We start from the raw sequence: 56,501 nt of genomic DNA, 5'->3' as shown, positions 1-56,501 counted from the left end.
AGCTTCTCGAGATGCTTGACCTGGAGCGGTCCGTTGAACTCGAGCACGGTGTCGAAGCCGTCGAGGCCGTTGGCCTTGGTCGAGAGCGGCACGTTGTGCCAGGCGGAGAGCTGCTCGAGATTGACCCAGGTGACCCAGGAGCCGGAGAAGCCGCAGGTCGGATGACCGTTGTCGTGGAGCTTCTTGGCGACCTCGAACACGTCGGGCCAGGTCTTCGGGATCTCGGCGTTGACCTTCTTCAGCTCGTCGAGATTGACCCACATGACGGTCGACGACGAGTTGAAGGGGAACGACAGCATCTCGCCCTTCGAGGTCGAGTAGTAGCCGGTGATCGCGGACAGATAGTTCTTCGGATCGAACTTCTCGCCGGCGTCGGCCATCAGCTTGTAGACGGGCTTCACGGCGCCTGTCGCGGCCATCATGGTCGCGGTGCCGACTTCGAACACCTGCATGATGTGCGGCGCGTTGCCGGCGCGGAAGGCCGCGATGCCGGCGTTCATGGTGTCGGGATAGCTGCCCTTATAGGTCGGGACGACCTTGTAATCGCTCTGCGACGCATTGAAGTCGGTGGCGAGCTTGACGATGACGTCGTTGTTCGCGCCCGTCATCGCGTGCCACCACTGGATTTCAGTCACGGCCAGCGCCGGCGAAGCCGTCATGCCGACCGCAACTGCAACAGCCGCAGCCGCCCCAAAGAATCGAAGAGCCATCAAGAACCTCCCTCAGCCGTCAATAAAGAAGCGCTTGCGCTAGCAGCGCCATATGACGTTCACATGACTGTGTAAGCGGCCGAAACGAAAGCAGCAAGCGCCGCCAAAAGGGAAGTCGTTAAATAGGCGAAGGCGCGCTGGGCACCCTCCTACGTTCGCGCTGCACATGCATGCCCGCGCCGCACTGCGGCATTTGCCGCGTGAGGAGGCTGGATCCTAGCGCTTGCGCTCGGGCCCGCAGACCACGCCCGTCGCGACCATCGCGTCGATTTCCGCCTTTGAGTAGCCGAACTCGCCCAGCACCTCCTGGGAGTGCTGGCTGAATTTCGGCGGCAGGCGGCGCAGGCTCGGCTTGCTGCGATCGAGCCGGATCGGCGAGGCCACGCCCTTGTACCAGTCCTTCTCGATGACATCGCCGCGGGCGATGGTGTGCGGATTGGTCAGCGCCTGGTCGATCTTCTGCACGGGGCCTGCGGGCAGGCCTGCCGCGAGCAGGCGATTGCACAGCGGCTCGGCCTCGTGCTGGCTGAACACCGCGGCAAGCTCGGCGCGCAACGCCTCGCGATTGGCGATGCGGTCCTTGTTGCGGGCAAAGCGCGGATCGGTACCGAGCTCGGGCTTGCCGATCTCCTTGGCGAGCTTGCGGAAGGTGCCGTCATTGCCGACGCCGATGAAGATGTTGTCGGTCTTGGTCGGGAAGATCGCGTACGGCACGAGGTTCGGATGCTCGTTGCCGGTGAGGCCCGGCGGCTTGCCATGCATGAAGTAGTTCGCGGTGTGCGGATGCATGATGGCAAGGCCGGTTTCGTACAGCGTCGTCTCCAGGAACTGGCCCTTGCCCGAACGCTGCCGCTCGGAGAGCGCCATCAGGATGCCGATCGCGGCGTAGAGTCCGGTCGTGATGTCGACCAGCGGCACGCCGATCCGCATCGGCCCGCTCTCGACCGAGCCGGTTGCCGCGATCATGCCGGTCATGGCCTGGATGATGGCGTCATAGCCGGGATTGCCGCCGCGCGGACCGTCGGCACCGAAGCCGCAGATCCGGCAATGCACGAGACGCGGAAATTTCTTGCTGAGCACATCGTTGCCGATGCCCCATTTCTCCAGCGTGCCCGGCTTGAAATTCTCGATCAGGACGTCGGCCGACTCCAGCATCTTCAGCAGCACGACACGTCCGCCCTCGGAGGCGAGGTCGAGGCCGATCGAGCGCTTGTTGCGGTTGATGCCGATGAAATAGGCCGCGTCGTCGTCGTGGAAGGGAGGGCCCCAGTCGCGCACTTCGTCGCCTGCCGGCGGCTCGACCTTGATGACGTCGGCGCCATGGTCGGCGAGGATCTGGGTGCAGTAGGGACCGCCGAGCACGCGCGTGAGATCGATGACGCGCAGCCCGCTCATTGCGCCCAAAACGGCTTCAGTCATGCCTTCGCTTCCCTGTGTCGAACTTTGATCACAGGCCTAGCGAGGTTCGCGCGCCCCAGCAATGGCTTGCTGCGTAGGGCCGCATGCGCCTCCGCAGCACAATCCCGCCGCATGGCAAATCGACGGGAAGCGGCCGGCCCGAGGGGGATCCCGGGCCAGCCAATTCGCCGTTCGATCAGACGACCGTCAGGCGAACATCGACATTGCCGCGCGTCGCGTTGGAATACGGGCACACTTGATGTGCCTTCTCGACCAGCGCCTCGGCGTCCGCACGGGCAAGGCCCGGCAGCGAGACGGCCAGATCGATGTCGAGGCCGAAGCCGCCGGCCGAGCGCGGGCCGATGCCGACGGTCGAGGTCACCGAGGCGTCGGCCGGAACCTTCGGGCCGCCCTGCGAGGACACGAACTTCATCGCACCGATGAAGCAGGCGGCATAGCCGGCAGCAAACAGCTGCTCCGGATTGTTGCCGGCGCCGCCGCCACCGCCGAGCTCCTTCGGCGTGGTGAGCTTGACGTCGAGCGCGCCATCGAGGGTTGCAGCATGGCCGTCGCGGCCACCGGTGGCTTTTGCGCTGGTCTTGTAGAGAACGTTCACGGACATTTTCGTCTCCTCGGGGTCTTCGGTTTGGGGCGACACCTGTATCGCAAACAATTAGATTGTGCGCAATTGAAATTTCGATGCCTCACATTTAATTGTTCGCAATTGAATGCGTCGCTCCCTGGCCCCAGAATGGGAGGAAGTCCCGTGAGATTCTCTATGGCCCGAAAGCTATCGACTCTCGATCCGCAGCGCCTCGACAACCAGATCTGCTTCGCAGTCTATTCGGCCGCGCATGCCTTCAACCGCGTCTACAAGCCGCTGCTCGACCGGCTCGGGCTGACCTATCCGCAATATCTGGTGATGCTGGTGCTGTGGGAGCGCGATGATGTGCCGGTGAAGGACATCGGCGAGAAGCTGTTCCTCGATTCAGGCACGCTGACACCATTGCTGAAGCGGCTCGAAGCCGCGCATCTCGTCAAGCGGACGCGAAGCAGCGAGGACGAGCGCCAGGTGCTGATCGCGCTGACGCCGCAGGGCCACGCGCTGAAGGAGAAAGCTCGCAGCGTGCCGCAGTCGATCCTGGCGGCGTCGGATTGCTCGGTGGCCGAGCTGGTCGCAATGAAGGACGAGATCGTCGCGTTAAGGGATAGGTTGAATGCGGTGATTGGGGAGTAGGGGGCGCTAGAGGCGCTTCTTGGTGAAGGCGCGGCCGGACGCTGACTTCAAGTACTTCTCAAATGCGAAGGCCTGCCTTTCGTCGCTAAACGCAATGTAAGTCTTGAGCCGCCATGGCCCGCAGATCGTCGGTGATCCCAACATAGAAGTGCAGGGAATCTAGGCTCTCGAGGATGTAGACGTACTTCACGGCACACTCCCCAGTTGTCGAGGAGGAGCTTACCTTTGTTTTCGATCTGCTGAAGCTCGGCTTCGCCCTTAGGGCTACGCCGCGGCAGCCTTCGCTCACTTCGCTACGAGGGACTTCCCCAGGCTTGCCGAGCCGTAGCTCGCGAAGCGAGCGAAGGCTGGTGGAGCCAGGCGGGATCGAACCGCCGACCTCTTGCATGCCATGCAAGCGCTCTCCCAGCTGAGCTATGGCCCCTTAACTAGGGATGATCCTGGGGGATCACTCCCGACCGGCGAGCCTTCCGACTCGCGCGGTGCACCCTTTTTCACAGATCAGGACTGATCTCAAGTCTCTTCATCACCTCCGACATCACCAATGATGTCGGTCACGTCCTCATCGCCCTCTTCTTCGTCGGGAATGAAGGTCGAATCATCGTCATCGTCGTCGTCGAGGGTCTCGTCGACCTCGATATCGTCCTCGGATTCGGGGACGACGGCCTTGACCTTGCCGGTGTTCTCCTCGGCATCGGCCTCCTCGAGCGAGACCTCTTCGACCTCGGCCGGCTCCGGCGTGGTGTCCGCGGCAGCCGCGTGACGGGCTTCGGCGCCGCGAGGCACGCGGGCCGGTGCGATCGGTGCGATCGGCACAACCTCGCCGGTATAGGGCGAGATCACCGGATTCTTGTTGAGGTCGTAGAACTTCTTGCCCGTGGTCGGGCAAATACGTTTGGTTCCGAGTTCGGACTTGGCCACGGCAGAGGAATCCTGGGATGTCTGAAAAGCGGTGTTTCACTTGGCTAGTTGGCGGCCCGCTGTCAATAGCGCATTACGAGAGAAAGACATGCTCGTGACGGCGGGGAGACCTTGTGGTACCTGCCCGCAGCCTGATCGGGCCTATCCAAGGACACAATCTTGACCCATTCCGACAAGCCGACACCGTTGAAGTCGCGCTCGAGCGGTCCCCTGACCGGAAAAGTACGGGTGCCCGGGGACAAGTCGATCTCCCACCGCGCCCTGATCCTAGGCGCGCTCGCGGTCGGCGAGACCCGGATTACGGGCCTTCTCGAAGGCGAGGACGTCCTCAACACCGCCAGATCCATGCAGGCCCTCGGCGCCAGGGTCGAACGCACCGGCGATTTCGCCTGGAAGGTCCAGGGCGTGGGCGTCGGCGGCTTTGCCCAGCCCAAGGCGGCGCTGGATTTCGGCAATTCCGGTACCGGCTGCCGGCTGGTCATGGGCGCCGTCGCCGGCTGCCCGATCTCGGCGGTGTTCGACGGCGATGCGTCGCTGCGCAGCCGCCCGATGCGCCGGATCCTCGATCCACTGGAAAAAATGGGCGCCAAGGTCGTGTCCGGCGGCGAGGGTGGCCGCCTGCCGCTGACCGTCCAGGGCGCGCGCGATCCGCTGCCGATCACCTACAAGACCCCGGTCGCTTCGGCCCAGATCAAATCGGCGGTGCTGCTGGCGGGTCTGGCCGCGCCGGGTACCACGACCGTGATCGAGAGCGAGGCCAGCCGCGACCACACCGAGCTGATGCTGAAGCATTTTGGCGCCGACATCACCTCGGTCGCCGAGGGCGCTCACGGCCGCCGCATCACGCTGGTCGGCCAGCCCGAGCTGCATGGTGCGACTGTCATCGTACCCGCCGATCCGTCCTCCGCGGCCTTTCCGGTCGTCGCAGCACTGATCGTCGAAGGCTCCGATGTCGTTCTGTCTGACGTCATGACCAATCCGCTGCGCACCGGCCTGTTCACGACGCTGCGTGAAATGGGCGCCTCCATCGAGGAAAGCGAAGTGCGCGGCGACGCCGGCGAGCCGATGGCGCAGCTGCGCGTCCGTGCCTCGAAATTGCGTGGCGTCGAGGTGCCGCCGGAGCGCGCGCCGTCGATGATCGATGAATATCTGGTGCTGGCGGTGGCGGCGTCCTTCGCCGAGGGCACGACCATCATGCGCGGTCTGCAAGAGCTGCGCGTGAAGGAATCCGATCGGCTCGAGGCCACCGCCGCGATGCTTCGCGTCAATGGCGTGAAGGTCACGGTGTCTGGCGACGACCTGATCGTCGAGGGCCGCGGCCACGTCCCCGGCGGCGGCACGGTCGCCACCCACATGGACCACCGCATCGCGATGTCCGCGCTGGTGATGGGCTGCGCCTCCGACCAGCCGGTGACGGTCGACGACACCGCCTTCATCGCCACCAGTTTCCCGGACTTCATTCCGATGATGCGGTCGCTGGGGGCCGATTTTTCATGATCATCGCCATCGATGGACCCGCGGCTTCGGGCAAGGGCACGCTCGGCAAGCGTCTCGCTCACCATTACGGCTATCGTCACCTCGATACCGGCGTGATCTATCGTGCGGTCGCCTACGCCCTGATGGAATCCGGCCATGACCTCCGCGATGAGGCCGCGGCCGTGCAAGCCGCGCTGGAACTCGATCCCGAAAAGTTCGGCAATCCCGCTCTGAAGACCCAGGCCGCCGGCGAGGGCGCCTCGATCGTTTCCGCGATTCCCCGGGTTCGCGAGGTCCTGCTTAATTTCCAGCGGCAATTCGCCGCCGATCCTCCAGGCGCGGTGCTGGACGGACGTGACATTGGAACCGTGATCTGCCCCGATGCCGACGTGAAGATCTTCGTCGTGGCAGACCCCAGGGTCCGGGCCCGCCGCCGCACCATGGAGGCGCGGGCGCGGGGCGAGCAGGCGGATGAGGCGGCGGTGCTCGCCGACATCATCCAGCGCGACGAACGGGACAAGAACAGGCCGATTGCGCCGCTAAAACCGGCCGCTGATGCTTACTTGCTAGATAACTCCCAACTGGATATAGAAGGCGGCGTCCGGGCCGCCATCGACATTATCGAGGCTGTCCGAGCGGGCCGGTCGCGGGGTTAAGCCGCAGCCGTCATTGGAGGAAGCGCCCGCTCCCGCTCTTTGAGGTCGGTACTCTCGGTCCCTGTTTGGGGGTCGACGCGATCCAGGCTCCGGACATAAAGATTTCCACGTATCGAACGCGCGGGCCTCTGCCGGCCCGCTTCCGCTGTTTTGGCCTCACGCCGAAGCAACGAGCGGTCGCTCGAAGGTCTTGCGGACTTTCCGACACTGCGCGCGCGACACGCCCATGAACCCAACGGCCGGCAATATTTCCGCAACTGGAGAACAAATGGCTTCGACTTCCGCTGATTCCTATAGCCCGTCGCGCGACGATTTCGCCGCGATGCTCGACGAGTCCTTCGCAGGTGGCAACCTGCAGGAGAGCTCGGTCGTCAAGGGCAAGGTGGTTGCAATTGAAAAGGACATGGCCGTCATCGACGTCGGCCTGAAGACCGAAGGCCGCGTTGCGCTGCGCGAATTTTCCGGCCCCGGCCGTGACAGCGAGATCAAGATTGGCGACGAGGTGGAAGTGTTCCTCGATCGCATCGAAAACGCCCTCGGCGAAGCCGTGCTGTCGCGCGACAAGGCGCGCCGCGAAGAGAGCTGGGGCAAGCTGGAGAAGGCGTTCCAGAACAACGAGAAGGTCACGGGCGTCATCTTCAACCAGGTCAAGGGCGGCTTCACCGTCGACCTCGACGGAGCCGTTGCCTTCCTGCCGCGTTCGCAGGTCGACATCCGTCCGATCCGCGACGTTGCACCGCTGATGAACAACGCGCAGCCGTTCCAGATCCTCAAGATGGACCGCCGCCGCGGCAACATCGTCGTCTCCCGCCGCACGGTTCTCGAAGAGACCCGCGCCGAGCAGCGTCAGGAGCTGGTGCAGAACCTCGAAGAGGGTCAGGTCATCGACGGCGTGGTCAAGAACATCACCGATTACGGTGCGTTCGTTGATCTCGGCGGCATCGACGGCCTGCTGCACGTCACCGACATCGCGTGGCGCCGCGTCAACCATCCGACCGAGGTGCTCTCGATCGGCCAGACCGTGAAGGTCAAGATCATCAAGATCAACCACGAGACGCACCGCATCTCGCTGGGCATGAAGCAGCTGCTGGACGATCCGTGGCAGGGCATCGAAGCCAAGTACCCGCTGGGTGCCCGCTTCACCGGCCGCGTCACCAACATCACCGACTACGGTGCGTTCGTCGAGCTCGAGCCGGGCATCGAAGGCCTGATCCACGTTTCCGAGATGTCGTGGACCAAGAAGAACATGCACCCCGGCAAGATCGTGTCGACCTCGCAGGAAGTCGACGTGCAGGTGCTGGAAGTCGATTCCGTCAAGCGCCGTATCTCGCTCGGCCTCAAGCAGACCATGCGCAACCCGTGGGAGGTCTTCGTCGAAGGTCACCCGACCGGTTCGACGGTCGAGGGCGAAGTCAAGAACAAGACCGAGTTCGGTCTGTTCCTGGGCCTCGAAGGCGACGTCGACGGCATGGTCCATCTGTCCGACCTCGACTGGAAGCTTCCGGGCGAGCAGGTGATCGACAACTACAAGAAGGGCGACGTGGTGAAGGCCGTGGTGCTCGATGTGGACGTCGAGAAGGAGCGTATCTCGCTCGGCATCAAGCAGCTCGAAGGCGACCCCTTCGCCGAGCCGGGCGACGTCAAGAAGGGCGCGGTCGTGACCTGCGAAGTGCTCGAAGTGAAGGAAAGCGGCATCGAGGTGAAGATCACCGGGACCGACTTCTCGACCTTCATCAAGCGCTCGGAGCTCGCGCGTGACCGCAACGACCAGCGTGCCGAACGCTTCGCCGTCGGCGAGAAGGTCGATGCCCGCGTGATCCAGTTCGACAAGAAGGCCCGCAAGGTCCAGGTGTCGATCAAGGCGCTCGAAGTCGCCGAAGAGAAGGAAGCCATCGCGCAGTACGGCTCCTCGGATTCGGGTGCGACGCTCGGCGACATCCTGGGCACCGCGCTCAAGAACCGCGACAGCAAGTAAGCGAAACGCAGGTTTTGCTGACATCAAAGCCCCGGCGCGAGCCGGGGCTTTTTTGTTGCCGCATTCTCCACTGTCGTCCCGGACAAGCGCAGCGAAGCGGAGCGCAGATCCGGGATCCATAGCCCCAGGGAGAGGTTTGACGAAGACTCGGAGTTGGCAGCTCGCGCGACGACGTCTCCTTGGGGTTATGGATCCCCGCCTTCGCGGGGATGACGACTGAGTTTGTGGCGACTTGCTCGCCCCTCACCAGCCTTGTTTTCTTCAAATTGCGCCGCAATTGATGTATCCAGACAAGCTGATGGTCACGTCGTGACGGCACAACGCCAGCGGCCTTTCATTTGGAGATATCTCGATGTCGCTCGATTCGGACATCATCGTCGATCGCCGCAGGATCCGCCGCAAGCTGACGTTCTGGCGCGTGATGGCCGCGCTGATCGCGATCGCAGCGATCGCGGGCTTTGCGCTGATCGCGACGCCCGGCGCACGCGGCACGTTTGCCTCCGCCGGCTCAATCGCACGTGTGCAGATCGAAGGCCTGATCCGTAGCGATTCCGACCGCACGCGCGCGCTGGAGCGGCTGGAGAATTCGCAGACCGCCGCCGTGATCGTTCACATCAACTCGCCCGGCGGCACCACCGCCGGCTCCGAGCAGCTCTATGATTCCTTGACGCGTCTGAAGGCGAAGAAACCGCTGGTCGTCGTGGTCGAGGGCCTTGCGGCATCCGGCGGCTACATCACCGCGATCGCCAGCGATCACATCATCGCCCAGCAGAGCTCGCTGGTCGGCTCGATCGGCGTACTGTTCCAGTTTCCCAATTTCACCGAGCTCTTGAAGACCATCGGCGTCAAGGTCGAGGAGGTAAAGTCCACGCCGTTGAAGGCTGCGCCCAACGGGTTTGAGCCGACCAGCCCGGAAGCCCGCGCCGCGCTGGATGCGCTGGTGAAGGATTCCTACGCCTGGTTCAAGGATCTGGTGAAGCAGCGCCGTGGCATGGATGACACGCAGCTCGAAAAAGTCGTCGATGGTCGTGTCTTCACCGGCCGGCAGGCGATCGACCTCAAGCTGATCGATCAGCTCGGCGACGAGAAGACTGCAGTGACCTGGCTGGAGGAGCAGAAGGGCGTCAAGAAGGGCCTTTCCGTGCGCGATTACAAGCTCGAGCCTCGCTTCAGCGATCTGACGTTCCTCAAAACGGCAGCCTCAGTGACGCTGGAAGCGCTTGGATTCGGCGCGATTGCGCATCAGATCGAGCAGTCAGGCGTGGCACAGGCGGTCGATCGCGCCGGGTTGGATGGAATGCTGGCCTTGTGGCAGCCGGCTGCGTCGAATTGACCGGGAACTAGCGGGAATCACGCGAGCCCGAGACCTTTTTCCCGTCTGGCGGGTAGCTCCCCAGCCCGCTTTTTCGGCATTTGTCACGTATTTTCACGACGCTCAACCTTGATTTAGCGTCTTGACAGATCACGGTATTTTCACGGAAATGGTCATCCGCACGCTTCCGGGTCCTATCTCTCGATGATCAAATCCGAACTTGTTCAGCGTATCGCCGAGCACAACCCGCATCTGTACCAGCGGGATGTCGAGAACATTGTGAATGCGATTCTCGAAGAGATCGTAGCAGCACTCGCGCGCGGTGACCGCGTCGAACTGCGTGGTTTCGGTGCCTTCTCGGTCAAGCATCGCCCCGCGCGCGCCGGCCGCAATCCGCGCACCGGCGCTCATGTCCCCGTCGATCAGAAGAGCGTTCCGTTCTTCAAGACCGGCAAGGAAATGCGCGAGCGGCTCAACCGCGATCATCCGGATCCTGGCGCGCCGGACTAAGGTTATTGTCGTCCGGGCGTAGCCGAACGGCCGTTTGATGCGGCGGCAAGCTTGATTCAAGGCGAGCGTCACGCGATGCGAAAGTTTCTGATCTGGCTGTTCTGGATTCCGCTGGGCGTGTTGCTGGTGATCTTCGCCGCCGCCAATCGGCATGACGTCACCGTCTCCTTCGATCCTTTCATGGCGAGGGATCCGGTGTTGTCGCGCGACGTGCCGCTGTTCCTGCTGCTGATCCTGGTGGCAGCCTTGGGCGTCATCGTCGGCGGGTGCGCCGTCTGGTTTGGCCAGCGGCACTGGCGGCGCGCCGCGCGCCGGCATGAGGCGGATGCGCGGGCCGCCCAGGTCGAGTTGGCCGGCCTGCGGGCCCAGGCGGCTGCAGCCAAGCCCGAGGCCCAGCGCCTCCCCGTTCCCTCCGGGATGGGGCTTTACGGGCCCATCGGGCGAGACAAGCAGCGCGCGACGTTGTAGAAGCGGCCCCGACCTGAAAACCCGTTTCCAGGCTGCCACTTGCGGCCTCCATCCGCTTTGAGACCATGTCCCTGCTCGTCAAAATCTGCGGCCTGTCCACGCGCGAGACGCTTCAAACGGCGCTCGACGCGGGCGCCGACATGGTGGGATTCGTGTTCTTTCCTCCCTCGCCGCGGCACGTCTCGCTGGAGACGGGGCGCGATCTCGGCCGGCAGGTGAAAGGGCGCGCGCTCAAAGTGGCGCTCACGGTCGATGCCGACGATGCCACGCTCGACAACATCATGGATGCGCTGTCGCCCGATATCTTCCAGCTTCACGGCCAGGAGAGCGTCGCGCGCTTACGCGACATCAAGCAGAAGTTCGGCCGCCCGGTCATGAAGGTTGTGTCGGTCGCGACCGCTGATGATCTTGCCGTGCTGCCCGGCTACGCCGCAGTCGCCGACCGCATCCTGTTCGATGCGCGTGCGCCAAAGGATGCGACCCGGCCCGGCGGCCTCGGCGCACCCTTTGATTGGCATCTGCTGCAAAACCTGGAGCTCGATCTGCCGTATATGGTTTCGGGCGGCCTCCACACTCAAAACCTCGCCGAGGCCGTTCGTATCACCCGTGCAGGCGGCGTTGACGTGTCTTCCGGTGTCGAGAGCGCTCCCGGCGTGAAGGACCCGGAGCTGATCAAGGCCTTCATTCGCGCCGCGCGCGCCACCCAAGAGTTGAGCGTACGATGAACATCGCCAAACCAAACTCCTATCGCAGCGGCCCCGACGAGCGCGGCCATTTCGGCATTTTTGGCGGACGCTTCGTCGCCGAAACCTTGATGCCGCTGATCCTCGATCTGGAGAAGGCCTACACCGCGGCCAAGGCCGATCCGGCTTTCCAGGCCGAGATGAACGGCTATCTCAAGACCTATGTCGGCCGGCCCTCGCCGCTCTATTTCGCCGAGCGGCTCACCGAGCATCTCGGCGGCGCCAAGATCTACCTCAAGCGCGAAGAGCTCAACCACACCGGCTCGCACAAGGTGAACAATGTGCTCGGGCAGATCATGCTGGCGCGGCGCATGGGCAAGAAGCGCATCATCGCCGAGACTGGCGCCGGCCAGCACGGCGTCGCCACCGCGACGCTGTGTGCGCGCTTCGGGCTCGAATGCGTCGTCTACATGGGCGCGGTCGATGTCGAGCGGCAGCAACCCAATGTGCTCCGCATGGAGCTGCTGGGTGCAACGGTGGTCCCGGTGCAGTCGGGCACGCGGACGCTGAAGGACGCGATGAACGAGGCGCTGCGCGATTGGGTCACCAATGTGCACAACACCTTCTACTGCATCGGCACGGTGGCGGGCCCACATCCCTATCCGACGCTGGTGCGCGACTTCCAGTCGATCATCGGTATTGAGACCAAGGCACAGATGCAGGAGGTCGAGGGACGCCTGCCGGATTCGCTGGTCGCCTGCATCGGCGGCGGCTCGAACGCGATGGGCCTGTTCCATCCCTTCCTCGACGATCCCACGGTCGAGATCTTCGGCGTCGAGGCGGCGGGCCACGGCCTGACGCAGCTCCACGCGGCCTCGATCGCCGGCGGCCGTCCGGGCGTGCTGCACGGCAACCGCACCTATCTCCTGATGAACGAGGACGGCCAGATCCAGGATGCGCATTCGATCTCGGCCGGCCTCGACTATCCCGGCATCGGCCCCGAGCATTCCTGGCTGCACGAAGTCGGCCGCGTGACCTATCTGTCGGCGACCGACGACGAGGCGCTGGCGGCATTGCAGTTGCTGACGCGGCTCGAAGGCATCATCCCCGCGCTCGAGCCCGCGCACGCCATCGCCAAGGTGATGGAGCTCGCGCCGAAGCGGCCGAGGGATCATTTGATGGTCATCAATCTCTCCGGCCGCGGCGACAAGGACGTCCCGCAAGTCGGCGAAATCCTGAAGGGCAAGAGCAAGTGACCACGCGTATCGATACTCGTTTCGCTGAGCTCAAGAAGCAGGGCCGCGCGGCCTTCGTTACCTATGTGATGGCCGGCGATCCCGATCCGGCGACGTCGCTCGAGATCGTCAAGGCGCTCTCGAAATCAGGTTCCGACGTCATTGAGCTCGGCATTCCCTTCACCGATCCGATGGCGGATGGTCCGTCGATCCAGGCGGCGGGTCTGCGCGCGCTCAAGGTCGGCATGACCTTGAAGAAGACGCTTGAGCTGGTGCGCGACTTCCGCAAGGACGACAATGCCACGCCGCTGGTGCTGATGGGCTACTACAATCCGATCTACATTTACGGCGTCGACAGGTTCTTGGCCGATGCCAAGTCATCAGGCGTCGACGGCCTGATCATCGTCGATCTGCCGCCGGAGGAGGACGACGAGCTCTGCATTCCCGCGCTGAAGGCGGGACTGAACTTCATTCGCCTCGCGACCCCGACCACCGACGACAAGCGCCTGCCTGCGGTGCTCGCGAACACGTCAGGCTTTGTCTATTACGTCTCCATCGCCGGCATCACCGGTGCTGCGGCAGCCGACGCGAATGTCGTCGGTGACGCCGTCGCGCGCATCAAGCGGCATACCGGCTTGCCGATCTGCGTCGGCTTTGGCATCCGCACGCCGGAGGCGGCGCGCGCCATTGCCGAGAAGGCCGATGGTTCGGTGGTCGGCACCGCGCTGGTCGATGCGCTCAAGAACAGCCTCGACTCCGAAGGTCGGGCGACCGCCAAAACCGTTAACGCGGTGGCCGAGCTGACCGCCGCCCTGGCCCAGGGCGTTAGGGCTGCGAAACAGGCGGCCGAATAGGCCATAATTCCGCTTATTGGGCGGGCGACAGGGCGGCTTGCCGGGCAGAGGCCCGGCCGCCATATAGTCTTTCAGGCGATCCCTTGGGGGCTCGTACATCGGAGCAAACCATGAACTGGCTTACCAATGTGGTCCGGCCGAAGATCCGCAACATGCTGCGGCGGGAGACGCCGGAGAATCTCTGGATCAAGTGCCCGGATTCCGGGCAGCTCGTGTTCTACAAGGACGTCGAGGCCAACCAGTTCGTCATCCCCGGCTCGAACTACCACATGCGCATGGGCGCGGTGGCGCGGCTGAAGTCGATCTTCGACAACGAGACCTGGTTCGACGTGGCCTTGCCCGACGTCACGCCCGATCCGCTGAAGTTTCGCGACGAGAAGAAGTATGTCGATCGCATCAAGGATGCCCGCGCGCGAACTAACCTCAACGATGCGATCAAGGTCGGCTACGGCAAGCTCGAAGGCGCCGGCGTCGTCGTCGCCGTGCAGGATTTCGATTTCATGGGCGGCTCGCTCGGCATGGCCGCAGGCGAAGCCATCGTGCGCGGGCTCGAGCTTGCGGTCGAGAAGAAGTCGCCGTTCATCGTGTTTGCGGCATCCGGCGGCGCGCGCATGCAGGAAGGCATCCTGTCGCTGATGCAGATGCCGCGCACCACGGTTGCCGTGCAGATGCTGCGCGAGGCCAAGCAGCCCTACATCGTCGTGCTGACCAACCCGACCACCGGAGGCGTCACCGCATCCTATGCGATGCTCGGCGACGTGCAGATCGCCGAGCCCGGCGCGCTGATCGGCTTTGCCGGCGCGCGCGTGATCGAGCAGACCATCCGCGAAAAGCTCCCCGAGGGTTTCCAGCGCGCCGAATACCTGAAAGAGCACGGCATGGTCGACATGGTCGTGCATCGCCATGAGCTGCGTCCGACCCTGGCGCGGCTGTGCCGCCTGCTGACCAAGGCGCCGGCGCTTGATGGTACCTCGAAATCGGTCCAGCCGGTGACGACACCGGCGCAGATCGTATCGGCCCCCGAGACGGCGCCGGCTGCGCCCCACGCGTGAACGCATCCTCTGACAGCGCAAAGCCGTCGCTCGATCAATTGATCGGGCGGCTGTCGGCCCTGCACCAGAAGCGCATCGATCTCGGGCTCGAGCGGATGCACCGCCTGCTCGAGCGGCTCGGCCATCCCGAACGCAAGCTGCCGCCGGTGATCCACGTCGCCGGCACCAACGGCAAGGGCTCGACGGTCGCATACTTGCGCGCCACGCTGGAGGCCGCAGGCCTGCGCGTCCACGCCTACACCTCGCCCTATCTCGTCCGCATCAACGAATGCTTTCGCATCGGTCGCGTCGGTGGCGGGGTTCTGGTCAGCGACGACGAATTGCGCGCGGCTCTGGAAGAGGTCGAGCGCGTCAATGCCGGCGAGCCTGCGACGGTGTTCGAGCTGAAGACCGCGGCCGCGTTCCTGCTGTTCGCGCAAAATCCTGCCGATGCCGTGCTGCTCGAAGTCGGCCTCGGCGGCCGGCTCGATTCGACCAACGTGGTCGATACGCCCGCGGCCTGCGTGATCACGCCCGTCAGCATGGACCACATGGATTTCCTTGGGCCCACGCTGACTTCGATCGCCGGCGAGAAGGCCGCAATCATCAAGCGCGGCGTGCCCGTGATTTGCGCCGAGCAGACGCCTGAGGCGATGGCGGTGATCGAGGCGCAGGCCAGGCGCATGCATGCGCCGCTGTTCGCGGCCAACGAGAGCTGGCACGTCAATGTCGAGCATGGCCGCCTGGTCTATTCCGACGAGCGCGGCCTGATGGATCTCGCTGCGCCGCGCCTGTTCGGCCGTCACCAGTTCGATAACGCGGGCCTTGCGATTGCGACGCTGCGCGCGATCCCGACGTTCAAGGTCAACCAGACAGCGTTCGAGGCTGGCATCGTCGGTGCCGAATGGCCGGCACGGATGCAGCGTCTCACCGCGGGTGAGTTGCTCGCCTGGGGACCGCAAGGCTCGGAGATCTGGCTGGACGGCGGGCACAATGCCGAAGGCGGCCGCGTCACCGCTGCTGCGCTTGGCGATCTCGAGGAGCGGGTGTCGCGGCCACTGGTGGTGATCGTCGGCATGATGGCCAACAAGGACGCGCAGGCGTTCCTCGCCAATTTCGCCGGCCTGACCCGTCACATCATCGCAGTGCCTATCCCGGATACCGAGAACGCGATGCCGGTCGACCGTCTCGCCGATGCCGTCCGCAGGCTTGGCATGCGCGTCGAAATCGCCGCAGGCGTCGAGGCCGCGCTGCGCTCCCTGTCGAAGCTCGCCTACGAAGTGCCGCCGCGCATCCTGATCACGGGCTCGCTCTATCTCGCCGGCCAGGTGCTTGGCCTCAACGGCACGCCTCCTGCATAGTTCTCGTGTCCCGGACGCGGCGCGGCATGAAATGACGCGATGCAGAGCCGGGACCCAGAATGCCGCAACATGGGCCCCGGCTCTGCAGCGCACCACTGATGTGCTGTGCTGCGTCCGGGGCAAGTGAGGGTGACCCAATGCGTTTTGCCGCGATTGCCGACGTCCACGGAAACTATCTCGCACTGGAGGCGGTGCTTGCCGACATCCGTGCGCTTGGGATCACCGACATCGTCAATCTCGGCGACATGCTGAGTGGCCCGCTCGATGCGCGCCGCACCATCGAGATCCTGATGCCGCTCGACGCCGTGCATGTGCTCGGCAATCACGACCGCTATCTGCTCGATCGTCCGCCGGAGAAGATGGGATCGTGGGACCGCCCCGCGCATGCGCAGCTCAACTCCGCGCAGCTCGACTGGCTGCGCGCGCAGCCGATGACACGCGTATTTCGCGAGCAGGTCTTTCTCTGCCATGCGACGCCCAGGGATGACGAAGTCTACTGGCTCGACACCGTGCACCCTGACGGCACGGTCGCGCTGTCGCCGCTCGATCGCATCGAGCAGTTCGCGCAAGCCATCACGCAGTCGCTGATCCTCTGCGCCCACACCCATCTCGCCCGCGCGGTTCGGCTTCGCGACAACAGGCTGATCGTTAATCCCGGCAGCGTCGGCAGCCCCGGCTATCGCGACGTGCATCCGTTCCCGCATCTGGTCGAAGCCGGCACGCCGCACGCGCGCTATGCGATCCTCGAACTTGTTGATCGGGCGTGGCAGGCAACGTTCCGCCAGATCGCCTACGACCATGAAACGATGGCCGCGCTCGCCCGCAACAACGGCCAGCCGGAGCTGGCCAACGCTCTGGCGACAGGGTGGATCAAATAGACGGCTTCATCCGGCTATGGCTTGACTCAGATAGTATGTGCGCTTATTATAAGCGCGCATACTAAGAGGAGGTCATGCCATGAACGACGAAAGCACCTGGCGGAGCGAATACGCCATCGAGACGACGGCAAGCCCGGAGACGATCTGGAGCATCTTTCGCGATGTCCCGGCCTGGAAGAACTGGAACGCGGGTATCGCGCAGATTGCCATCGACGGGCCGTTTACATCAGGCACCTGGTTCACGATGACGCCGCCCGGCGAGGAGCCGCTGCGTTCGCAACTGGTCGATGTTCGCGAGAACGTCTGCTTCGTCGATGAAACCCGGGTCGGCGATCTCGCCATCCTTGTCGCCCATCGCATCGAGCCGCTCGGGCCGGCGCGCACGCGCATTGTCTACGCCGTCGATGCAAGCGGCCCGCAGGCCGCCGAGATCGGTCCGGCCGTTTCCGCCGACTTTCCGGAGGTGCTGGCGAGCCTTGCGAAGCTGGCTGAAGGGGCGCGATGACCAAGCCGCCGCTCCCGACACGACTGTCCGGCCCCGCCGAAAGCCCGGGCTTTCTGCTCTGGAAAATCTCCAACGCCTGGCAACGCCGGTTGCGGGTGGCGCTTCAGCCTTACGAGCTCACCCATTCGCAGTTCGTGCTGCTGGCGACCGCGACCTGGTTTGGCGCTGAGGAAACGCTGACCCAGGCGCGGCTCTCGCAGCTGAGCGGCATCGATCCGATGACGACTTCGCAGGTGTTGCGTGCGCTGGAGGCGGCCAGGTGGATCGAGCGGATCGATCATCCCCAGGATCCGCGCGCCAAGGCGATCACGGTCACCAGAGCGGGCCGCGATCTCGCGCGCAAAGCCGTCGTGGCCGTCGAGGACGCCGACGCCGCGTTCTTCAAGCCGCTCGCGTCCGATACCAAGCGGCTGGTTGCAATGTTTCAGACGCTCGTCGATGAAACCGACCAACAATAAAACGGCCGGCGAAGCGCCGGCCGTTGTCGAAAATCATCGTGTCGCGACGTGGATCAGACCGCCGACGTGATCCACTGCTGAAGCTTCGCCTTCGGCGCCGCACCGACCTGGCGGGAGGCCATCTCGCCGCCCTTGAAGATCATCAGGGTCGGGATCGACATCACGCCGTACTTCGACGCAGTCTTCGGGCTCTCGTCGACGTTGAGCTTCACGATCTTGACCTTGTCGCCCATCGCGCCGGCGATCTCGTCGAGGGCGGGTGCGATCATGCGGCAGGGGCCGCACCACTCGGCCCAGAAATCGACGACGACGGGGCCGTTTGCCTTGAGCACTTCGGCTTCGAAATCGGTGTCAGAAACCTTGCCAACGGCCATTGGAGTACCTCACTCGGTTGAAAGAGAATCGGCGCGACCTGGAATCGCGCCGGGATCATGGCGTCAACCTATGAACGGCCCCTTGCCGGGTCAAGGACGCTCACACCGAGATGAAGAGATGCCAGCGCCGCGTCCAGCGCGGGGGCTGAAATCTCCATATATTCAAGGGCCTCGGTCCAGAGCAGGACCGCCCGGATGGGCCTTTGGGGATAAAGCCGCGCCAACACCGCCCGGTACAGCGCAAGCTGCCGGACATAGGCGGCCGGTGCTTCGGCGACGCTTTTCGGGGCCGCCTGGTTGGTCTTGAAATCGACGATCAAGACCTCGTCCGGACGAACGACCAGCCGATCGATCTGACCTGATACGAGCGCCGGCGGGCGGTCCGGCCGGTCCAGCCGGCCGACGATCGCGACTTCGGCCCGGCTGCCGGTCGCAAACACCGGCGCGAATCGCGGCTCGGCGATCAAGGCCAGCACCTTGTCGGCCAGCGCGGCGCGGTCGGGGTCGGCCCAGTCAGAGGCGTTACGCGCCATGAAGCCGAGCGCGGCCTCGCGCCGGCGCTCGGTGGCGATATCGGGGAGCGATTGCAGCAACCGGTGCACCAGCGTGCCGCGTTGCAGCGCCAGCGCGCGCGACCGGACTGATTCGCCTGGCCGGACCGTGCGGCCGTCCTCGGCCGATTGGCCGGAGGGACGAACTGGATCGTCATCGACAGTCTCGCCCGGTGCAGGCGTCCGCAGCCAGTCCGGCAGCACGATTGTCTGGTCCACGGACGTCGCCGGCGTGCCCAGCGCTGTGACATCCTCGGGGCGGGCGAATCGCGTCACCTTGCCGAGCGGCGTCTCGATCGTCTCCTTCTCCAGCCCCGATCCTGACAGCCCGGTGTCGATCAAATCGTACCAGCTCAGCTTGCGGACCGTTCTCATGTTGCCGGGCAGGCAGCCGCCAACGATCAGGCGATCGGCTGCGCGCGTCATCGCGACATAGAGCAGGCGGCGATATTCGTCCTCGGTCTCCTCCAGCATCGCCTTGCGTGCGTCGGCGACAGGCTTGGGATCGTCCGCCTTGCGGCCGGCCCAGACCACGACCTCGCCGCCATTGCCGCGCGGCACGTTGATCAGCCGGACGCGCTGCGAGTCCGCCGGTGAGGATGTGGTGTCGACCATGAACACGACCGAGGCTTCGAGACCCTTGGCGCCGTGCACGGTCATCACCCGCACCTCGTCGCGGGTGATCTCCATGTCGCGCTTCACCTCGGTGTCGGCGGAACGCAGCCAGGCCATGAAGCCCTGCAGCGAGGCCGGGGCCTTGCGCTCGCAATTCAGCGCCAGCTCCAGGAATTCGTCGAGCGCATCGTTCGCTTCATGCCCGAGCCGGCGCAGGATCCGCGCGCGGCCGCCGTCGCCGCCAAGCAGCCAGGCGTAGAAGGCGAACGGTGTCTCCTCGCGCGCACGCATCTCGCAAGCCTCGAGGCGATGCAGGACGGTCGCGAATTTCTCGATCCCAGCCGCATGCTCACTGAGCGCGCGGCGCAGCGAGCCCTTGCGGTCGTGCGCAAGCGCGAAGAGATCGTCGTCGTCTAGCCCGAACAGCGGGCTCTTCAGCGCCACCGCCAGCGCGAGATCGTCCTGCGGCAGCAGCAGCGCGTCCGCGAGGTTCATCAGGTCGATGATCGCGATATGCTCGGTCAGTTTCAGCCGGTCGGCGCCGGCGACGGGAACGCCGGCGTGCTTCAGCGCCTGGATCACGGCGTCGAACGCATTGCCGCGCCGGCGCACCAGGATCAGCATGTCGCCGTAGCGCAGCGGCCGCCGCTCGCCTTCGTGTCCCGTCAGCGTGCCGCTCTCGACCAGCCGCTTGATCTCGGCCTGGATGCGGCGGGCGAGCTTGACCTCCGGACTGGTCACGGCGACGCCATCGAACGGCGCGCGCCAGCCCTCGATTTCCTGCCGCTCGTCGGCTTCGGCGAGGTCCCACAGCTCGATCACGCTGGGACCGGCATCGGCGAGCGCATTGTGCAGGGGATGGCCGATCTCGACCGAATGGATGCTTTTGTAGATCTGGGGCTCGCGGAACACGTGATCGACCGAGTGCAGGATCGCGGCGCCCGAGCGGAACGAATAGGTGAAGGCAACAGGATCGAATTTCAGTCCTGCCGCGGTGAACTTGCGATGCAGCTCGCGCCGGCGCGCGTCGAATTCGTGCGGCGCCGCGCCTTGGAACGAGAAGATCGACTGCTTCTCGTCGCCGACCGCAAAGACCGTGCGATTCAGCCCTTCGCGCGCGCCTTCGCCGGCGGTGAATTCCGAGATGATGTGCGCGACGATGTCCCACTGCCGTGGGCTGGTATCCTGGGCTTCGTCGATCAGCACGTGATCGACGCCGCGGTCGAGCTTGTAATGCACCCAGCCCGCGGAGATGCGGTTGAGCATCGCCAGCGTCTTGTCGATGAGGTCGTCATAGTCGAGCAGGCCGCGCTCTTGCTTCTCGCGGCGATAGTTAGCAGCCGCAGCGGTTGCGATATGCAGGAGGGCCGCGGTGCGGTCGCGCATGGTCACGGCGCGGCGTTTCTCGACCAATCCGCTGAGGCGCAGCGCTTCGTTCTCGAACAGGCGCGCGACGGACGGATTGTGCTCGCCGAACTTCTTGGTCACAACCGCCTTGCGCGGCAGCTTTTCGTCGGTGAGGAAGACAGACAGATACGCATCGACCTGAGCGGCGCCCGAAAACACCTTTGCTTCGCGGAGCCGGCTCGCCTGATCGTTGTCGGATTTGCTGCCGTCTTCCAGGGCGAACGCGATGTCGTCCCAGCGCGATCGCGGCAGGAACGGGCCATCGAGAATCTCGGTCTCGACAACCTCGATGCGATCGCTCGCGTCCACACCCAGCACGGCCGCCATCTGCTCGGCCGCCGCGCCGGCGTTGCCGGCCTCATCGGTCCACGCCATGAAATGATCGCGGCTCAGGCACGCCTCGCGCACGACCTCCTTGAAGGTGACGTCGGCCGCGCTCGCCATCGCAGTCAGCAGCGCGCGGCCGGTGACGCTGTCGGGATCGCGCGCGGCCTCCAAAAACACCTTCAGATTGGCGCGCTCCATCATGTCGGTCTGGTCGCGATCGTCCATCACGGCGAACCGCGCCGGAACGTTGGCCTCGAACGGAAATTGCTGGAGCAGGCGGGTGCACAGCGCGTGGATGGTCTGCACCTTCAGACCGCCCGGCGTCTCCAGCGCGCAAGCAAACAGTTTTCGCGCTTCGCGGCGGAGTTTCGCGCTGGGGTGTGGGATGCCGACGGCGCGGATCGCAGCATCCAGCCCGGTATCGTCGAGCGTCACCCAATGGCCAAGCGTCGTGAACACGCGCTCGGCCATGTTGGCGGCGGCGGCCTTGGTGAAGGTGATGCAGAGGATCTTTTCCGGCGGCACGCCTGATAGCAGCAGGCGGATCACGCGCTGCACCAGCACATGAGTCTTGCCCGAGCCGGCATTGGCGGACACGAAGGCGGATGCAGTCGGGTCCGACGCCCGCGCCTGCCGCGCGCGCACTTCATCCGGGATTGGGCGGGAGGCCTTTACCATTCTTCGATCCCCAGGCCGCCGGCCGCGGACCATTCCTTGATCCGGGCGAGATCGTCATAGGCGCCGTAGCGGTTGGTCCACATCGGCAGGTTCAGCGAGGTGTAGGGCTGGTTCTCGTCGTCGAAGGCGCGGATCAGCGCCTCCAGCTTGGCCCGCGCTTCTGCAGCCGCCGTGTCCGGCGGCTGCGGTTCGTCGCCGGGCTTGTATTTGAGCTCGAGGATGCGTTCCTCGCCCGGCGGATTGTTGCCGCTCAGGCGGACATAGACGAGTTGGCTCACCGACGCACCGGCGTCGATGCCGGGGAAACCACCCTCGCGCAGGATCGCGGCCTCAAGCGTCAGCTGTGGCGACAAGCCCATGCGGACCTGCTTGCCGGTCGGCGGCTGGCCGGTCTTGTAGTCGAGGATGGCGTAGGCGCCGCCCTGGCGCCGCTCGATGCGGTCGGCGCGGGCGGAGAGCTTGAAGCTGCGCTCATTGTCGAGCCTGATCGATATCTCGCCGCGCGTCTCCGCCGTGATCGCCTCGATCGCCTCGCGCCGCGCCGTCTCCCATTCGCCGAACCAGCGCGCGATGCGCTGGAAGCGCGGCCACCACAGGGCGCGCGCCTCGGGCCGCTCCATCAGCGGCGCAAAATATTTCTCGCCGATCGTGCGCAGCACGCGGGCAGGATCGTCGGGCAGATGCCCGGCATAAGTTTCGGTGAACTCGCCGAGTGCATCGTGGATCGCCGAGCCGCGGTCGGCGGCCGAGAGCGGCATGTCGACGGGATCGAGCGCGTCGAGGCGCAGAATGTGCTTGGCGTAGATCGTGTAGGGATCGCGCAGCCAGTCCTCGATCGCGGTCACCGACATCTTCAGCGGTCGCGTCGCGCGCGGCGGCCGCGGCTCAGGCTGCTTGATCGGCCTGACCTCGGCCGGCTGATCCAGTGCACTTGCAAACTGCACGTATTTTTCGCCGGCGCGAACGGCGGTCTTCCAGAGATCGTCGCCCGCGACGGCCTCCAGCCGGTGCAGGAAGCGCGAAGCCACCGCCGGCGCGCCGCCGGCCTTGGCGGAATGGGTGAGGATCACCTCGTCGCCGCCGAGCAGTTGCGCGAAGTCATGCGCGGAGAGGCCGATGCGGCGCTCCGGCAGATCAAGGCCAAGCTCGTGTCGCATCGGCCGGCTGAGCCAGGGATCGATCCGAGGCGCCGGCGGCCAGACACCTTCGATGAGCCCACCGATGATGATTCGGTCGGCCTGCATCAGGCGCGATTCCAGCGGACCGTAGATCTGCAGCCGCGCGCCGGGCTTGTCCCGCCGACGCACGGCGCGATCGCTGAATGCGGTCTGGAAGACGTCGGCATAGTCCGGCAGCGTCACCATCAGTCCGCTGGTGGTGCCGCCGCGCAGGAGATCGTCGAAGGCGCCGGCGAGCGCGAGGCCCTCGCGCTCCTCGAAGGCGAGCGGGATGCCCTGCTCGTCGCGCGACAGCTCGATCAGGATCTCGCGATGGCGATGCGCGAGCTCGGCGAAGTCGAATGGTTTTGACGACGCGAGACTTTCGAGCGGCGCCAGAGCTCTCTGCAACGCGTCGATCAGCGCCTGGATACGATCGAGGTCCTCCGCCTTGAGACGTGCGCGCGGCTCAGCCTTATGCAGCGCAGAGACTTCGCTGCGCCACAGCTTTGCCAGCTCCTCGCGAAAGCGGTTGAACTCGCGCAACAAACCGCCCGTGCCCGCAGGCGGGCGCGTGCCGCGCAAGACGGCGAGCTCGAGGTCCTCGATCGCCGTCTTCCACGCACCGCTCGCGCGGCCGAGCCCACACAGCGGATGTTTCAGCATCGCCAGCAGCGTCGGCGGCTCCAGGCCCTTGGTGGCCGCCTCTGCCGCGAGTCGCGCAAACACGCCGGCCGAGGTTTCCATCAGCACATCGCCGCCGGAATCATCGAACGCCAGATCCCACCGCGTCAGCGCCGCCATCACCCGCCGTGCCAGCGCGCGGTCCGGCGTCACCAGCGCCGCCGATTTGTCGAGATGCCGCGCCTCGCGCATCGCGATGGCGATCGCGAGCGCTTCCATTTCCGGATTGGGCGCCGCCACGACCGCGAGATTCTGCATGCCGCCCGCGACCTTCGCCGCCACGTCAGGCTGCTTCAGCCGGTCATGCCATTTCTCGGTGGCGCTCGACGGCCGCATTGATTCCGATGCGAGCAGATCGCGGCCATGCGACGCAGGCGGCTCCAGGATCTCGACGTCGCTGCGCTTGATGCCGAAACGCTGCAGCAGGCCATGCATCGCATATTGCGGATGGTTCGAGGTCGGATTCTCGATGATGCCCAGCAGGTCCCTGCTGCCGCCGATGATCTGCCAGGCTTCCTCGTCGAGATCGGTGTCGAGCCCCGGCAGCACGACGGCGCCGTGGGGTAGTGAGGCGACTGCGTGCAAAAATTTTGCGGTGGCCGGCATCGAACCCGTCGAGCCAGCGGCGATCACGGGACCTCCGGGATGCGCGGTCAAGCGCCGTGCTTCGGCTGCGATCAACTGGTCGCGCCGTGCGGCGGGCTCGATCCGGCCGATCTCGGCGAGATGATTGGGCCAGGCGATCTTTGCGATCCGCAGGAATTCGAGCGAATGCTGCCAATATTGATCGAGACTATCAGGCACGAGCCCGTCGAGCGCGCTCCAGTCGATGCCGCGCGTCACCATGTCGTCGATCAGGCGGGCGAGATCGCCGGCCAACGCCAGCGTCGAGGCGGGGCCTCCGACCACCAGCGGCGCCAGCACTGGGCCCTTGGCCCAGGCGGCAACGAGCTGCGCCAGTGTCAGTCGCCGTTCGAGCTCATCGAGCCGCGGCGGAATTTCAAGCGGCGTTGCGCCGGAAAACTGTTCACCCTCCTCGGCAAAAGCGAGCTCGTCCTCGTCGATGTCGCCGAGCGCGACGATGCGCGGCAGCACCACGGCATCCGCCTTCATCTCGTCGAGAAAGATCTCGCGCACGACGCGCATGGCGCGCCGCGTGGGCAGATAAAGCGTGGCATCCGCCAGCCGCGCCGGTTCCTTGCGTGCCTGGAATCCCTCGACCAGCCGGCCATCGAGCAGGCTTGCTACGATGGTGCGCAGAAACGGAACTGAGAGAGGAACACTGAAAACGCGCATGGGCCGCCTGATTCGGGATCAGGCGCCAATATAGGGAGGCGGATTCAAATGGTCATGGGCCGGGGCGAAATCGTCCCCGCTGTTCGCTAAGCATCACTCTCGTGCCCCGGACGCGGCGCAGCACGTAGTGATGCGCCGCTGAGCCGGGGCCCAGCCAACTTCGTTCCGCAAGTGAGGATAGAGTGGGTCCCGGCTCTGCGGAGCGGCACTTCGCGCCGCACCGCGTCCGGGACAAGAGAGTGTTCCTACGCCACGCTCTCCAAAAACGCCTCTTCCGCGGCATGCACCGCATCCGGCGTGCCGACATGCATCCAGACGCCGTCGAGGCGCAGGCCGAACAGGCGCTCCTGTTCATTGGCGCGGTCGAACATTTTGGTCAGCGAGAACTCGCCCTGCGGCGCACCTTCGAAGATCTTCGGCGACAGGATCGCCGCGCCCGCATAGACGAACGGGACGATCTCTTTCTCCTTGCGCTTGCGCAACGCGCCGTCGGGCAGCATGCCGTAATCGCCGCGGCCGCTATAGCCGATGCTGGTTGCGGTCGGCGCCATCAGCAGCAGGATGTCCATGCGCTCAGGGTCGAAGTTTTCGGCAAGCCGCTCCAGGTTCGAGCGCACCCCGTCGATCCACAGCGTGTCGGAATTGACGTGAAAGAACGGCGCATCGCCGAGCAGCGGCAGCGCCTTGACCACGCCGCCACCGGTGCCGAGCACCTGGTCGCGCTCGTCCGAGATGGTCACGCGCGGATGCTGGCGCGATGCCGTGTGATCGATGATCTGGTCCGGCAGATAATGCACGTTGACGATCGCGTCGGTGACGCCCGCCTGGCCGAGCTTGTCGAGGACGTGATCGAGCAGCGGCTGGCCAGCCACCGGCACCATCGGCTTCGGCATCTTGTCCGTCAGCGGACGCATGCGCAGGCCGAAACCTGCGGCGAGCACCATGGCTTTGGTCGGTTTGACGGACATGCCTCGGCTTTCTCGAACCTCTAAAATTCGCGCGTTTGCAGGAATGCTAGCACGGACCGGACCAGGCCGCACCGCATCTGAACCGCCTTAACCAGCCGCCGTGACGGTTGTACGACGTGTGTTGCGCTCACGCCCCGACGGCTGTGGAACGCGCCTTTTTCTTTTTGTCACCGACCTTCAGGAAATTGACGCCGATCTGGTCGCCATTCACCCAGGCCAGTTCGCAGCGCCGGTACGCGAGTCCGGTGGACGACAGCAGCAGAAAAAATTCCTTCAGATGCAGGCCCTCGACCGAGCCGTCGATGGTCAGCTTGGCGCCGGTCTCGGAGACGTCCTCCATGGTGCAGTCGCGCCGCCAGGTGCCGTCGATGCCCATCATCTGGGCCGCGATCCCGCGTTCGAAAATAACCCTGGCGTTCCCGCGATGGTCCGTCTTGACCGCCATCTGCCCTTGCTCCAGCCACGTATCTGTCCGGCTGCCTGCGGGCGATGATACCGGTGCGACGGCTAACAGCCGGTAAACCGGTTCCCGCTCAGGGTCGCGGCGGCGGGACGTTGGCGAGGTACCAGTCGCGCAGATGCTCGAGCGCCGGATGCGCCAGGGAGCGCTGAAGATAGGTCCAGATCCGCGGCTGGTGGCGCAGGTAATGCGGCTTGCCGTCGCGGCGGTTGAGCCGGGCGAAGGTGCCGAGCAGGCGCGTGTTGCGCTGTGCCGACATGATGGCATAGAGCTCGGCGAAGCCGGCCGCATCGAAGCTCGCATCTTCAAGCCGGCGCGCCTTGATGTAGCGCGACAGCAGCGTCAGCTCGAGGGTCTCAGGGACGTCGATGCGGGCGTCCTGCAACAGCGACACCACGTCATAGGCGTGCGGCCCGAGCACGGTGTCCTGGAAGTCGATCACGCCGACGCGCGCCATGCCGGCGCGATCCGCGAGCCAAATCAGATTGGGCGAGTGGTAGTCGCGGATGACCCAGGTCTTTGGCGCGGCCAGCGGCTTCTTCAAGAGCTCGCGCCACATCGCAAAGAACTCCGCGTGCTTCGCCTCGCTCAGCGGCGCGTTGCGATCGGGCAGATACCATTCCGGCATCAAGCCGATCTCGATCAGCAGTGCCTCGATGTCCCACGCCGGAATGGCATAGGTCTGCCCGTCGAGCGGTAGGGTTTCCGGCAGCGTCTTGCCATGCAGCACGGCCAGCACGTCGGTCGCGGCTTCATAGCGTTCGGGAATCGGCCGCGGCGGATCGCCTTCGATCACGCCTTCGCTGCCGAAATCCTCCGAGATCAGAAAGCCGTCGTCGAGATCGACATGATGGATTTTCGGCGCGGAGACTCCTGCCGCGCGCAGGCCTTCGTCGAGGGCAACGAACGGCTTGATGTTTTCCGCCAGATGCACCGCGGCGCTGTAGGATTTTCCGTTGTAGATCGCGGCGCCATCGGGTCGCTGCGGCGAATTCATGAGGATGACGATTTCGTCGTCGCGGATCAGCCGCGCATAGGAGCGTGTCGAGGCATCGCCAGGCATGCGCTTCCGAGCCGCGTCGATGTAGCCTGATACCTGGAGGAATTCGCGCAGGGTCTTCAGCCGCGCAACAACCGCTGCGCTCTTGCCATGACCGGTGATGTCGGCGGCGCGCGCATTTGAGCCCAGCGCGGGTCGATGCGTCAGCGCGATGTCGATGCGATCTTCGGGCATCGCCGACGGCGCGCGCTCCGGCCATTCGATCAGCACCAGCGTGGCATCGGGCAATGGCGACAGCCCGATCTCCTCGAGCTCGCTCTCGTCCTCGACGCGATAGAGATCGGCGTGCATGACCGGAAATGCCGGTAGCTCGTAGCCCTGCACCAGCGTGAAGGTCGGGCTCGGCACTTCCAGCTCGTCGTCGCCGGCGAGGTAGCGGATCAGGCTGCGCGCCGCTGCGGTCTTGCCGGCGCCGAGATCGCCTGTCAGCGTGATGGTATCGCCGGGGCCGACCAGCAGCGCGAGATCGGCCATCAATTGCGCGGTGGCCGTCTCGTTGTGAAGCGCGACGGAGAGTTTGGTGGGTTCGCTCATTCGGCGGCGTCGCGATGCGCCGCCTGGTCGGTCGGGAAGTCGCAAGTGACGGCCGTGCCATTGCCGACGACCGAATCCACCTGCACCTTGCCGCCATGCAGCTCGACGAAGGAGCGCACCAGCGACAGGCCGAGCCCGGCGCCGCGATGACGCGAGCCCTGCGAGCGGCTTTCGAACCAGTTGAACACCTTGTCCTTCATGTCGGCAGGTATTCCAGGTCCGGAATCTGTCACAATGAAGACGACGCTGCGCTCGGTGCGGCGCGCGCTGATGCCGACGGTGGAATCCTGCGGCGAGAAGCCGACGGCGTTGGCGAGCAGGTTATAGAGCACCTGCACCACGCGCTTCTCGTCGCCGATGAAGCTGCCGACATCGGGCGCGATCTCGACCTTGAGGCGGATGCGGTCGGTGGCGAGCCGGTCCTGGATGCCTTCGGCGGCAAGCTCGATGGTCTTGCTGACATCGACCGGACCGAGCTCCAGCTTCATGGCGCCGGCGTCGATGGTGGCGAGATCGAGAATATTGTTGGTCAGCGCCAGCAGCGCGTTGGTCGATTTGGTGACGTAGTCGAGATATTCGGCCTGCTTGGGCGTCAGCGGCCCGGTCGAGGGGTCGCTGAGGAAATGCGCGAAGCCGATGATGGTGGTGAGCGGCGAGCGCAGCTCGTAGGAGACGTGGTGGACGAAATCCACCTTCATCTGGTCGGCGGCTTCCAGCGCCTCGTTGCGTTCGCGCAGCGCGCGCTCGACATTCTCGGTGTCGGTGATGTCGAGGAAGGTCAGCATGGTCGCGCCGTCGTGCAGCGGGCGGATCATGCCGTCGAGCACGCTGCCGTCCTTGCGCTCGAGCTTCAGCGGCACGTCGCCGCGATTCTCGATCGAGGTGATGGCCTCGCGGATCTGGCGCCAGACCACGGCGTCGTCGAACAGTTGATGGCACCAGCCTTCGACCGTCTGGATATGCGGCTCCTCGCGCATGGAATCGTTCGAGAGCTTCCACATCCGCAGGAAGGCCGGATTGAACAGCTGCGCCTTGCCATTGCTGCCGAACACGGCGACGCCCTCGGCGAGGCTGTCCAGCGTCTCGCGCTGGACCCGGATCATGCCGTCGAAGCGGCGGGCGAGCTCGAGGCTTTCGGTGACGTCGTCCAACAGATAGGTGACGCCGCCCTCGGGATTTGGCGTGGTGACGACGGAGAGCGCGCGGCCGTCCGGCAGATACCAGGTGTCCTTGGCGGCCTCGACCGCGCGATAGGCCTCGTGCAGCTTGGCCTTCCAGGCGCGGAAATCAGGCTGCTCCTGCAATTTGCGCGCGGCGCGGAGCTTGTCGAGCACGCTGGAATCGTCCGGATTGGCATCCAGGAAGGTGCGGTCGAGGTCCCACAGCCGGCGGTAGGAGTCGTTGTAGAAGGCGAGCCGGCGCTGGCCGTCGAACACGGCGACACCCGAAGAGAGCTGGTCGAGCGTACGTCGATGCGCCTCCGCCATCCGCACCAGCGCAGCACTCAGCGCATCCGCTTCGGATGCGTCGATCGCGACGCCGACGCTGCCATTGCCGACATTGACAGCGCGCACGTCGTACATGCGCCGCTCGCCGCCGATCACGATCGGCAGCCGCGAGGAGAAGTGCGCTGCCTCCTTCAGGCTGCGCTCCATGGCGGCGCGGTCGGCGCTGTCGAGCAGCTCGAGCTTGCGCTCCTGGGCGTCGGTGATGCTGGTCGCTTCCGTCGCACGCACATAGGCCGGATTGGCGAAGTTCAGCGCGCCATTCTCGCCCTTGGCCCAGATCGGCCATGGCGCCGCTGCGGCGAAGCCACGCAGCATCTCGGTCTCATCCGAGAGCGCCTTGTAGCGCAGATTGGTTTCGGCAAGTTCACGCCGCAGGCCGGACAATTCGCGAATCCGGACAATGGCTTGGCCGCCGATGGCGCGACCGAGTGCTTCCAGCGTGTGGCCGTTGGCTGTGGTCAGCGTCAGCTGGAAGCCGTCACCGCGTTCGCGCAAGCCATCGACGGCGTGGTCCATTTGCAGTGCCGGTTCCGGCGGCAGCCAGGTTCCGAAGGCGAGCACGCGCTGCGGCGAGGGGTCGCGCGGCAACACCATGGAGATATCGCCCGAGATCTGCGCGCGATCGTCGCCGGCCGGCCATGAGATCAGGACCTGCGGCTCGGCGAACAGCAGCGCACCGAAGCGGTCGGTCTGCAGCTGTAGTTCCCTGATCCGTCCGCGCAACGCCGCTTCGTTCTTCGCGGTGCGCACGCGCGTGCGCATCAACAGGATCGCGGCCACCACCGTGAACCCGAGCAAGGCCAGCGCGGTGGCCAGCACCGCGAGCTCCTGCCGGTTGAAATCCAGCAATATCGAGAGTGTATCGACGACGTCGGCGGCTTTCGCCGGCCCAGCCGGCAGCAGCGCTGCGAGAGCGCCTCCCAACAAGCTGTTGCGCGCCAGCGAAGTGCACGACAGCAGCGTCCGACGCATCGACACGATCACGTCTGACATAGTTGCCCCAAGACCGCACGAATTGACCGCACTGCGACCCCCGTCGCGCGCGAATCAAACGACAATACCCTCCCCACGACTCCACCGGTAAGAGTCCAGACCGTGAACGCAAACCCGGCCCCAAAAAAATGCGGGGCGTGGAGTTCCGGCCTCACGTAATTCTGCGGATGATTCGGTTGAGATTGCTGGGCGTTAGCGTGTCGGGCGGATTGCCTGCGCCGATGGCGGCGTGCTCCGTCGCCCGCTTTGCGGGAGTTTTGTGCAAAGCTCCCGCAAGCGGGAGAGGCAAAAAACTACCGCCCCGTCGACCCAAACCCGCCGGCGCCGCGATCGGTCGATGACAGCGTCGCGACCTGAACCAGCGCGGCCTGGACCACGGGCGCGATCACCATCTGCGCGATGCGCTCGCCGCGCTTGATCACGAAGGGCGTGGCGCCGTGGTTGATCAGGATCACCTTGATCTCGCCGCGGTAGTCGGCGTCGATAGTGCCGGGCGTGTTGAGCACGGTGACGCCGTGCTTCGCCGCAAGTCCGGAGCGTGGCCGCACCTGGGCTTCAAAGCCTGATGGCAACGCGATCGCGAGCCCGGTCGGCACCAGCGCATATTGGCCCGGCGCGAGCGTCACCGGCTCGCTCTCCGCCACAGCGGCCATCAGGTCGAGGCCGGCGGCATCAGCGGTCTGATAGGCCGGCAGCGGCAGGCCCTCGGCGTGGGCCAGTTGCTGCAGTTCGACGGTGACCTTCGTGCTCAAGATGCCGGCTCCAAGGATTAGGCGACGGGTTTGTCGACGGATTTGTCGGTCACGCGCTTCACGATATGCGCGACCAGTTCGATGGCGACCTGTTCCTTGGTCATGACAGGCCAGGAATCAACTGTGATCTCGCCGTTGTTCTCAGCATTCTTGCTGATCAGGTGCACGGTGTTGCGGTCGCCGCCCATCACGCCCGTCGCGGGCGAGACGTCATTGGCGACGATCCAGTCGCAGCCCTTGCGGGCGAGTTTTGTCTTGGCGTTGTCGATGAGATGCTCGGTCTCGGCGGCAAAGCCGATCACCAGCGGCGGCCGCTTGTCGGCGAGTTTTGAGATCGTGGCGAGAATGTCGGGGTTCTCGACCAGTTGCAGCGGCGGCATGCCGGCGGACGTCTTCTTCAGCTTCTGCTCGCCTTCATTGGCAACGCGCCAGTCGGCGACGGCGGCAGCGAAAATCGCGATGTCGGCGGGAAGTGCTGATTGCACCTGCTCCAGCATCTGCCGCGCCGATTCGACATGCTTCACCGTGACGCCGGCGGGATCGTCGAGATCGACCGGGCCGCTCACCAGGATCACCTCTGCGCCCGCAGCCTGGGCTGCGGCAGCAATCGCAAAACCCTGCTTGCCCGAGGAACGGTTGGCAATGTAGCGCACCGGATCGATCGGCTCATGGGTGGGACCCGCGGTGATCAGCACGCGCTTGCCGGCCAGCGGCCGCGGCACCGGCGGCCGCAGCAGTTTCTCGGCGGCATTGGCGATTTCGATGGCCTCCGACATGCGGCCGACTCCGGCTTCGCCCGCCTCGGCCATCTCGCCTGAGTTGGGGCCGATCAGCAGGACGCCGTCGCGCTGAAGCTGCGCGACGTTGCGGCGGGTCGCCGGGTTGTTCCACATCAGCGGATTCATCGCCGGCGCCAGCAGGATCTTTCTGGAGGTCGCAAGCAGGATCGCGCTGGCAAGATCGTCGGCATGGCCGTTGGCCATCTTCGCCATCAGATCGGCGGTCGCCGGCGCCACCACGATCAGATCGCAGTCGCGGGCGAGGCGGATGTGGCCGGCGTCGAACTCGCTCTGGGGATCGAACAGATCGTTGTAGACGCGCTCATGGGAGAGGGCGCTCACCGAGAGCGGGGTGACGAACTGTTCGGCCGCCTTGGTCAGCACGCAGCGGACCTCGATGCGCCGCTCCTTCAGCCGGCGGATCAGGTCGAGCGACTTGAAGGCCGCGATGCCGCCGCCGATGATCAGGGTAACGCCGGCCTCAGGGACGGCACTGGAGCGCAGGGCCGCCGGCGCGGGGGACGCTTCGGGCGGCGCCGAAAACGGCGTCAGCGGCTCCTCACGGCCCTCGATCAGCTCCCGCAGGATGACCCGGACCTCTTCCTCGACCGACCTGCGGTTCCTGGCCGAGCGCAGGCGCAAATAGGCTTTGACGGTGTCGTCGAGCTTGCGGATGGTCAGGCTTGCCATGACGCCCCTCCAGCACGGATGATAGCGATGCTATCACCTTCGTGATTGCAGTGCAATCATGCTCTTGGTGATCACAGATTCCGGACGGCGATCAGGATGCCGATGAAGGTCACGGCGATGATCCAGACCGCCACGGTGCGCCAGCGGTTCTTGCGGCCCTCGCTGCGGCCCATCGCGGCGATGCTCTCCGGCGATAGCCGGATGCCTTCCCGCGTCATGGTTTCGAGCTGCTCGAGCACCGCGACCGAGCGCTGCACGATGTCGGGCAGGCGCATCAGCACGCGGGCGATGTCGCCGCCGCCGGCGAGCGCGCCTTGCACCCGGCCAGCAGGTCCGAGATTGCGTTCGATCCATTCGCGGACCACGGGATCGGCGACCTTCCAGATGTCGAGCTTGGGATCGAAGCCGCGCGCGACGCCCTCGACCACCACCATGGTCTTCTGCAACAGGATCAATTCAGGCCGCGTCGTCATGTCGAACAGGCCGGTGACTTCAAGCAGCAGCGTCAAGAGCCGCGCCATCGAGATCTCCTCGGCGGTGCGGTTGTGAATGGGCTCGCCGATGGCACGGATGGCTTGCGCGAAATTCTCGACCGAATGATGCGAGGGCACGTAGCCCGCCTCGAAATGCACCTCGGCGACGCGGCGATAGTCGCGGGTGATGAAGCCGAGCAGGATTTCGGCGAGGAAGCGCCGCTCCTTCATGCCGAGCCGGCCCATGATGCCGAAATCGACCGCGACGAGACGGCCGGCATCATCCAGGAACAGGTTTCCAGGGTGCATGTCGGCGTGGAAGAAGCCGTCGCGCAGCGCGTGCCGCAGAAAACTCTGGATCACCTTCCGGCCGAGATCGGGCAGGTCGACCTGTGCTTCCGCCAGGCGCTTGTGATCGTTCAGCGCGATGCCGTCGATCCACTCCATCGTCAGCACGTTGTGCGTGGTGCGGTCCCAGTCCACATCGGGCACGCGGAAATCAGGATCGTCGCGCGTGTTTTCCGCCATTTCCGACAGCGCGGCCGCTTCCAGCCGCAGGTCCATCTCCATCGCGACCGAGCGCGACATGGTGTTGATGACCTCGACGAGGCGCAGGCGCCGCGCCTCGCTCGAATAGGTCTCGGCCTTGTGCGCGACGTAGAAGAAATCGGAGAGGTCGCGGCGGAAGCGCGAGGCGACGTTGGGCCTGAGCACCTTGACCGCGACCGCCTTGCGAATGCCGTCGCGCATCACCTCGCCGCGATGCACCTGCGCGATCGAGGCGGCCGCCACGGGTGCGCTGAGGCTGACGAACACATCCTTTAGCGGTCGCTCCAGCGAGGTCGCGATCGCAGCTTCAGCCTCGGCTTGCGGAAACGGCGGCAACCGGTCCTGAAGGCTTTCGAGGTCGCGCGCCATGTTGAAGCCGACGACGTCAGGACGTGTCGCCAGGAACTGGCCGAGCTTGAGATAGGCCGGGCCCATCCGCGTCAGCGCGCGCGAGATTCGTGGTCCCTGCTTGACGCCGCGGCGTTCGACGAGGCGGGCAAGCTTCAGCGCAAGCTGTCCGGGCGGCGGCACCAGGCTCGGGTCGACGGAGCCGAACACGCCCTCGCGCGCAAACACGAACGCAGCGCGGATCAGGCGCGTGATGTGGGTGATGGCAGAGATCACAAACGCCAGCCCGAATGCAGTGCGACGATGCCGCCGGTCAGGGTTTGCCAGCTCACGCGGGAAAAGCCGGCGTCGCGGATCATGTCGGCGAAGGCGTTCGGCTTCGGAAACTTGCGGATCGATTCGACCAGGTACTGGTAGGATTCCGCGTCGCCCGTGACCATGCGGCCGAGCGGCGGGATCACCTTGAACGAGAACAGGTCGTAGAGCTTGTCGAGGCCGGGCATCTCGACCGTCGAGAATTCCAGGCACAGGAAACGGCTGCCGGGCTTGAGCACGCGATAGGCTTCGCGCAGCGCCTTGTCGATTTGCGGCACGTTGCGAATGCCGAACGCGATCGTATATGCGTCAAAGCTGCGGTCGGCGAAGGCGAGCGCCTCGGCATTGCCCTCGACGAAATCGACCCGGGTGTCGAGGTGGCGCTTGGCGGCACGCTCGCGGCCCACCGCCAGCATGTCGGAATTGATGTCGCAGACGGTGGCGTGGAAGCCTTCCCCTGCCGCCTTGGCGGCGCGGAACGAGATGTCACCGGTGCCGCCGGCAACGTCGAGCAATTTGAACGGCCGGTCGCTGCGCGGCGGATCCAGCGCGTTGATCATGATGTCCTTCCAGACCCGGTGCAGGCCAGCGGACATCAAATCGTTCATCAAATCATAGCGCGACGCCACGCTGTGAAACACATCGTTCACCAGCGTCTGCTTGTCCCCCAGGGGTACGTCTTTGAAGCCAAAATGCGTGGTTTCGCCCGGCCGATCCATTACTCTACTCCACAGGGCGGACCATAGCGCGGCCGCCGCAATGGCGCTATCACACCGCCCTCATAAGGTGAATGCCTGACCATGCCTGAATTGCCCGAAGTCGAGACCGTCCGCCGCGGCCTTCAGCCCGTCATGGAGGGGGCGAAAATCGTCGCCGCGGAGGCCCGCAGACCCGATTTGCGCTTTCCGTTCCAGCCGGACTTTGTCGCCCGGCTGCAGGGGCAGATCGTCACGGGGTTGGGGCGCCGTGCAAAATATCTCATGGCCGATCTCGCCTCCGGCGACGTATTGCTGATGCATCTGGGCATGTCGGGCTCGTTCCGCGTCATCAAGCCGGACAACGAGGCTGCGCCCGGCGAGTTTCACTATCCCAAGGGCAAGGATTCCGCGCACGACCATGTGCTGTTTCGGATGTCCTCGGGCGCCGACATCGTCTTCAACGATCCGCGCCGCTTCGGTTACATGAAAGTGATCGCGCGCGAAGCGATCGAAGACGAGCCCTTGCTGCGCGACCTCGGCCCCGAGCCGCTCGGCAACGAGTTCGACGCCGCGATGCTGGCGAGCTCATGCGAGGGCAAGAAGACGAACCTGAAGGCTGCGCTGCTCGATCAGCGTGTGGTCGCAGGTCTCGGCAACATCTATGTCTGCGAAGCCCTCCACCGCTCGCATCTGTCGCCGCGCCGGATTGCCGCGACGCTGTCAACGAAGTCCGGACGACGCAAGGGCGTCGCCGTGGGCGAGCCGACGGATCACGCAAAACGATTGGTCGGTGCGATCCATACCGTGCTGAACGACGCCATCAAGGCCGGCGGCTCGTCATTGCGCGATCATCGCCAGACCTCCGGCGAGCTCGGCTATTTCCAGCATTCGTTCAAGGTCTATGATCGCGAAGGCGAGACCTGCACGACCCCGCGCTGCGGCGGCACCATCAAGCGCTTCACCCAGAACGGCCGCTCGACCTTCTGGTGTTCGAAATGTCAGAAGTGAGGGGCCATGCAGACGCCGCTGCTTGAGACCGAACGGCTGATCCTGCGTCCGCTGGCGCTATCCGACGCGCCGGCGATCCAGCGGCATTTCGACAATTGGAACATCATCCGGCATCTTGCGGCCGTGGTGCCCTGGCCCTATCCGGCGGATGGCGCGGAAACCTTCGTCCGGTTGCAGCTCGACAAGATCACGGCTGGCGAAGAGCTCCACCATTGGGTGCTGGTGCTGAAGGGCGGTGATGGCGAGGCCATCGGCAATATTCATTTCCGGCCCCGTGCAGAGGGCGCCAAAGGCAATCGCGGCTTCTGGCTGGCTGAGCCTTATTGGGGGCGCGGCTTGATGACGGAGGCCATCATCGCGGTGAACGACTTTGCCTTCCTCACGCTTTGCCTCGAACATTTCTACGTCAGCAACGCCGCCACAAACGAGGCTTCGCGCCGGGTCAAGCAGAAGACCGGCGCGGAGTTCGTCGGCTTCATCGAGCTGCCGCATCACGGTGGACAGTCGACGGCTGAGAGATGGATTGTGCAGCGTGAAGCCTGGCTGCGTGGCAGAGGCGCGCAATCACAGGCATGAGTCCCACGGCACGTCAGTGTCGTCGTTCAGCGCATCGGTCGGAGCCGATTGCTCGAGCCTGCTCTGCAGGCGCGCTTCGATCCATTCCCAGAGCCGGCGAATCTCGTCAGCGGCTTTGCCGTCGGGCGCGTATTCGACGGCGGTGAGCCCGGCGGCGAGCGCGTCCTGATGATCGTTGCGGCTGGCGATGAACGGCAATGCCACGATCTCGGCAAGCTCGTGCTCGGCTTCGCGGCTTAGCGCGGACGCGGCGAGGTTGCCACGTTCTCCGCGGATCGAAGCCTGGTTGAGAATGAAGGCAAACGGTCGTCGTGCGGCCCTGACGACGCGCAGTGTCGTGACGGTCGATTCGAGGTCGGCGATGCTCGGTCGCGTCGGCAGCAGGCACAGGTCGGCGCAGAGAATTGCGGTTCGCGTCGCGGCATTCATCCCGGCAGACGTATCGATGATCGCGAGGTCAGTGCCCTCGCGGCGCAGCTTCCGCAACTCTGGTTCGATCTCGCCAGCTTCGTGAACGCTGTCGACGACGACATCATGCGCAAGCCGGCGGCTTTGCCAGTTCGACAGCGTGGCCTGCGGATCGGTGTCGATCAGGCGAACCAGATGGCCAGCGTGCTGCGCGGCGAGCGCGATGCCGGCAGCGAGCGTGCTCTTGCCGCAGCCGCCTTTCTGCGTAGCGAAGACCAGTGTGTGCATGGAGCGGTCCTAGCCGACACGAGGCGCATCCCGAACGGATCGCGAATCGCTTCCGACAATGCCGCAATATGACAGTTTTGTGAATGTTGTAGTACTACGGAGCGCGAGCGAAGCAAATCCGGCCGGGCTGGTGGCCGGATTGCTTCGTCGCCTGGGCTCATTCACCGGATGGCAAAGAGCCCGTCTTGCAGCCTGAGCGATCGCCCCGCTCAGGATGCCAGAACAGTTTCGTCCGCCGAAAGCTCGGCGGCGGCATGCAGCACACCGTCTGCGGCCGACATGACCTGATCGATCAGGAGATTGCCGGCGGAGAGTTCGAGACGGGTCTCGATCCAGCGCCAGAGGCCGCGGATTTCCTCGGTCGACTTGCCGTTCGGTGCGAACTCGCTGACGGCGAGGCCGGAGGCGAGCGAGTCCTGGTGGTCGTTGCGCATCACGATCAGCGGGCGTGCGAGCACGTCGGTGAGATCGAGCGCGGCTTCCTCGGCGAGCGTGTTGGCCGCGTTGTCGATGCGCTGGCCGCGGATCGGCGTCTGGTTCAGCACGAAGCTGTAGGGACGCTTCCAGGCGCGTGCGACGCTGACGGTGGAGACGGTCGCCTCGATGTCGGCGACGCTCGGGCGGGCCGGGATCAGGCAGAGGTTGGAATGGCGGATCGCCGCGGTGGTCGCGGCGGACAGGCCGGCCGCGGTGTCGACGATCGCAAGCTGGAGACCGCTGTCGGCCAGCATGTTCAGCCGCGGCGCGAAATCGGCGGCGTGATAGATCGGCTCGACGACGACGTCATCGTTGTTGCGACGGCGCGCCCAGTTGGACAGGGTGCCCTGCGGGTCGGTCTCGATCAGGCGAACGGTGAAGCCGGCCTGCTTGGCAGCCAGCGCGAGGCCGATGGCGAGCGTGCTCTTGCCACTCCCACCCTTTTGGGTGGCCAGTACGATCGTGTGCATGGGAAGCTGAATCCTTTGGAGTGCTTGGGTCTGGGGTAACGCCACGCGAACGTGCATCGCTTTTTGATGCTGAGCTCTTCTCGCTCAGGACGTGCCCTGCCCGATCCAAAGGGGACCGCGGATGTCCGAATCAACGATAGCGATGATGGCAGAATCGGGAATGCCAGTTAATCCGTACCAGTACTGGACCCGTAGAAGTGCCTATGGTGTGCTTGCCATCGTGAACAAGAAGGACCAGCAGCATGAGCGGAAACTGGCGCGACCGGACGGCAACAAACTTCGAATGTCAGAAGATGCCGGCGGTCTCGAGCCGCGGCATGGTGGTGAGCAATCACCCGCTGGCCTCCAGCGCCGGCGCCGAGATGCTGGCGGCCGGCGGCAACGCCATCGACGCTGCGATCGCCACGCTGTTCACGCTGACCGTGGTCGAGCCGATGATGGTCGGCATCATCGGCGGCGGCATGGCGCATATTCGCCTGGCCGACGGCAGCCACCGCGTCATCGATGGCCAGAGCACGGTGCCATCGGCGGTTCGCGACACCACCTACACCTCCAAGCCGGGCTCGGCGCACGACGTGTTCGACACCGTCGGCAATGAGAACCTCAACGGCCCGAAGGCGGTCGCCACGCCGGGCTCGCTGAAAGCCTGGTGCGAGACGCTGCGAAGGTTCGGCACCATGAGCCTTGCCGATGTCATGCAGCCCGCGATCAAGCACGCCGCGCGCGGCTATGCGGCGACGCCCTACTTGCACGAATGCATCAGCGAGTGCGCCGCGACGATGCGCAAGGACAAGCCGATATCGGCGGTGTTCATGCCCAATGGCGAGCCGCTCAAGGTCGGCGAGCGCGTGGTGCAATCAGAATATGCCGAGACACTTCGCTATATCGCCGATCACGGCGAGAACGCGCTCTACGAGGGTCCGCTCGGCGACATCCTCGCCGACTACATGGAGAAGGCTGGCGGCTTCATCCGTCGCAATGACCTGACCAACTACAGAACCGTCGAGCGGCAGCCGATCCGCGCCGACTATCGCGGCTGGATCATCCTTGGGCCGCCACCGCCCGCAGCCTCCGGCGTGCACATCGCGCAGATGCTGAACATTCTGGAAGGCTACGATATCGCCAGCCTTGGCTTCGGCACAGCCGAGACCATCCATTACCTCGCCGAAGTCCTGAAGATCGCGTTCGCCGATCGCGCCGCGGCAAGTGGTGATCCTGACTATGTCGGCGTGCCCGTGGAGAAGCTGACGTCGAAGGCTTACGCCGAGGAACGCCGCCGCACGATCGATCCGGCGCGCGCGCAGGCTTTTGGTGCCGGCGTGACGCAGCTCGAGAGCGCACACACCACGCACATGACGGCGGCAGACAGTTTTGGCAACGTGATCGCGACCACGCAGACCATCAACAACCTGTTTGGCGCGAAGATCATGATCCCGGGCCTCGGTGCCATCGCCAACAATTACATGAACCTGTTCGACCCGCGTCCGGGCCATGCGCTGTCGCTAGCGCCGGGCAAGCGCGTGACGACCTCGATGTCGCCGATGATGGCTTTACACGACGGCAAGCTGCGCTATGCGCTAGGCCTGCCCGGCGGCAAGCGCATTTTCCCGAGCGCGATGCAGGCGCTGGTCAATCTGATCGATCACGGCATGAGCCTGCAGGAGGCCGTCGAAGCACCGCGGGTCTGGACAGAGGGCAATGCGCTCGAGGTCGAGCAGAAGGTGCCGGAGAGCGTGCGGACAAAACTCACGGCGTTCGGCCACACGGTCCAGCCGGTCGCCACAGTCGCCGGCGGCATGAATGGTATCGCCTTCCACGACGACGGCACCATGACCGGTGCCGCGTGCTGGCGCGCGGATGGCACGCCAGTGGGGATTTCGGGCGGCCTTGCGAAGAGCGGGGTGCGATTCAGGCTGAGCTAGTCTCGTGCCCCGGGCGCAGCGCAGCGCAAAGCGGTGCGCTGCAGAGCCGGGGCCCAGAAAGCCACTAGCACGGAGCGTGAGGATGCATGGGTCCCGGCTCGGCACAGCAACGCTGGAGCGTTGCAGAGCGTCCGGGACAAGATGGTTACTTCCGCACGCAAATCACACGCACGACCGCGGCTTTCGTGTCGGTCGATGTGCCGTTCGCGGTAACAGCATTCGCCTTCAGAAAATCGCGCACGGTCTCCGCCGACACCATCACGGCCTGTGAGGCCGGAATCGCTGTCGCGGGGCCCGCGACGATCGCCGGCTTCAGCAGCGCAACGCCGGCGAACTTGCCATCGCTGTCGATGGCCGGGCTGCCGGAGAAACCGACGGCGGGCGGTGGAGACAATGCAGAGTCGCTGCGCGTGACTGGCGCCAGCGCGCCCTTGACGTTCGAAACGTTGGTCGCGCCGCCCTGGCTTTGGGGATCGGCGATGCCGACGACATCCACGCTGGTCTTCGCAGCGCCGCTGGTGAGGCTGAGCGGCTTGAGGCCGCGCGCGCCGTAGATGTGCAGCAGCGCGAGATCGTGCTCCTTATCCTCGGCAAGGCGGTCGGCATTGCCGTAGCCGCCGATGGTGATTGCGAGGCAGCTATCGGTGACAAGGCGATCGGTGACGATCGCACCGTCGTCGCTGACGACGATGCCGGTCCCATATTCAACAGTCTTGCGCGGCGCAGGCCCAGCCTGCGGACCAGACGGAAACGCATTGAACGCGCTCGACATCGCGATCACGACAGGCTCGACCGTGTTCTCGGTCGCCTGGTCGTACAGGATCGTCATGATGCGGACTTCGTCGCCCTTGAAGGTGCCGCGCACATAAAACTTCTTCAGGCCCTGCAACCCCGACAGCACGAAGAAGTCGGGCTTCACCACGGTGTAGTCGACCTTGCGTCCGGCCGGCTCCTTCTTCTCGGTTTCAGCGAGCTTTGCGGTGGTCGGGTTTGCTTCCTTGCGACGGCTGAGCAGAACCTGCACCGTGCCCGTTGGCGAAGACCATTTCGAGCCGTTGGCGTCGGTCGCCTGATTTGGCACCAGCTTGGAGGGAATGCCGAGCCGCGCGCCGCTGGTCATTTCAGTCACGATCTTCCAGCCGACGCTATCCTGCTTGCGCCGTGCGGTTTCGGCGAGCGCGGAGCGCTCCTGCGGGTTGAGCACGCCGGTCGGCTTGCCGCCCTTTTTCTTCTGGTATTCCTTGATGGCATCGACCATGCGCGAGCTGACATCGCCGGTGATCGCGCCGTTATATTCGCCGACCCAGGCGAGGTCGGATTGCAGCGCCAGCCGCTCGGCCTGCGCCATCGCGTCGGCCGTTTCCGACGGCGTTTGCAGGGCGGGGGGCTTGATCGGAACGGTCTGGACCATCTTCGGCTTGGCGCCGGGGACCTGCGGCGCCGTCATCTGGGCGTGCGCGCCTGTGGCAGAGGCCAACATCAGTGTTGCCGCAAGCATCGATCTCATGACAAATCCAGCCAGCCCATTGAACGCGCTGCCATTGAAGCACATCTCGTTGGTCGCGAACAATGTTGCGGTGGTTCAGGAGTCAAAGAGCTTGCTCAGCCCGGACGAACTCGAACGCTATGCCCGCCATATCGTGCTGCGCGATGTCGGCGGCCCCGGTCAGGCCGCGCTGAAGCGGGCCTCCGTGCTGGTGATCGGCGCGGGCGGGCTCGGTGCGCCGGCGCTGATGTATCTGGCGGCCGCCGGCATCGGAACGTTGGGCGTGGTCGATGACGACGTCGTGTCACTGTCGAACCTGCAGCGCCAGGTGATCCATACGACGCCCGACATCGGCCGCCACAAGGTCGAGAGCGCGGCCGAGCGGATCGCAGAGCTCAATCCACATGTCCGCTTCGTCGGCCACGCCACCTGGCTCAACGCGGACAATGCGCTATCGCTGATCGGCGACTACGACCTCGTGCTCGATGGCTCCGACAATTTCTCGACGCGCTATCTGGTCTCGGACGCCTGCTTCTTCGCGAAGCGGCCGTTGATCACGGCGGCGCTCGGGACGTTTGACGGCTCGCTCACCACCATCCGCGCGCACGAGACCAACGAGCAGGGCGTCTTCAATCCGACCTATCGCTGCCTGTTTCCGGAAGCGCCGCCGCCGGGCACCGTGCCGGCCTGCGCGGAAGCCGGCGTCATGGGCGCGCTCGCGGGCGTGATGGGCTCGATGATGGCGCTGGAGGCGATCCGCGAGATCGTCGGCTTCGGCGAGGGCCTCGTCGGCCGCCTTCTGATGATCGACGCCCGCGCGATGCGCTTCGAGACGCTGCGCTACGCCCGCGATCCCGCCAATCCGCTCAATGGCGATGGTCCTGTGGTCACCGATCTCAGTGCCCATCGCCCCTGAGGGCGATCCGTTTTGAACGTCACAGCATGCTCGGCAGCACGCGATCCGGCGGCTTGTGGGCGTCGAGGAAGGTGCGGATGTTGATGATCACCTTCTCGCCCATCTCGACGCGGCCCTCGATCGTGGCCGAGCCCATATGCGGCATCAGGATCACCTTGCCGGCCTTGGCAAGCCGCACCAGCTTCGGATTGACCGCGGGCTCGTGCTCATAGACGTCGAGGGCGGCGCCGCCGATCTCGCCGCCTTCGATCAGCTTGATCAGCGTGTCTTCGTCCGTCACCTCTCCGCGTGCGGTGTTGACGATGTAGGCGTCTTTCCGGATCAGCTTCAGCCGTCGCGCCGAGAGCAGATGGTAGGTCGCCGGCGTGTGCGGACAGTTCACCGAGATGATGTCCATCCGCGCCAGCATCTGGTCGAGGCTTTCCCAATAGGTCGCGCCAAGCTCTTCGGCGATCTTGGGCGCGACGGGACGGCGATTGTGGTAGTGGATCTGCAAGCCGAAGGCGCGGGCGCGTCGCGCGACTGCCTGGCCGATGCGGCCCATGCCGATGATGCCGAGACGCTTGCCGCCGATGCGGTGGCCGAGCATCCAGGTCGGCGACCAGCCCGCCCAGGGCTTTCCTTCCGTCAGCACGGAGGCGCCTTCGATCATCCGGCGCGGCACGGCCAGGATCAGCGCCATCGTCATGTCGGCGGTGTCTTCGGTCAGAACCTTCGGCGTGTTGGTGACCGTGATGCCACGGGCATGTGCGGCCTCGACGTCGATATTGTCGACACCGTTGCCGAAATTCGCGATCAGGCGGAGCTTGCAGTCGGGCTGGTTGACGATGTCGGCGCTGATGTGATCGGTGACCGTGGGAACCAGGATGTCGGCGGTGCGCGCGGCCTCGGCGATCTGCTCGGCCGACATCGGTGTGTCCTCGAGATTGATGCGTGCGTCGAACAGCTCGCGCATCCGGGTCTCGATCGAGTCCGGCAGCTTGCGCGTCACCACGACGAGGGGCTTTTTCTTCACCGACATGTCCTGCCCTCATGAGGCGTTGCAGGCCGCCTCTGTCGCCAAAGGCCGGCCGTTGAGGCCTCATTAACCCGGTTGTTCGACACTGCAACAGCCGTGTCGTCCCCGGCGTTTCCTTCAAGCTTTCCCGAGATTTCCGGCCGGAAAATCGGGGCAAACTGGTTGTTCAAGCGTCCGTCCTCTCTAGCAGAAGGCCGGGCCAAGACAAGTTGGCTTCGGGAACACCCGCGTGGGGCGGAACAGGGAATGATGCGGCAGGGTTTGGAATTGGGGTGAGGGCCGGGCTTTGAGCCCCGGTCTTCGACAGGAGACGGGTTGATGGCGTTGGGGCGTTTTTGTTCGGTGATGGCGCTCGTTTGCACCTGGTTGAGCGCCTCGGTCGGCCCCTCGCATTCGGCCAAGGACACCACCCCCCAGACCGCCAGCGGCCTGCCGGTGCCGCGCTATGTCAGTCTCAAATCGGATCACGTCAACGTCCGCGCCGGCCCGACCAAGGATAATGACGTGGCCTGGGTCTACACCCGCGCCGGCTTGCCGGTCGAAATCACCGCCGAGTTCGAGAACTGGCGCCGGGTGCGCGATTCCGAAGGCGCCGAGGGCTGGGTCTATCACTCCCTGCTGTCGGGCCGCCGCACTGCGGTGGTCACCATGAAGAACAAGGACGATCTCGCGCCGATCTATGACCGCGCCGATCCCGACAGCGCGGTTGCCGCAAAGCTCCAGGCCGGCGTCGTCACCACGGTGAAAAAATGCACCACCAACTGGTGCCACATCACCGGCAGCGGCTTTGATGGCTGGATCCAGCAGGAACGCCTTTGGGGCGTCTATACGGACGAGCAGGTCAACTGACGTCGAAGGCGTCATCCCGGGGCGATGCTTTAGCATCGAACCCGGGATCTCGAGATTCCGGGTTCGGTGCTCCGCACCGCCCCGGAATGACGGTGTAAAACAATATGGCCGGGACGAGCCCGGCCACCACGATCAAATCAGCAGTGGACGATCTCAGCGCTTCTTGCGCAGGCGCACGACCATGTCGACGCGCGCGATCTCGTAACCCTCCGGCACCTCCGGCATCTTGGACAGCGCCAGATGCGGATCCTCGATATCGACCAGCTCGTGGCTGTTCTCGAGGTAGTAGTGATGGTGGGTGGTGACGTTGGTGTCGAAATAGGTCTTGGTGCCGTCGACGCTGACCTGGCGCAGCAGGCCGGCATCGGTCAGCTGGTTCAGCGTGTTGTAGACGGTCGCGAGCGACACCGGCACTTTGGCCAGGGTTGCTTCCTCATAGAGCATTTCAGCCGTGAGGTGGCGCGCGCCCTTGCCGAACAGCAGCCAGCCCAGAGCCATGCGCTGGCGCGTCGGGCGCAGGCCGGCAGACTGGAGCATTTCGTTGACGTCATGCCAGGGGCAGCCGGTCAGGGCCGGCTGGCGGCCGGACAGAAGGGCCGCATGGGCATCCTCGTCGTGACGGATCGCGTTATTTTCGCTCATTTCCAGAATTCGGGCACGCGTGAACACTATCTGTCTGCAATATATGGACAGATAGATGCAGATGCAAGTTTCTCGCAACTAGAGCGGTTCTAATCAGCAGAGGAACCGGCGCGACACCCCGTCATTCTACCTTCATGGGACCGCTTTGCTACCCGAAAAGGCCTGTGTTAGAGAGCGCGCGGTTCCGCTCAACCGATTTAGGCGCGGCCAGGCATTGGGGCCCGGTCTGCGGTCTATCCAGCTCTCGGTTATTGGCGCCTGACGACGGCAATTTGTGTTGCCTTCCGAGCAGGACGGGGCCCATTTTTGCCAGAAACGCCGCTCAATCGGGGTTCAAACAGAGGCTTCCGCATGCTGAACAGGCGCAACGGTTACGAGTACGAAGATTTGCTGGCATGTGCCCGCGGTGAGATGTTCGGTCCCGGCAATGCGCAATTGCCCCTGCCGCCGATGCTCATGTTCGACCGCGTCGCGGAAATTAACGATCATGGCGGCGAATTCGGCAAGGGCCTGGTGCGCGCCGAGCTCGACGTGAAATCCGACCTCTGGTTCTTCGGCTGCCACTTCAAGAACGACCCCGTGATGCCGGGCTGCCTGGGCCTCGATGCACTGTGGCAAATGGTCGGCTTTTATCTGGGTTGGAGCGGTGGCGAAGGTCGCGGTCGTGCACTCGGCCTCAGCGAACTGAAGTTCGGCGGCCAGGTGCTGCCCGAGGCTCGCAAGGTTGTGTACAACGTCGATATCAAGCGCGTGATGCGTTCAAAGCTGGTGCTCGGCATTGCCGACGGATGGCTTTCGGTCGACGACCAGATTATTTATCGCGCCAAGGATCTGAAGGTCGGCCTGTTCAAGCAGGGCACGAGCCTGAGCTAAGCGCATCATCGAGAAGACAACGATTTAGGCGAGGCTGTCATGAGGCGGGTTGTGGTCACCGGGATGGGTATCGTCTCGTCGATCGGAAACAACACCCAGGAAGTGCTTGCGAGCCTTCACGAGGCGAAGTCGGGCATTTCGCGGGCCGAGAAATATGCCGAGCTCGGCTTTCGTTCGCAGGTGCAGGGTGCGCCCACGCTCGATCCTGCGACGGTCGTCGATCGTCGCGCGATGCGCTTTCTCGGTCAGGGCGCGGCGTGGAATCACATCGCGATGGAGCAGGCGATCCAGGACTCCGGCCTCGGCCCGGAGGAAGTCTCCAACATCCGCACCGGTATCATCATGGGCTCCGGTGGCCCGTCCGCTCGCACCATCGTCGAGTCGGCCGACATCACCCGCACCAAGGGACCAAAGCGCGTCGGTCCGTTTGCCGTGCCGAAGGCGATGTCGTCGACGGCGTCCGCGACGCTCGCGACCTGGTTCAAGATCAAAGGCGTGAACTATTCGATCTCTTCGGCCTGCGCGACGTCGAACCATTGTGTCGGCAATGCCTATGAGACGATCCAGATCGGCAAGCAGGACGTCATCTTCGCCGGTGGCTGCGAGGAGCTGGACTGGTCGCTGTCGGTGCTGTTCGACGCGATGGGCGCGATGTCGTCGAAGTACAACGACACGCCCGCCACTGCCTCGCGTCCCTATGACGTCAACCGCGACGGCTTCGTCATTGCCGGTGGCGCCGGTGTGCTGGTGCTCGAAGAGCTCGAGCATGCCAAGGCGCGCGGCGCGCGCATCTACGGCGAGATCGTCGGCTATGGCGCGACGTCGGACGGTTACGACATGGTCGCCCCGTCGGGTGAAGGCGCCGAGCGCTGCATGCGCATGGCGATGTCGACGGTGAAGACCAAGGTCGACTACATCAATCCGCACGCGACTTCGACGCCGGCGGGCGATCCGCCTGAGATCGACGCGCTCCGCCGCGTGTTCGGCGCCGGCGAAAAGTGCCCGCCGATCTCGGCGACCAAGGCGCTGACCGGCCATTCGCTGGGCGCGACCGGCGTGCAGGAAGCGATCTACTCGCTGCTGATGATGAACAACGGCTTCATCTGCGAGAGCGCTCACATCCAGGAGCTCGATCCTGTCTTCGCCGACATGCCGATCGTGCGCAAGCGCATCGACAACGTCAAGATCGGCACCGTGCTCTCGAACTCGTTCGGCTTCGGCGGCACCAACGCCACACTGGTGTTCAGCCGGATGGACGTGTGACGTTATTGCCGACGCACTAGAGATTCTTCTCGTCATGGCCGGGCTCGTCCCGGCCATCCACGTCTTAACTTCTGGCTGCGAAGGGCGTGGATGCCCGGGACATAGGCGAGCGAAGCGACGCCGTCCTTCAGACGGCTATGCCCGGGCATGACGAAGAGCGGAGATTTGCACGCAATGGAAGGTCTGATGAAAGGCAAGCGCGGTCTGATCATGGGCATCGCCAATGATCATTCGATCGCCTGGGGCATGGCGAAGACGCTGCATGCTCACGGTGCCGAGCTCGCCTTCACCTTCCAGGGCGAGGCGCTGGGCAAGCGCGTCAAGCCGCTGGCGGAATCTCTCGGTGTCGAATTGGTGCTGCCTTGCGATGTCGAGGACATCGCCAGTGTCGACGCCACCTTCGATGTGCTCCGTGAGAAGTGGGGCAAGCTCGACTTCGTCATCCACGCGATCGGCTTTGCCGACAAGAACGAGCTGAAGGGCCGCTACGCCGACACCAGCCGCGAGAATTTCTCGCGCACCATGGTGATCTCCTGCTTCTCCTTCACCGAGGTCGCAAAGCGCGCGGCCGAGCTGATGACGGATGGCGGCAGCATGATCACGCTGACCTTCGGCGCCTCCGAGCGGTCGATGCCGAACTACAACGTGATGGGCGTGGCCAAGGCAGCGCTGGAAGCCTCGGTGCGCTATCTCGCTTCCGATTTCGGACCGCGTGGTATCCGCGTCAACGCGATCTCGGCCGGCCCCATCCGCACGCTCGCCGGCTCCGGCATCGGCGAAGCGCGCGCGATGTTCGCCTTCATGCAGAAGCATTCGCCGCTTCGCCGTGGCGTCACGCTCGACGAGCTCGGCGGCTCGGCGCTGTATCTGCTGTCGGATCTCTCGGGCGGTGTGACTGGCGAGATCCACTACGTCGATTCCGGCTATAACATCGTCCTGATGCCGCGGCCGGACGATTTGAAGGACCCGGAGTAAGACTCCGCGGGGTGGGCAAAGGAGCGGAAGCGACGTGTTGATCAGCGCGCGTCGCTGTCGCGTGCCGCTCGTTGCAACCCGAGCATGAGCGGCAGCGTCTTGTCGAGACTTTCCGTTAGCATGGCGCGCACGCTGTCGCGCAGCACTGGATTGTCGGCGGCATCTTCAGGGCGCGTTGGAAACGATTCTGCGGGCAACTCGCGATAAGGACCGCCGAGTAGCCTGCCCAAAAGCCTCTGCACCGCCAGGGAATGATGCACGTTGATCAGCGCAGAGCTCTGTCTGACGACAGAGAAGTCGCGGCCGTCAAAGATGCGAATAAACGCCAGGGCATAGAGAAAGATGCGACGCCCGAGCACCACATCCTGATTGAGGATGCCGAAGCCGCGGACCGTATAGTTCGATGACCCGATTGGGCTGATCGAATTGAGGATCTGGATGTAGTGCCGGCAATTCGTTCCTTTCGCGACCTGGCGCATGTATTCGGCCAGCTCCGCGTTGAGATCGCGGAACAACCTGTCCTTCAACGTGTCCTTCGATTCATCGTGGGGAGGAAATTTCGCCGGGTTGTAGGGGATTCTCAGAACGGATACGCCAGCTGGGATCGTGGCGCGAATCCGCGCGAAGATCAGATCGTTGAGGCCCCAGCCCGGGATCGGAATGACCGTCTTCTTGTACTGAAATATGGTCAGGCCGGTCGTCTGAAGCGTGAACTCATCGCCAGTGGTGACGACGACACCGAAGTCGCAAGGGTCGGCGGAAGCGGGCTTACCCGTCGCCTCGCGCCGCGTGCTCGTCTTGCCGTTGGCTTGTTTGACGGCTGATCCTGCCGTCTCCAATTGAATTTGTGCCCGAGCCTGGGTTGCAAAACACCACAGGATGATCGTGACGACGAACAGCCGGGCCATGATACTGGACGCAACGGTGTTCGCAGGCGCAGCCAAACTTGATCCTTCGGCCTGTCGCGTCGGCATAGGCGCTTACTCGCCCTTGATGTACGCGGGCAAGAACTTGTCCAGCTTTGCTGTGATCAGGCTACGCGCGCAGTCGCGCAGCGTCGCGTTGTTGGTCGCCTGCTCCGGTGTTTTGGGAAAGTCGAGATCGTTGAGAATGCGAATGTCGTCGTTCTTGTTCGAGAAACTCGATGCAAGCACATCTCCGAAATTCCGGGAGGGTGCCCGGTGGATCTCAAAGGTGCGCCCGTCGAATACGTTCAGAAGAAAATAAGCGACCACGACGCCTCGTCCGGAAGGACTCGCCCAATTCTTGTAGACTCCGACGCCTTCGATTGACTGGTTGGTGCCATCAACCGAAACGCGGGATTTCGTGGCAACGATGTAACGTTCGCAATTGGCGCCGCCGGCGATCTGACGCACCAGGGCTGTCAGGTCGTCGCGGTTATTACGGAACAGCTTTGCTTCGGGGTGATAATACGGTCTGAAGGCGCCATTGGCGTAAGTGATCTTTCGGACCGCGATGCCGGGAGCCGCGGCACGAACCCGCGTGACCAGGAGATCGTCGAGGCCCCACGCATCGATCGGCGCCTCCAGATATTCGTTACCGAACATCGTGAGGCCGACATGCTGGACCGAAAACTGGTCTCCGATCGCGGAAATGACGCCGATCTGGCAGGGACCGGTTTCTGTCGATGCCGGGGCCCGTGCACCGGCGGCCGCTTTCGGCGCCTGTTTCTTTGCTGCAGGCTTGGCGGGGGCAGACGGAGCGGGAGGCGTTTGTGCGGCTGCCGACGTCAAAAGGGATAGCAGCGCGATCAGCGAGACAGCAATTCGAACCATGGATTCCGGGAGACCAGGGGCTGGAGACGTCGGACACGCCAGACTAAGTTGGGATTGTGACAACCGCAAGCTGCGTCCGGAGTTCGGTGCCTACCCGGCGGCCCGCTTCCATCGATAGCACTTCATCACGAAGCCTGTGACCGGGGAGAGCTCTTCCCCCTCGAACACAAATCCCTCGCGCTCGTACCAGCGCCAGGCCTTTTCGTTCTCGCGGACGCAGCGCAGGTATATCTCGTCAGGCATCTGCGCGCGCGTGAAGGCGAGCAGTTTCCGGCCGAGCGATTGCCCCTGATAGGGAGGGCCGACGAACAGCATGTCGAGATAGAGTTTTGGCAGATGCAGCGCCAGCATCGCGGCGATGGTGCCGGCGTCGTCGGCGACGAACAGGCTCCAGCCGTCCTCGATCTCGCGCCGGATGCGCGCACGCAGGTTCGCCAGCAGGAATTCGCTGGCCTCGGCGAGGCCGGTGGAGACCCAGCTCTCCATCCAGACGCGGCCGATCTCGTCATATTCCTCGGTGCGGGCGGGGCGAATGATCGGATCCGACATCGCGGCCTCAAGCCTTCTGGCTGCGCACGGCCTGCCGCGGCCGCGCCTTGCCGGCTGACAGGCACACCACCTCGGAGATCTGCAGCAGCTGCCGGGCCAGCGGGCTTGTCTTGCGCCAGACCATGCCGATCGTGCGCGAGGGCTCGGGGTCGCGGAAGCGCGACAGCGAGACCGAGGCCGAACGCGTCTCCACCGAGACCGCCATCTCCGGAATCAGGGTGACGCCGATGCCGGCGCTGACCATCTGCACCAGCGTCGATAGCGAATTCGCATCCAGCATCTCACGGGGCGGTGCCGATTGCATGTTGCAGAACGACAGCGCCTGGTCGCGGAAACAATGGCCCTCTTCGAGCAGCAACAAGCGCATCTCGCGCATCATCTCGCGCGACGGCGCTGGCGTGCCCGCATCCGTGCCCGGCCGCACCAGCAGGAATTTTTCCTCGAACAGGGCGACCTCGGTGAGCGAGGGTTCGGAGACCGGCAGCGCGACGATGGCGGTGTCGAGCCGGCCCTCGACCAATTCCTGGATCAGCCGCGGCGTCATGGTCTCGCGCACGCGGATGTCGAGCTCCGGATGCATGCGCGTGAGATTCTTGGTGATCTTGGGCAGGAGATACGGCGCGATGGTCGGGATCATGCCGATGCGCAGGCGTCCGGCAAAACGGTCCTGCGAGGCCCGGGCGAAATCGCCGAGCTCATCGACCGAGCGCAGGATGTCGCGGACGCGTTGTGCGAGCTCCTCGCCGAACCGGGTCAGTCCCACCTGGCGGGCGCTGCGCTCCAGCAGCAGGCCGCCGAGCGCCTCCTCAAGTTCCTTGATCTGCATCGACAGCGCCGGCTGCGAGATGGAGCAGGACTCCGCGGCGCGGCCGAAATGGCCGTGACGTGCCAAGGCATCGAAATACCGCAGCTGGCGCAGCGTCAGATTGATCATCAGAAAAACCTATCGCAGCGATCATTAAAGTCAACTTCCCCTGATCGAACGTGGCGCTTAGAGTGATTCCACCTGGTCAATGGCGCGAGTGCGACGCCACCAGAGGAGGTATTCATGGACGACACTTCGAAGTGCCCGTTTTCGGGCGGCAAACGCGTGCCAGCAAACCGCGACTGGTGGCCCACCAATCTCAGCATCGACATGCTGCACAAGAACTCCGGCCTGTCCGACCCGATGGGCGAGGCGTTCGACTACGCCAAGGAATTCAAGACGCTCGACCTGAATGCGGTCGTCAAGGACCTGACCGCCCTGATGACGGATTCGCAGGAATGGTGGCCGGCCGACTTCGGTCACTATGGCGGCCTCATGATCCGCATGGCCTGGCATAGCGCGGGCACCTACCGCATCACCGACGGCCGCGGTGGCGCCGGTGCCGGTCAGCAGCGTTTCGCTCCGCTCAACTCCTGGCCTGACAACGCCAACCTCGATAAGGCGCGCCGGCTGCTTTGGCCGATCAAGCAGAAATATGGCCGGAAGATTTCCTGGGCCGACCTGATGGTGCTTGCCGGCAACGTCGCGCTGGAGTCGATGGGCTTCAAGACCTTCGGCTTCGCCGGTGGCCGCGCCGACGTCTGGGAGCCGGAAGAGCTCTATTGGGGTCCCGAAGGGACCTGGCTCGGCGATGAGCGCTATAGCGGCGAACGCCAGCTCGCCGAACCGCTTGGCGCGGTGCAGATGGGCCTCATCTACGTCAATCCGGAAGGCCCGAACGGCAAGCCGGATCCGCTCGCCGCGGCCAAGGACATCCGCGAGACCTTCTTCCGCATGGCGATGAACGACGAAGAGACCGTCGCGCTGATCGCCGGCGGCCACACCTTCGGCAAGACCCATGGCGCCGGCGATCCGTCGCTGGTTGGTCCCGAGCCGGAAGCGGGCGCGCTCGAAGACCAGGGCCTCGGCTGGAAGAGCAAGCACGCCTCGGGCCTCGCCGGTGATTCCATCACCAGCGGTCTCGAAGTGACCTGGACCACGACGCCGACGAAGTGGAGCAACAATTTCTTCGAGAATCTGTTCAAGTACGAATGGGAGCTGACGAAGAGCCCCGGTGGTGCGAACCAGTGGACCGCCAAGGGCGCCGACGCGATCATCCCCGACGCGTTCGACAGGTCGAAGAAGCATCGCCCGACGATGCTGACGACCGATCTCTCGCTGCGCTTCGATCCGGCCTATGAGAAGATCTCGCGCCGCTTCCTGGAGCATCCCGATCAGTTCGCGGACGCGTTCGCCCGCGCCTGGTTCAAGCTGACCCACCGCGACATGGGCCCGATCCAGCGCTATCTCGGCCCGCTGGTGCCGAAGGAGACGCTGATCTGGCAGGATCCGATTCCGGCCGTGAACCACGAGCTGGTCAGCGAGCAGGACATCGCTGCGCTGAAGACCAAGATCCTGGCTTCGGGTCTCTCTGTGTCCGAGCTGGTCTCGACCGCCTGGGCGTCGGCCTCGACGTTCCGTGGTTCGGACAAGCGCGGCGGCGCCAACGGCGCGCGCATCCGTCTTGCCCCGCAGAAAGACTGGGAGGTCAACGAGCCGGCTCAGCTCGCCAAGGTGCTCGGCAAGCTCGAAGCGATCCAGAAGGACTTCAACGCGTCTTCAGGCGCCAAGAAGGTCTCGATTGCCGACCTGATCGTCCTCGGTGGTTCGGCCGCGGTCGAGAAGGCCGCCAAGGATGCCGGCGTCGACGTCAAGGTCGGCTTCACGCCGGGCCGCATGGATGCCTCGCAGGAGCAGACGGATGCTGCCTCCTTCGCACCGCTCGAGCCGCGCGCCGATGGCTTCCGCAACTATGTCGGCAAGAAGCATCAGTTCCTGCAGCAGGAAGAGGCGCTCGTCGATCGCGCGCAGCTTCTGAAGCTCACGGGTCCTGAGCTGACCGTGCTGGTCGGTGGTCTTCGCGTGCTCGGTGCCAATGCGAACGGGTCGAAGCACGGCGTCCTCACCGCGAAGGTCGGCACGCTCTCCAACGACTACTTCGTCAACCTGCTCGACATGAGCACGGCGTGGACGCCGGTTGCCGATGGCTCCTACGAGGCCCGCGACCGCAAGACCAACGCGGTGAAGTGGACCGCGACGCGTGCCGATTTGATCTTCGGCTCGCACTCGCAGCTCCGCGCCTTCGCCGAGGTCTATGCCTCGTCGGATTCCAAGGAGAAGTTCGCCAAGGACTTTGCCAAGGCCTGGACCAAGGTGATGAACCTCGACCGGTTCGACATCGCCTGATCGACGGCGAACGAGACACAAACAAAAAAGGGCGACCGCGAGGCCGCCCTTCTTTTTTGGTACGTGAGCGAGATTTACTCGCCGGCTGCTTCGCGCGGAGCCTTCTCGCCCTCGCCGCCCTTGCCTTCGAGGTCTTCGCCGGTGGTCTGGTCGACGACCTTCATCGACAGGCGGGTCTTGCCGCGGTCGTCGAAGCCGAGCAGCTTGACCTTGACCTTGTCGCCTTCCTTGACGACGTCGGAGGTCTTCTGCACGCGCGCCGAAGCGAGCTGGCTGATGTGGACGAGGCCGTCCTTGGAGCCGAAGAAGTTCACGAAGGCGCCGAACTCCATCACCTTGACGACGGTGCCGTCATAGATCTGGCCGACTTCCGGATCGGACGCGATCGACTTGATCCACTTGATCGCGGCCTTCATCGCCTCGCCATCGGAGGAGGCGACCTTCACGGTGCCGTCGTCCTCGATGTTGACCTTGGCGCCGGTCTTCTCGACGATCTCGCGAATCACCTTGCCGCCGGTGCCGATCACTTCGCGGATCTTGTCGGTGGCGATCTTGAAGGTCTCGATGCGCGGCGCGTATTCGCCGAGCTCGGCGCGGGCGTTGGTGAGCGCCTTCGCCATCTCGCCGAGGATGTGGATGCGACCTTCCTTGGCCTGGCCGAGAGCGACCTTCATGATCTCCTCGGTGATGCCCTCGATCTTGATGTCCATCTGCAGCGAGGTGATGCCCGCTTCCGTGCCGGCCACCTTGAAGTCCATGTCGCCGAGATGGTCCTCGTCACCGAGGATGTCCGAGAGAACCGCGAAGCGCTTGTCTTCGAGGATCAGGCCCATCGCGATGCCCGCGGTCGGCCGCTTCAACGGCACGCCGGCGTCCATCAGCGCGAGCGAGGCGCCGCAGACCGAAGCCATCGACGAGGAGCCGTTGGATTCGGTGATCTCGGAGACCACGCGGATCGTGTACGGGAACTCGTGATGCGGCGGCAGCACCGGGTGGATCGCGCGCCAGGCCAGCTTGCCGTGGCCGATCTCGCGGCGCTTGGTGCCGCCGAGGCGACCGGTCTCACCGACCGAGTAGGGAGGGAAGTTGTAGTGCAGCAGGAACGTCTCTTTGTACGTTCCGGACAGCGCGTCGATGTACTGCTCGTCCTCGCCGGTGCCGAGCGTGGTCACGACCAGGCCCTGGGTCTCGCCGCGGGTGAACAGCGCCGAGCCGTGGGCGCGGGGCAGCACGCCGACTTCGGCGATGATGTTGCGCACGGTCTTGCTGTCACGGCCGTCGATGCGCTTGCCGGTGTCGAGGATGTTCCAGCGAACGATCTTCGCCTCGAGCTCCTTGAACACGGCGCTGATGCGCAGCTTGTCGTATTTCGGCTCCTGCCCTTCGGGGAAGTAGTGGGCGATCACCTTTTCCTTGACCTTGCCGACCGCGGCGTAGCGATCCTGCTTGACCGGAATGGCGTAGGCGGTGCGCAGCTCCTGCTCGACGAGGCCGAGCATTTCCTTTTCGAGCGCCGCATTGTCGATGACGGTGACTTCGCGCGGCTCCTTGGCGGCCTTCTCGGCGAGCTGGATGATCGCGTTGATGACCGGCTGGAAGTGGCGGTGACCAAACATCACCGCGCCGAGCATGATCTCTTCGTTCAGCTCCTTGGCTTCCGATTCGACCATCAGCACGGCGTCGGCAGTGCCGGCGACGACCAGGTCGAGCTGAGTGTCGACCATCTCGTCGAGCGTCGGGTTGAGGATGAACTCGTCATTGGCGAAGCCGACACGGGCAGCGCCGATCGGGCCCTTGAACGGCGCGCCGGACAGCGTCAGCGCGGCCGAGGAGGCCACCAGCGCCACGATATCGGGATCGTTTTCCATGTCGTGCGAGAGCACGGTGACGATCACCTGGGTCTCGTTGCGCCAGCCGTCGACGAACAGCGGACGGATCGGACGGTCGATCAGGCGGGAGACCAGAGTCTCCTTCTCGGTCGGACGTCCCTCGCGCTTGAAATAGCCGCCGGGAATGCGGCCAGCTGCGTAGGTCTTCTCCTGGTAGTCGACGGTCAGCGGCAGGAAGTCGACGCCTTCACGCGGCGACTTCGCCGCGACGACGGTGGCGAGCACCACGGTCTCGCCATAGGTGGCGACGACGGCGCCATCGGCCTGGCGTGCGATCTTGCCGGTTTCGAGCTTGAGGGGGCGTCCGCCCCAGTCGATCTCGACTGAATGCTTATTGAACATAGAGGTCTTCTTTCATGGGTTCTCGAAAGAAGGAACGGCTCGAAAAACAAAAACCATGTCAAGATTGCAGGACGCTGATCGGAGCGGGCGATCAGCGTCCTGCGATCCTGCCATGGTTTTTGGATGTCGGATGGCGTCCATCCTTTCGGGTCATACGGGCACCTTGCCCGTTGCGCCCAGCCGCCGGATTGCTGCTGGACTGTCAGTCGGCACGAGCGCGAATACCGAACCGTGGTTTTCGCTGTTCATGCCCCCGGATGCGAAACATCGCTTGGGCATGATCCGGAAAAGTGCGAAGCGGTTTTCCGAAAAGATCATGCTCAAACAAAAATCCAAAGTGCGACTCCTGTCGCGCTTTGGGTCCGCACCGGACGTACGCGTAAGCCTCGATCAAAAACCTTAAAACAAACGCTTTGGCTCGAACTCACGCGTAAAAACGCGCGCCGGTGGCGCGCGCAAGAGCTGTTAGCGACGAATGTTGTGCTTCTCGAGCAGCGCCTTGTAACGCGCCTCGTCCCGCTTCTTCAGATAGTCGAGGAGCGAGCGGCGGGTCGAGACCAGCTTCAGGAGGCCACGACGCGAATGGTTGTCCTTCACGTGGGTCTTGAAGTGGTTGGTCAGGTTGTTGATGCGCTCCGACAGGATCGCGACCTGAACCT

Annotated in this window: 51 protein-coding genes, 1 tRNA gene and 1 pseudogene (2 of these 53 only partly in view); 25 read left to right on the top strand and 28 right to left on the bottom strand. The window is 64.6% G+C overall.

The features are described 5' to 3' along the window. The 3 genes from ugpB to M2427_RS26230 form a co-directional block, all read right to left on the bottom strand. Positions 1-710, bottom strand: partial view of a sn-glycerol-3-phosphate ABC transporter substrate-binding protein UgpB gene (gene ugpB, locus M2427_RS26240; RefSeq protein WP_280709717.1) — the 5' portion only. 607 nt of this gene lie to the left of the window's left edge; the window shows 710 of its 1,317 coding nt (coding positions 1-710); its start codon is at positions 708-710; the stop codon falls past the left edge of the window. A 216-nt stretch (positions 711-926) separates the two neighbouring features. Beyond that, the gene (locus M2427_RS26235) at positions 927-2,129 is read right to left on the bottom strand and encodes a CaiB/BaiF CoA-transferase family protein (protein WP_280709715.1); all 1,203 of its coding nucleotides are present in this window, start codon (positions 2,127-2,129) and stop codon (positions 927-929) included. A gap of 175 nt (positions 2,130-2,304) precedes the next feature. Further along, entirely contained in the window at positions 2,305-2,730 is a 426-nt protein-coding gene (locus M2427_RS26230; protein ID WP_280709713.1) for an organic hydroperoxide resistance protein, read from the bottom strand. 156 nt (positions 2,731-2,886) lie between these two features. On the opposite strand from M2427_RS26230, the gene M2427_RS26225 reads away from it, so the two are divergent. Next, positions 2,887-3,345, top strand: a complete 459-nt coding sequence (locus M2427_RS26225; protein WP_280709711.1) for a MarR family transcriptional regulator — start codon at positions 2,887-2,889, stop codon at positions 3,343-3,345. A 6-nt stretch (positions 3,346-3,351) separates the two neighbouring features. On the opposite strand, the pseudogene M2427_RS26220 reads toward M2427_RS26225, so the two are convergent. The 3 genes and pseudogenes from M2427_RS26220 to M2427_RS26210 all read right to left on the bottom strand — a co-directional run bounded on the left by M2427_RS26220 (position 3,352) and on the right by M2427_RS26210 (position 4,266). Next, a pseudogene (locus M2427_RS26220) lies at positions 3,352-3,535 on the bottom strand (GIY-YIG nuclease family protein). Positions 3,536-3,693: 158 nt separating this feature from the next. Then, a tRNA-Ala gene (locus M2427_RS26215) sits at positions 3,694-3,769 on the bottom strand. Positions 3,770-3,858: 89 nt separating this feature from the next. Beyond that, positions 3,859-4,266 (bottom strand): TIGR02300 family protein, encoded by a 408-nt coding sequence (locus tag M2427_RS26210; protein ID WP_280709710.1) that lies wholly within the window; start codon positions 4,264-4,266, stop codon positions 3,859-3,861. A gap of 159 nt (positions 4,267-4,425) precedes the next feature. Here M2427_RS26210 and aroA point away from each other — a divergent pair, with 159 nt between their 5' ends. The 14 genes from aroA (at position 4,426) to M2427_RS26140 (ending at position 17,668) form a co-directional block, all read left to right on the top strand. Next, the gene (gene aroA / locus M2427_RS26205; protein WP_280709709.1) at positions 4,426-5,763 is read left to right on the top strand and encodes a 3-phosphoshikimate 1-carboxyvinyltransferase; all 1,338 of its coding nucleotides are present in this window, start codon (positions 4,426-4,428) and stop codon (positions 5,761-5,763) included. After that, positions 5,760-6,398 (top strand): (d)CMP kinase, encoded by a 639-nt coding sequence (cmk, locus tag M2427_RS26200; protein WP_280709707.1) that lies wholly within the window; start codon positions 5,760-5,762, stop codon positions 6,396-6,398. Before aroA ends, cmk begins: the two co-directional genes overlap by 4 nt. A gap of 268 nt (positions 6,399-6,666) precedes the next feature. After that, positions 6,667-8,373: a 30S ribosomal protein S1 gene (rpsA, locus tag M2427_RS26195; RefSeq protein ID WP_280709706.1), complete on the top strand. Its 1,707-nt coding sequence runs from the start codon at positions 6,667-6,669 to the stop codon at positions 8,371-8,373. A 352-nt stretch (positions 8,374-8,725) separates the two neighbouring features. Then, on the top strand, positions 8,726-9,706 hold the full coding sequence (sppA, locus tag M2427_RS26190) for a signal peptide peptidase SppA (protein ID WP_280709705.1): 981 nt from the start codon (positions 8,726-8,728) through the stop codon (positions 9,704-9,706). 183 nt (positions 9,707-9,889) lie between these two features. Continuing rightward, positions 9,890-10,195 carry an integration host factor subunit beta gene (locus M2427_RS26185; protein WP_007598410.1) on the top strand — a complete coding sequence of 102 codons (306 nt, stop codon included), beginning with the start codon at positions 9,890-9,892 and terminating at the stop codon, positions 10,193-10,195. A gap of 75 nt (positions 10,196-10,270) precedes the next feature. Next, positions 10,271-10,663, top strand: a complete 393-nt coding sequence (locus tag M2427_RS26180) for a lipopolysaccharide assembly protein LapA domain-containing protein (protein ID WP_280709704.1) — start codon at positions 10,271-10,273, stop codon at positions 10,661-10,663. A 65-nt stretch (positions 10,664-10,728) separates the two neighbouring features. Continuing rightward, positions 10,729-11,388 carry a phosphoribosylanthranilate isomerase gene (locus M2427_RS26175; RefSeq protein WP_280709703.1) on the top strand — a complete coding sequence of 220 codons (660 nt, stop codon included), beginning with the start codon at positions 10,729-10,731 and terminating at the stop codon, positions 11,386-11,388. Beyond that, the gene (gene trpB, locus M2427_RS26170; protein ID WP_280709702.1) at positions 11,385-12,602 is read left to right on the top strand and encodes a tryptophan synthase subunit beta; all 1,218 of its coding nucleotides are present in this window, start codon (positions 11,385-11,387) and stop codon (positions 12,600-12,602) included. The genes M2427_RS26175 and trpB overlap by 4 nt, the downstream gene beginning before the upstream one ends. After that, complete coding sequence (gene trpA / locus M2427_RS26165; protein ID WP_280709701.1) at positions 12,599-13,435, top strand: tryptophan synthase subunit alpha; 837 nt, start codon at positions 12,599-12,601, stop codon at positions 13,433-13,435. The genes trpB and trpA overlap by 4 nt, the downstream gene beginning before the upstream one ends. 110 nt (positions 13,436-13,545) lie before the next feature. Beyond that, a complete protein-coding gene (accD, locus tag M2427_RS26160; RefSeq protein ID WP_280709700.1) occupies positions 13,546-14,487 on the top strand; it encodes an acetyl-CoA carboxylase, carboxyltransferase subunit beta in 942 nt (313 codons plus the stop codon). Next, positions 14,484-15,827 carry a folylpolyglutamate synthase/dihydrofolate synthase family protein gene (locus M2427_RS26155; protein WP_280709699.1) on the top strand — a complete coding sequence of 448 codons (1,344 nt, stop codon included), beginning with the start codon at positions 14,484-14,486 and terminating at the stop codon, positions 15,825-15,827. Before accD ends, M2427_RS26155 begins: the two co-directional genes overlap by 4 nt. Before the next feature lie 137 nt (positions 15,828-15,964). Beyond that, on the top strand, positions 15,965-16,705 hold the full coding sequence (locus M2427_RS26150; RefSeq protein ID WP_280709698.1) for a metallophosphoesterase family protein: 741 nt from the start codon (positions 15,965-15,967) through the stop codon (positions 16,703-16,705). Positions 16,706-16,784: 79 nt separating this feature from the next. Beyond that, positions 16,785-17,210, top strand: a complete 426-nt coding sequence (locus M2427_RS26145) for an SRPBCC family protein (protein WP_280709697.1) — start codon at positions 16,785-16,787, stop codon at positions 17,208-17,210. Further along, positions 17,207-17,668, top strand: a complete 462-nt coding sequence (locus M2427_RS26140; protein ID WP_280709695.1) for a MarR family transcriptional regulator — start codon at positions 17,207-17,209, stop codon at positions 17,666-17,668. Before M2427_RS26145 ends, M2427_RS26140 begins: the two co-directional genes overlap by 4 nt. A gap of 53 nt (positions 17,669-17,721) precedes the next feature. Here M2427_RS26140 and trxA read toward each other — a convergent pair whose 3' ends face one another. From trxA to ubiE, 11 genes are all read right to left on the bottom strand, one after another. Then, a complete protein-coding gene (trxA, locus tag M2427_RS26135; protein WP_007598398.1) occupies positions 17,722-18,042 on the bottom strand; it encodes a thioredoxin in 321 nt (106 codons plus the stop codon). A gap of 68 nt (positions 18,043-18,110) precedes the next feature. After that, entirely contained in the window at positions 18,111-21,620 is a 3,510-nt protein-coding gene (addA, locus tag M2427_RS26130; RefSeq protein WP_280709694.1) for a double-strand break repair helicase AddA, read from the bottom strand. Continuing rightward, entirely contained in the window at positions 21,614-24,757 is a 3,144-nt protein-coding gene (gene addB / locus M2427_RS26125) for a double-strand break repair protein AddB (RefSeq protein ID WP_280709692.1), read from the bottom strand. Before addB ends, addA begins: the two co-directional genes overlap by 7 nt. Before the next feature lie 245 nt (positions 24,758-25,002). Continuing rightward, a complete protein-coding gene (locus tag M2427_RS26120; protein ID WP_280709691.1) occupies positions 25,003-25,725 on the bottom strand; it encodes a nucleotidyltransferase family protein in 723 nt (240 codons plus the stop codon). A 127-nt stretch (positions 25,726-25,852) separates the two neighbouring features. After that, positions 25,853-26,170, bottom strand: coding sequence for a PilZ domain-containing protein (locus M2427_RS26115; protein ID WP_280709689.1), 318 nt, complete (start codon positions 26,168-26,170; stop codon positions 25,853-25,855). A gap of 88 nt (positions 26,171-26,258) precedes the next feature. Next, positions 26,259-27,779 (bottom strand): tRNA (adenosine(37)-N6)-threonylcarbamoyltransferase complex ATPase subunit type 1 TsaE, encoded by a 1,521-nt coding sequence (gene tsaE / locus M2427_RS26110; protein ID WP_280709687.1) that lies wholly within the window; start codon positions 27,777-27,779, stop codon positions 26,259-26,261. Further along, on the bottom strand, positions 27,776-30,280 hold the full coding sequence (locus M2427_RS26105) for a PAS domain-containing sensor histidine kinase (protein ID WP_280709686.1): 2,505 nt from the start codon (positions 30,278-30,280) through the stop codon (positions 27,776-27,778). Before M2427_RS26105 ends, tsaE begins: the two co-directional genes overlap by 4 nt. 293 nt (positions 30,281-30,573) lie before the next feature. After that, positions 30,574-31,032: a dUTP diphosphatase gene (dut, locus tag M2427_RS26100; protein WP_280709685.1), complete on the bottom strand. Its 459-nt coding sequence runs from the start codon at positions 31,030-31,032 to the stop codon at positions 30,574-30,576. A 17-nt stretch (positions 31,033-31,049) separates the two neighbouring features. Beyond that, positions 31,050-32,501, bottom strand: coding sequence for a bifunctional phosphopantothenoylcysteine decarboxylase/phosphopantothenate--cysteine ligase CoaBC (coaBC, locus tag M2427_RS26095; protein ID WP_280709683.1), 1,452 nt, complete (start codon positions 32,499-32,501; stop codon positions 31,050-31,052). Between the two features lie 71 nt (positions 32,502-32,572). Next, complete coding sequence (gene ubiB / locus M2427_RS26090) at positions 32,573-34,147, bottom strand: 2-polyprenylphenol 6-hydroxylase (protein WP_280709682.1); 1,575 nt, start codon at positions 34,145-34,147, stop codon at positions 32,573-32,575. After that, the gene (gene ubiE, locus M2427_RS26085; protein ID WP_280709681.1) at positions 34,144-34,905 is read right to left on the bottom strand and encodes a bifunctional demethylmenaquinone methyltransferase/2-methoxy-6-polyprenyl-1,4-benzoquinol methylase UbiE; all 762 of its coding nucleotides are present in this window, start codon (positions 34,903-34,905) and stop codon (positions 34,144-34,146) included. Before ubiE ends, ubiB begins: the two co-directional genes overlap by 4 nt. An 81-nt stretch (positions 34,906-34,986) precedes the next feature. Here ubiE and mutM point away from each other — a divergent pair, with 81 nt between their 5' ends. Together mutM and M2427_RS26075 are read left to right on the top strand one after the other, a co-directional pair. Further along, positions 34,987-35,892: a bifunctional DNA-formamidopyrimidine glycosylase/DNA-(apurinic or apyrimidinic site) lyase gene (gene mutM / locus M2427_RS26080; protein ID WP_280709680.1), complete on the top strand. Its 906-nt coding sequence runs from the start codon at positions 34,987-34,989 to the stop codon at positions 35,890-35,892. A gap of 6 nt (positions 35,893-35,898) precedes the next feature. Beyond that, positions 35,899-36,468: a GNAT family N-acetyltransferase gene (locus tag M2427_RS26075; protein ID WP_280709679.1), complete on the top strand. Its 570-nt coding sequence runs from the start codon at positions 35,899-35,901 to the stop codon at positions 36,466-36,468. Here M2427_RS26075 and M2427_RS26070 read toward each other — a convergent pair. Together M2427_RS26070 and M2427_RS26065 are read right to left on the bottom strand one after the other, a co-directional pair. Continuing rightward, a complete protein-coding gene (locus M2427_RS26070) occupies positions 36,457-37,164 on the bottom strand; it encodes a ParA family protein (RefSeq protein ID WP_280709678.1) in 708 nt (235 codons plus the stop codon). The two genes, M2427_RS26075 and M2427_RS26070, sit on opposite strands and share 12 nt — an antisense overlap. 209 nt (positions 37,165-37,373) lie before the next feature. Beyond that, positions 37,374-38,111, bottom strand: a complete 738-nt coding sequence (locus tag M2427_RS26065) for a ParA family protein (RefSeq protein WP_280709677.1) — start codon at positions 38,109-38,111, stop codon at positions 37,374-37,376. A 242-nt stretch (positions 38,112-38,353) separates the two neighbouring features. Here M2427_RS26065 and ggt point away from each other — a divergent pair, with 242 nt between their 5' ends. After that, entirely contained in the window at positions 38,354-40,033 is a 1,680-nt protein-coding gene (ggt, locus tag M2427_RS26060; protein ID WP_280709676.1) for a gamma-glutamyltransferase, read from the top strand. Positions 40,034-40,178: 145 nt separating this feature from the next. On the opposite strand, the gene M2427_RS26055 is transcribed toward ggt, so the two are convergent. Continuing rightward, positions 40,179-41,540, bottom strand: coding sequence for a serine protease (locus tag M2427_RS26055; protein WP_280709675.1), 1,362 nt, complete (start codon positions 41,538-41,540; stop codon positions 40,179-40,181). A 91-nt stretch (positions 41,541-41,631) separates the two neighbouring features. On the opposite strand from M2427_RS26055, the gene moeB reads away from it, so the two are divergent. Next, complete coding sequence (gene moeB / locus M2427_RS26050) at positions 41,632-42,435, top strand: molybdopterin-synthase adenylyltransferase MoeB (RefSeq protein ID WP_280709734.1); 804 nt, start codon at positions 41,632-41,634, stop codon at positions 42,433-42,435. Between the two features lie 19 nt (positions 42,436-42,454). Here moeB and M2427_RS26045 read toward each other — a convergent pair whose 3' ends face one another. Beyond that, entirely contained in the window at positions 42,455-43,456 is a 1,002-nt protein-coding gene (locus tag M2427_RS26045) for a D-glycerate dehydrogenase (RefSeq protein WP_280709674.1), read from the bottom strand. Between the two features lie 315 nt (positions 43,457-43,771). Here M2427_RS26045 and M2427_RS26040 point away from each other — a divergent pair, with 315 nt between their 5' ends. After that, positions 43,772-44,302 (top strand): SH3 domain-containing protein, encoded by a 531-nt coding sequence (locus M2427_RS26040; protein WP_280709673.1) that lies wholly within the window; start codon positions 43,772-43,774, stop codon positions 44,300-44,302. Positions 44,303-44,455: 153 nt separating this feature from the next. On the opposite strand, the gene irrA is transcribed toward M2427_RS26040, so the two are convergent. Continuing rightward, positions 44,456-44,944 carry an iron response transcriptional regulator IrrA gene (gene irrA, locus M2427_RS26035; protein ID WP_280709672.1) on the bottom strand — a complete coding sequence of 163 codons (489 nt, stop codon included), beginning with the start codon at positions 44,942-44,944 and terminating at the stop codon, positions 44,456-44,458. A 351-nt stretch (positions 44,945-45,295) separates the two neighbouring features. Here irrA and fabA point away from each other — a divergent pair, with 351 nt between their 5' ends. The 3 genes from fabA to fabI all read left to right on the top strand — a co-directional run bounded on the left by fabA (position 45,296) and on the right by fabI (position 48,055). After that, positions 45,296-45,817, top strand: coding sequence for a bifunctional 3-hydroxydecanoyl-ACP dehydratase/trans-2-decenoyl-ACP isomerase (fabA, locus tag M2427_RS26030; RefSeq protein WP_280709671.1), 522 nt, complete (start codon positions 45,296-45,298; stop codon positions 45,815-45,817). A gap of 39 nt (positions 45,818-45,856) precedes the next feature. Continuing rightward, positions 45,857-47,080, top strand: coding sequence for a beta-ketoacyl-ACP synthase I (gene fabB / locus M2427_RS26025; RefSeq protein ID WP_280709670.1), 1,224 nt, complete (start codon positions 45,857-45,859; stop codon positions 47,078-47,080). A gap of 174 nt (positions 47,081-47,254) precedes the next feature. Next, positions 47,255-48,055, top strand: a complete 801-nt coding sequence (gene fabI, locus M2427_RS26020) for an enoyl-ACP reductase FabI (protein ID WP_280709668.1) — start codon at positions 47,255-47,257, stop codon at positions 48,053-48,055. Positions 48,056-48,096: 41 nt separating this feature from the next. Here the strand turns inward: fabI and M2427_RS26015 are convergent, their stop codons facing one another. The 4 genes from M2427_RS26015 to M2427_RS26000 form a co-directional block, all read right to left on the bottom strand. Beyond that, the gene (locus M2427_RS26015) at positions 48,097-48,963 is read right to left on the bottom strand and encodes a hypothetical protein (RefSeq protein ID WP_280709666.1); all 867 of its coding nucleotides are present in this window, start codon (positions 48,961-48,963) and stop codon (positions 48,097-48,099) included. A gap of 72 nt (positions 48,964-49,035) precedes the next feature. After that, positions 49,036-49,851, bottom strand: coding sequence for a hypothetical protein (locus tag M2427_RS26010; RefSeq protein WP_280709665.1), 816 nt, complete (start codon positions 49,849-49,851; stop codon positions 49,036-49,038). A gap of 90 nt (positions 49,852-49,941) precedes the next feature. After that, positions 49,942-50,400, bottom strand: coding sequence for a GNAT family N-acetyltransferase (locus M2427_RS26005; RefSeq protein ID WP_280709664.1), 459 nt, complete (start codon positions 50,398-50,400; stop codon positions 49,942-49,944). Between the two features lie 7 nt (positions 50,401-50,407). Then, entirely contained in the window at positions 50,408-51,334 is a 927-nt protein-coding gene (locus M2427_RS26000) for a hydrogen peroxide-inducible genes activator (RefSeq protein WP_280709663.1), read from the bottom strand. A gap of 114 nt (positions 51,335-51,448) precedes the next feature. Between M2427_RS26000 and katG the strand changes: the two genes are divergently transcribed. Further along, entirely contained in the window at positions 51,449-53,611 is a 2,163-nt protein-coding gene (katG, locus tag M2427_RS25995; RefSeq protein WP_280709662.1) for a catalase/peroxidase HPI, read from the top strand. Between the two features lie 74 nt (positions 53,612-53,685). On the opposite strand, the gene pnp is transcribed toward katG, so the two are convergent. Then, positions 53,686-55,842, bottom strand: a complete 2,157-nt coding sequence (gene pnp / locus M2427_RS25990) for a polyribonucleotide nucleotidyltransferase (RefSeq protein WP_280709661.1) — start codon at positions 55,840-55,842, stop codon at positions 53,686-53,688. A 130-nt stretch (positions 55,843-55,972) separates the two neighbouring features. On the opposite strand from pnp, the gene M2427_RS25985 reads away from it, so the two are divergent. Beyond that, positions 55,973-56,245: a hypothetical protein gene (locus M2427_RS25985; protein WP_280709660.1), complete on the top strand. Its 273-nt coding sequence runs from the start codon at positions 55,973-55,975 to the stop codon at positions 56,243-56,245. 62 nt (positions 56,246-56,307) lie between these two features. On the opposite strand, the gene rpsO is transcribed toward M2427_RS25985, so the two are convergent. Then, on the bottom strand, positions 56,308-56,501 hold the 3' portion of the coding sequence (gene rpsO / locus M2427_RS25980; RefSeq protein ID WP_018644188.1) for a 30S ribosomal protein S15. It continues 76 nt past the right edge of the window; only the last 194 of its 270 coding nucleotides appear in the window; the start codon falls outside the window, past its right edge; its stop codon occupies positions 56,308-56,310.

It is taken from the genome of Bradyrhizobium sp. BR13661 (assembly GCF_029892425.1).
Lineage (GTDB): Bacteria > Pseudomonadota > Alphaproteobacteria > Rhizobiales > Xanthobacteraceae > Bradyrhizobium.
Note: the sequence above shows the minus strand (reverse complement) of the source record. Positions and strands in the feature narration are given on the sequence as shown.

Excerpts from the sequence above, each read along its gene's own strand:
- M2427_RS26075 (WP_280709679.1), top strand. The coding sequence starts at position 35,899 with ATGCAGACGCCGCTGCTTGAGACCGAACGGCTGATCCTGCGTCCGCTG.
- pnp (WP_280709661.1), bottom strand. The coding sequence starts at position 55,842 with ATGTTCAATAAGCATTCAGTCGAGATCGACTGGGGCGGACGCCCCCTC.
- M2427_RS26015 (WP_280709666.1), bottom strand. The coding sequence starts at position 48,963 with ATGGCCCGGCTGTTCGTCGTCACGATCATCCTGTGGTGTTTTGCAACC.
- fabI (WP_280709668.1), top strand. The coding sequence starts at position 47,255 with ATGGAAGGTCTGATGAAAGGCAAGCGCGGTCTGATCATGGGCATCGCC.
- M2427_RS26115 (WP_280709689.1), bottom strand. The coding sequence starts at position 26,170 with ATGGCGGTCAAGACGGACCATCGCGGGAACGCCAGGGTTATTTTCGAA.
- M2427_RS26045 (WP_280709674.1), bottom strand. The coding sequence starts at position 43,456 with ATGTCGGTGAAGAAAAAGCCCCTCGTCGTGGTGACGCGCAAGCTGCCG.
- M2427_RS26040 (WP_280709673.1), top strand. The coding sequence starts at position 43,772 with ATGGCGTTGGGGCGTTTTTGTTCGGTGATGGCGCTCGTTTGCACCTGG.
- ggt (WP_280709676.1), top strand. The coding sequence starts at position 38,354 with ATGAGCGGAAACTGGCGCGACCGGACGGCAACAAACTTCGAATGTCAG.
- cmk (WP_280709707.1), top strand. The coding sequence starts at position 5,760 with ATGATCATCGCCATCGATGGACCCGCGGCTTCGGGCAAGGGCACGCTC.
- katG (WP_280709662.1), top strand. The coding sequence starts at position 51,449 with ATGGACGACACTTCGAAGTGCCCGTTTTCGGGCGGCAAACGCGTGCCA.
- M2427_RS26230 (WP_280709713.1), bottom strand. The coding sequence starts at position 2,730 with ATGTCCGTGAACGTTCTCTACAAGACCAGCGCAAAAGCCACCGGTGGC.
- M2427_RS26150 (WP_280709698.1), top strand. The coding sequence starts at position 15,965 with ATGCGTTTTGCCGCGATTGCCGACGTCCACGGAAACTATCTCGCACTG.
- rpsA (WP_280709706.1), top strand. The coding sequence starts at position 6,667 with ATGGCTTCGACTTCCGCTGATTCCTATAGCCCGTCGCGCGACGATTTC.
- M2427_RS26065 (WP_280709677.1), bottom strand. The coding sequence starts at position 38,111 with ATGCACACGATCGTACTGGCCACCCAAAAGGGTGGGAGTGGCAAGAGC.
- M2427_RS26140 (WP_280709695.1), top strand. The coding sequence starts at position 17,207 with ATGACCAAGCCGCCGCTCCCGACACGACTGTCCGGCCCCGCCGAAAGC.
- addA (WP_280709694.1), bottom strand. The coding sequence starts at position 21,620 with ATGGTAAAGGCCTCCCGCCCAATCCCGGATGAAGTGCGCGCGCGGCAG.
- M2427_RS26120 (WP_280709691.1), bottom strand. The coding sequence starts at position 25,725 with ATGTCCGTCAAACCGACCAAAGCCATGGTGCTCGCCGCAGGTTTCGGC.
- M2427_RS26010 (WP_280709665.1), bottom strand. The coding sequence starts at position 49,851 with ATGGTTCGAATTGCTGTCTCGCTGATCGCGCTGCTATCCCTTTTGACG.
- fabA (WP_280709671.1), top strand. The coding sequence starts at position 45,296 with ATGCTGAACAGGCGCAACGGTTACGAGTACGAAGATTTGCTGGCATGT.
- trxA (WP_007598398.1), bottom strand. The coding sequence starts at position 18,042 with ATGGCCGTTGGCAAGGTTTCTGACACCGATTTCGAAGCCGAAGTGCTC.
- tsaE (WP_280709687.1), bottom strand. The coding sequence starts at position 27,779 with ATGAGCGAACCCACCAAACTCTCCGTCGCGCTTCACAACGAGACGGCC.
- M2427_RS26005 (WP_280709664.1), bottom strand. The coding sequence starts at position 50,400 with ATGTCGGATCCGATCATTCGCCCCGCCCGCACCGAGGAATATGACGAG.
- ubiE (WP_280709681.1), bottom strand. The coding sequence starts at position 34,905 with ATGGATCGGCCGGGCGAAACCACGCATTTTGGCTTCAAAGACGTACCC.
- addB (WP_280709692.1), bottom strand. The coding sequence starts at position 24,757 with ATGCGCGTTTTCAGTGTTCCTCTCTCAGTTCCGTTTCTGCGCACCATC.
- M2427_RS26185 (WP_007598410.1), top strand. The coding sequence starts at position 9,890 with ATGATCAAATCCGAACTTGTTCAGCGTATCGCCGAGCACAACCCGCAT.
- M2427_RS26145 (WP_280709697.1), top strand. The coding sequence starts at position 16,785 with ATGAACGACGAAAGCACCTGGCGGAGCGAATACGCCATCGAGACGACG.
- M2427_RS26105 (WP_280709686.1), bottom strand. The coding sequence starts at position 30,280 with ATGTCAGACGTGATCGTGTCGATGCGTCGGACGCTGCTGTCGTGCACT.
- coaBC (WP_280709683.1), bottom strand. The coding sequence starts at position 32,501 with ATGGCAAGCCTGACCATCCGCAAGCTCGACGACACCGTCAAAGCCTAT.
- accD (WP_280709700.1), top strand. The coding sequence starts at position 13,546 with ATGAACTGGCTTACCAATGTGGTCCGGCCGAAGATCCGCAACATGCTG.
- M2427_RS26070 (WP_280709678.1), bottom strand. The coding sequence starts at position 37,164 with ATGCACACACTGGTCTTCGCTACGCAGAAAGGCGGCTGCGGCAAGAGC.
- M2427_RS26175 (WP_280709703.1), top strand. The coding sequence starts at position 10,729 with ATGTCCCTGCTCGTCAAAATCTGCGGCCTGTCCACGCGCGAGACGCTT.
- sppA (WP_280709705.1), top strand. The coding sequence starts at position 8,726 with ATGTCGCTCGATTCGGACATCATCGTCGATCGCCGCAGGATCCGCCGC.
- M2427_RS26055 (WP_280709675.1), bottom strand. The coding sequence starts at position 41,540 with ATGAGATCGATGCTTGCGGCAACACTGATGTTGGCCTCTGCCACAGGC.
- M2427_RS26225 (WP_280709711.1), top strand. The coding sequence starts at position 2,887 with ATGGCCCGAAAGCTATCGACTCTCGATCCGCAGCGCCTCGACAACCAG.
- M2427_RS26235 (WP_280709715.1), bottom strand. The coding sequence starts at position 2,129 with ATGACTGAAGCCGTTTTGGGCGCAATGAGCGGGCTGCGCGTCATCGAT.
- irrA (WP_280709672.1), bottom strand. The coding sequence starts at position 44,944 with ATGAGCGAAAATAACGCGATCCGTCACGACGAGGATGCCCATGCGGCC.
- M2427_RS26000 (WP_280709663.1), bottom strand. The coding sequence starts at position 51,334 with ATGATCAATCTGACGCTGCGCCAGCTGCGGTATTTCGATGCCTTGGCA.
- trpB (WP_280709702.1), top strand. The coding sequence starts at position 11,385 with ATGAACATCGCCAAACCAAACTCCTATCGCAGCGGCCCCGACGAGCGC.
- M2427_RS26180 (WP_280709704.1), top strand. The coding sequence starts at position 10,271 with ATGCGAAAGTTTCTGATCTGGCTGTTCTGGATTCCGCTGGGCGTGTTG.
- mutM (WP_280709680.1), top strand. The coding sequence starts at position 34,987 with ATGCCTGAATTGCCCGAAGTCGAGACCGTCCGCCGCGGCCTTCAGCCC.
- M2427_RS25985 (WP_280709660.1), top strand. The coding sequence starts at position 55,973 with ATGGCGTCCATCCTTTCGGGTCATACGGGCACCTTGCCCGTTGCGCCC.
- fabB (WP_280709670.1), top strand. The coding sequence starts at position 45,857 with ATGAGGCGGGTTGTGGTCACCGGGATGGGTATCGTCTCGTCGATCGGA.